Here is a 57,671-nt window from a genome sequence, read left to right on the forward strand (position 1 = left end):
AGATACCGAAAAAATCTGAATAACTTTGGGCACAGACCGAAATATAGTGATAAAAATGGTACATTATTTCAGAATGAATTCTGGATTATTGTGAAAACTGGTTTCTGAATTAATGTGCTCGGTTACATCTTTTTCTTTACATAAAAAATGGGCTGCATTTTTCGCAACCCAATCCAGCTAAAAATATTTTTTTCGATCTCGTTCTTCTTTTAATATTTCCACTGCTTCACGGAATCGTTGTGAATGAATAATTTCTCTTTCTCTTAAAAAGCGTAAACTATCGTTTAAATCTGGATCGTCTGATAAGTCGATAATCCATTGATACGTCGCCCTCGCTTTTTCCTCGGCGGCAATATCTTCATATAAATCAGCAATCGGATCTCCTTTTGCCGCAATATAACTAGCCGTCCAAGGAACGCCTGATGCATTTTGATAAAATAAGGCTCCATCGTGGTTTGCGTAATGTTCCCCTAGACCCGCTTCTTTCATTTGTTCCGGTGTTGCATCTTTCGTTAATTTATAGACCATTGTGGCAATCATCTCTAAATGAGCAAATTCTTCTGTACCGATATCGGTTAAAAGTCCAACAACTTTGTCTGGAATTGTATAACGTTGATTTAAATAACGGAGGGCAGCAGCTAGTTCTCCGTCAGCTCCCCCATATTGTTCAATTAAAAATTTAGCTAATGTCGGATTACATGTACTTACTTTAACAGGATATTGAAGTTTCTTTTCATAAACCCACATCAACTTGATCGCCCCTTATTTGTTATACTTGCCATGGCCAAGGTCCTGTCCCCCACGTCCACTCATTTGCATTTACATAGCTATTCCCATATTGGAGCATCGGTCCATATTTCCCTTCGTACTGTTGTTTTAGCTGTTTCGAATAAAGGGCATATTGATTAAACTGCTGGATTGCTTGATAATCATAAGGATGAGTATCTAAATATAAGGTTAAATCGACGAGAACAAAATCTATCGCTTGAATTTCATGGAGCAATTGATAATATTCTTGAGGTAATGGTTTCAAAAAGATTACCTCCCTTTCTTTTCATACGGATTATCATAATAATCCCAAAAGTAAGGCCATAATGTTCCTTTTTTAAGCGCTTCTTTCGGTGGGTATTGCTGCATGTTTGCCGGTTGAAATCCAATATATAAATGCGGCGGGGTTGAATAGTATTTCTCCCCTATTGGCGGACACGGATCATATGGGCTATGATACGGCTGATATGTTTTCATCGTTGTAAACGCTTTTGGTGCTTGATTATTCAATGGACACACCTCTTTACAAAAAAATTGTTCCTTTATACTTTTATTCAATGAATAATTGTCCACATTCATTTTTTTATACATAATGATGCCTTTCTATCATAATGAGCCCTTTTAATTGATTCCACTGAGAGATATGTCAAAAATATTTCATCTATTAAATCAATGTAAAGAATGAATTTTTTGTGAAATTATAGTTGAAATATTCGAATAATTTGGATATTATTGTTTGTGTAATCGCTTACAAAACTAACCTCAATGACTCCACATACAGTTTTTCCTCAACTTGAAGTCATCTAAGAAACGATTAAATGAAATAATATTTTGGAGGGTGATCTATGAGTCATTTATTGATGAAAACGAACGAAAAGGTTGCTGAGTTTTTAAAGGGAAAGAAGAAGCTTTATATTAATGGAGAATTCGTTGAAAGTGCTTCAAGTAAAACATTTGACACGCCAAATCCTGCAACTGGTGAAACTTTAGCAACTGTTTACGAAGCAGATAAAGCGGATATTGATCGTGCGGTTAAAGCTGCAAGAGAAGCGTTTGAAAATGGCCCTTGGTCAAAGATGTCCCCTTCAACTAGAGCACAACTAATGTATAAACTAGCTGAATTAATGGAAGAGAATAAAGAAGAGCTAGCTCAGCTCGAAACGTTAGATAACGGGAAACCGATTCGCGAAACGAGTAACGCGGATATTCCACTTGCGATTGAACATATGCGTTATTATGCTGGTTGGGCAACGAAAATCGTTGGTCAGACCATTCCAGTAAATAATCAATATTTCAACTATACGCGCCATGAACCAATTGGTGTTGTCGGTCAAATCATTCCATGGAACTTCCCTTTATTAATGGCAATGTGGAAGCTTGGAGCTGCTCTTGCAACAGGTTGTACCATTGTGTTAAAGCCTGCAGAGCAAACTCCTTTATCGGCCCTTTATTTAGCCGAATTAATTGAAGAAGCTGGGTTCCCACCTGGTGTTGTTAACATCGTGCCAGGATTTGGGGAAACAGCGGGACAAGCACTTGTCGATCACCCGAACGTTGATAAAATCGCCTTTACCGGTTCTACAGTAGTTGGAAAGCGCATTATGGAAAATGCCGCTAAATCATTAAAACGTGTGACGCTTGAGTTAGGTGGGAAATCACCAAATATTATTTTACCTGATGCTGATTTATCAAAAGCTATTCCTGGTGCATTAAACGGTGTTATGTTTAACCAAGGCCAAGTATGCTGTGCTGGTTCACGTGTGTTTATACAGAAAAAACATTATGATAATGTCGTAGCCGATATGGTATCACACGCGAAAAGTATTCGCCAAGGTTTTGGCCTAGATCAAGAGACTGAAATGGGACCACTCGTAAGTGTTGAACAACAAAGTCGTGTACTTAACTACATTGAAAAAGGAATTGAAGAAGGTGCAGAAGTGTTAACAGGAGGCGGTAACCCTAAAGATGAAGGCTACTTCGTTTCTCCAACGATATTCGCTGGAGTCGAGGATCAAATGACGATTGCAAAAGAAGAAATTTTCGGTCCTGTCATTGCCGCCATGCCTTATGACGATTTAGACGACGTCATAGAGCGGGCAAATAATACCGAATATGGATTGGCTGCTGGTGTTTGGACAAGAGACGTTGCAAAAGCCCACTATATCGCAAATAAAATAAAAGCAGGAACCGTTTGGGTAAACTGCTATAACGTATTCGACGCTGCCTCTCCATTTGGTGGTTATAAGCAATCTGGTATTGGAAGAGAAATGGGTTCCTACGCGTTAGACAATTATACAGAAGTCAAAAGTGTTTGGGTAAATTTATCGTAAAATGTATATACATGAACAAGCTAAGGCAACGTTTCATATGCCTTAGCTTTTTTCTTTTAAACATTCAAATTTTGAATGAGTATACATATAGTTAAAATTAGAATGTCAATAAAGGAGGCTCACAACTTGTACGAAAGTGAAAGCTATATTCGTCATATGAAAGAATGGGCATCAAATTTGCAACAACAATTAAAGATAGCTGGATCGAATATAAAACCGGAACAATTTGTACGGCTTGAAGATCAATTACGATCGTTTCAACAATTGCTTCACCGACAAACTGACCTCAAAGAAAACGTTATTTACGATGAAGCGCTTCAAATATATGAATCATTTCGCTCTTTATTTGATGCGTCGTTCGTTCCCATTGGTGGCCACACACTTCCCCCACTCCCTTACGCTTACGATGCACTAAAACCTTATATCAAAGAAGAAATTATGAGACTACACCACGATAAACATCATAAAAGCTATGTGGACGGATTAAATAAAGCTGAGGTTGAAATGGAAAAAGCGCGCAAAACAAAAGACTTTTCACTTATTAAACATTGGGAGCGTGAAGTGAGTTTCAACGGAGCTGGTCATTATTTACACACAATTTTTTGGAATGTGATGAGTCCAAATGGCGGAGGAAAACCAAAAGGCCCCCTCTTATCCGTTATAAATGATGCATTTGGAAGCTTTGAACAAATGAAAGCACACTTTTCCGAAGCAGCGAATGCGGTTGAAGGAAGTGGTTGGGCCATTCTCGTATGGTCTCCAAGAGCGCATCGACTTGAAATTTTACAAGCAGAAAAACACCAAAACTTAAGTCAATGGGATATCATTCCCCTACTCGTTTTGGATGTATGGGAACATGCGTATTATCTTCAATACAAAAATGATCGAAAAAAATACATTCATAACTGGTGGAATATCGTCAACTGGCGTGAAGTCGAAAAAAGATTTCATGAAGCAAAAAAAGTGAAATGGAAACCATTTTAAACGGTTTAAAAAGGAGAGTCTCCTAAATATAGGAAACTCTCCGCTTTTTTATTATTTAAATAAGGACAAAATGCCTAATACATCTAAAAAAACGATGATAATGGTTATAGGTGCTAAATACCGGATTAAGCCATACCAAAGGATAAACAGTGTGTAGCTTATATTCGATCCAGTCTTTAATTCTTCTAATAGCAATTTTTTCGGAATTTTAAAAGAAACAAAAATCGTAATTAATAGCGCCCCTAATGGCATTAATATGTTACTGACTAAAAAATCCGCCATATCAAAAATGATTTTATCAAACAATTGGATATGTGATAACACACCAAAGGATAAGGCTGATGGAACTCCTACGACAAATATGATGAGCCCCATAATAATAGAAAACGACTTCCGTTTCTTTTCATCTCCTTTAGATAAGGAAGCAACGATGATTTCTAACATTGAAAATGCCGAAGTTAACGTGGCAAAAAGGAACAATAATAAAAAGGCTGATAAGAAAAATGTTCCTAACGGCATTTGATTAAAAACAGTCGGTAAAACATTAAATAAAAGAACCGGTCCTTCATTTGGTTCAAGCCCAAATGCAAAAACCGCAGGGAAAATCGCTAATCCCGCTAAAAAGGCGACTAATAAATTTAAGAAAACAATGGATAAAGCCGATTGCGGTAAATTTTCATTTTTCGGTAAATATGAACTGTATGTCACCATAACGGAAACACCAACGCTTAAGGCAAAAAACGATTGTCCCATTGCAAATAACACTGTTTCAGATGTAATTTGCGAAAAATTAGGCTTTAAAAAGAAAACGACTCCTTCCATAGCTCCTTCTAATGTAAGCGATCGTACAATTAATACAAGGAAAATAATGAACAATAGCGGCATCATCCACTTACTTGCACGTTCAATCCCACTTTTTATCCCTTTTCCGACAACGAGCATGACAATTAATAAGAATATAAATTGCGCAAAAACAGATAAATATGGATTCGAAATCGTTTCACCAAATAATGCTCCATATTCCTCTTCAGATAGTCCATTTAAGCTACCTGTTAAAGCTTTAAACAAATAAATAATAATCCAGCCACCGACTACACTGTAAAACGATAATAAGATAAAGCATGTAATAATCCCGATTTTTCCAACCCATGGCCATAACGTATTCGGGGCAAGCTGCCGATATGACGCAATGGCATCCTTCTGTGTATTACGTCCGATAATAAACTCTGCCAGTAAAAGCGGTAGGCCAATCAATAAGGTAAAAAGGACAAAAATGAGTAAAAAGATTCCTCCCCCACTCGTCCCTGCAACGTAAGGGAATTTCCATATTGCTCCTAATCCAATAGCTGATCCTGCAGCGGCAAGGATAAAGGCTAATTTTGAAGACCACTGTTCAATTTGATTCAACTAACACACCTCAATCTGCTTTTCGTTGATGTATAAAAGATAGCTGTTGGATACATCCAACAGCTTCCATATGATTTATACTTCCTGGAAGTATTCTTTATAAAAGCCGCCAACTTGGCCGGAATTATCGACAACGAAATAAAATTCTTCTGTTTCATTTTTCACTTCATACGTTTTCCCAGCTGTTAACATATTGTTTACCATATACTTTTTTGCATCTGTATGGGCACATTTAACGGTTTTCAACGTAGGCTTGTCCTTCCAGCTAAAATGATTCATAAAACCACTACTCCTTTTATACATGAATGTAAAATTGATTATACACTATTCACGGAAGTCTGTTAATTGAAAATTAATGTCTTTATAGGTGAGACATCAAAAAGCCGTTTCTCTATTTTTTAGAAACGGCTTTTTCACAAATTTTATTGATATTTTTGCATTATGCCATAATCTCTTTTTTCATCACGGTTGCCTCTCCATCAATGACAAGTTCATCTCGTTGATTTTTCACTTGGGTACGAAGCTGAATAATATGTTTATCATCAATCTTTTTTAAAACTTCAACTTCAGCTTTTACGGTATCTCCTATTTTAACGGGTGCAAGAAATTTTAAGTTTTGTGACAAATAGATTGTATTAGGGCCAGGCATTTTCATTCCGAGAACAGTTGAAATAAATCCTGCTGATAAAATTCCGTGTGCAATGCGTTCTTTAAAGAAAGTTCTTTTTGCATATTCTTCATCAACGTGAAGTGAATTAAAATCCCCTGTTATACCAGCAAAATGATAAATGTCCGTTTCAGAAACGGTTTTGGAAAAACTCGCCCTGTCACCTATACGAATCTCCGCATATGTGAGCTCTTTCATTTCATCCTCCGCTTTATGAAGTTTGAAACCAATTAGATGCAAGCGTTTGATAAGATTGCATTGAAGATAAAAAGGCTTCTTGTGCTTTTTTCTGTTGTTCTGTTACACCCTCTAATGTTTTTAAAAACTCGTCACGACTTTTCTTTTGATGATTGATCATTTCTGTAAAAGCACACTCGATTTGGTTTTGGTTTTGAACAAGCATATCCATCATGTTTTTATATGGACTCAACGCTAAGTTTTGTACGTTTGCTCCAATCTCTTCGACCTTGTTCATCCATTGTTGAACTTGTTCGCTTTGATATGGGAGCACTTGCTGAACTTGTTGTTGGACGCTTTCAGTCAATTCTTTGCTCAGCCCTTGTGTTTCTTGTTCTAACTTTTCTAGTTGCTCTTTTGTTTTTTCTAACATTTCTTTTTGACGTTTAACAGAGTCTAATGAACGCGCTTCAAAATCATTTTGGGCCGTATAAAATGATTTTATACTTGAGAACCACCCATCCCAAAAGACATCGATTGGACTCACATTTTGATTTTGATTTACCGTTTTCTTCGCCACCATTTTTTGGCCTCCTATTTTTAAATTTTATTTGCTGAAGCATTCTTGATGCTTATTCTCATCGTTATGATCTTACCTCTCTGCTAGCGATTTAAAGCGTATAACAAACTAATAAGCAAGCGGCTGGAACACCTCAATTGCACACAACTATGCTATTAGCTTATAAGTGTAATTTACACCTATATACGTTAGTTGTCAATTATAATTCAGAAATTAATAAATATTAGCCATAATTCGACACAAAATGTCGTAAAAATGCAGAAAAAGCAGAAATTTTTGGATTTTTTTATCGTTCATTTTACACAATGTTATATTATCCTAATTCCGTAGGGGATTTTTGTGAGAATAAACCGATTTTAAAAAGGGGTTGTAGTCAATGTCACAACAAACAACATTTGATCCATTTTCAATGTGGAAAAGCATTTATGACAAAATGGAGGAAAATTACAGCGACATGCTTCAGGAGTCTATGAAAAAAGAAGCATTTGCTGAATGGATGGGTCAATCATTAAACACATTTTTACTTTATCAAGATTTTATTCAAAAAACGACAGAAACTTACTTAAAGCAAATGAATATGCCTACTCGTGAAGAAGTATCGAACGTAGCTTCCCTTGTCATTAACTTAGAGGAAAAAGTCGAAAACCTTGATGATAAATTTTTCGATTTTGTTAATGACAAACAACTAGCTACGGAAGTGAACCGAATAAAATTAAATGTTTCAAAGCTTGATAAAAAACTAGATCAAGTCCTTACGCTTCTTGAGCAAACTGCTAACCAAAGTAAACAAGTTGCTAGCCAAAATAAACAAGTTGCTAGCAATGAGAAAAAATAACTCGACTTTGTTCAGAGTTTAGAAGTTAGAGGGTAAAATAACAGATTTCATTTACAACTACAATGAATCATATTTTCCTATTCTATAAAAAAATGTAACGGGGTGTTTATATGAGTATGGTTGAAAGTAATATTGTTGAAAAAAACGTAGAAAATAAGCAGCTTGAAGGAAAAGTTGCCATCGTAACAGGCGGCTCGCGCGGAATCGGTTCTGAAATCGCAAAAGTTTTAGCAACCCATGGCGCAACAGTTGTCATTAACTACAATAATAGCCCAGAAGCAGCTGACAATGTCGTCACGGAAATTATGAATACTGGTGGAAAAGCAGTTGCCATGAAAGCAAATGTTGCCGACTTAAACGAAGCAAAAAGCTTAGTGGAAGAAACGAAAGAACGCTTTGGAAAAATCGACATATTAGTGAATAACGCTGGTATTACGCGTGACCGTACATTTAAAAAAATGTCGGAAGAAGATTGGAAGAATGTGATTGATGTTAATTTAACGAGTGTCTATCAAATGACTTCTTCTGTCATTCATGAAATGCTTGAGCAAAAATGGGGTCGAATTATTAATATTAGCTCCATTATCGGGCAAGCTGGCGGATTCGGACAATCCAATTATTCTGCAGCAAAAGCAGGGATGATTGGATTCACAAAATCACTCGCCTTAGAAACGGCACGAAAAGGTATTACGGTTAATGCGATTTGTCCAGGTTTTATTGAAACAGAAATGGTTGCTGCAATGCCGGATAACGTTTTACAACAAACGGTTAACAAAATTCCGGTTGGGCGTCTCGGACAACCGAAAGAAATTGCAGAAGCCGTATTATTTTTAACACAAAGTGAATATATTACAGGACAATGTATAAATGTTAATGGTGGCTTATACATGTAATTTAGCTTTATTTTAGCAAGAGTCTTCCCATTTGTGGAAGACTCCTTAATTAAGGAGGATTTATTTAATGAACCATTCATTATTCCCTAGTGAAACGGAAAAATGGGTACCAGATTCTTATCGAAAAGAGTATCGCCGCTTTAAACGTGTAACAGACGTTTTAACAACACAACCGGAACCATCAGTTGGCCAAACACCGAAGGAAGTGATTTGGACAAAGAATAAAGCAAAGCTGTACCGTTATCAACCAGCTAAAGAAAAAAAATATAAAGTGCCTATTTTAATGATTTACGCATTAATTAATAAGCCATACGTCCTCGATTTAACACCTGGAAGCAGCTTAATCGAATATTTAACGGATCGCGGACATGATGTGTATTTATTAGACTGGGGCACTCCAGGATATGAAGATCAACATATGAAACTTGATCACTACATTTTAGATTATATTCCTCGTGCCGTGAAGAAAGTGCTCAGTCATTCAAATGCGAATGAAATTAGTTTATTAGGATACTGCATGGGTGGAACGATGACATCTATCTTTGCTGCTTTACACGATGAACTTCCGATTCGCAACCTTATTTTCTTAACGAGTCCGTTTGACTTCTCAGATGCTGGATTGTATTCAAACTGGTTGGATGAGCGATATTTCAATATTGATAAAATGGTTGATACACTTGGAATCATTCCACCAGATATGATTGATACGGGGAATAAAATGTTAAAACCAATTGTCAATTTCGTTGGCCCTTACGTCACGCTTGCCGATCGTGTTGAAAATGAAAAGTTCGTGAAAAATTGGTCTCTCATGCAAAAATGGGTCAATGACGGGATCCCATTCCCAGGAGAAGCATTTAGACAATGGATTAGAGAATTTTATCAACAAAATAAATTAATAAACGATGAACTAATGATTCGTGGGTATAAAGTGGAATTAAATAAGATTAAAGCAAACATTTTAAATATTGCAGCTGAGCGTGATCATATTGCAACACCTAACCAAGTGGAACCATTAATGAATAAAGTGTCAAGTAAAGATAAAACGTACTTCCTTATGCCAACAGGTCACGTATCTGTTGTTGTCGGAGGAGCAGCTGTGAAAAAGACATATCCAACGATCGAAGAATGGTTAAAAGAACGTTCTAAATAAGAAAAGCACAAGGCGCCCCAATTGCGACTAACTGTTGCCCACGTCATGTGAGCAACGTCGCACTGTCGTCATCTTGACACTGCGACAAGCACAAGTTAAGCCGAGACTAAAATGTGCCTTGTGCACCCTCTTGTGAGCTAGAGCTGGGCATTGAAGAGCCGAGAAAGCTTTATCGACTTGATATAAAAAAGCGAAAGAACTGCTGTTTGTAATGGACAGCAGTTCTTTCGCTTTTTAATAGACGACAAAAGCGCAAACACCACCTTGCTCAGTCTCAGACATAAATGTTCTTATGACGTCACGTATTTGACTTGAGGAATAGATGCTGGAGCAAGACGTAAACATCTCTATATCTAAACGTTAAAAAGTTTAAACAAACAATAAGAAAAAGGAAGGAACGTGATTTGTTCCTCCCCTTCATCATTATCCTTCTAATAATAATTGTTCTGGATCTTCAAGTAAATCTTTAATTGTTGCAAGGAAGCTGACAGCTTCTTTTCCATCGATAATGCGGTGGTCATAAGATAATGCAATGTACATCATCGGACGGTTTTCCATGCGTTCTGCATCGATGGCAACCGGACGAAGTTGAATTTTATGCATGCCTAAAATTCCAACTTGTGGGCCATTTAAAATTGGTGTGGAGAGAAGCGAGCCAAATACGCCACCGTTTGTAATCGTGAACGTACCACCTTGCAATTCTTTTAATGTTAGTTTATTGTCACGAGCTTTGCCCGCTAAGTTCATGATTTCTCGTTCAATTTGAGCAAATGTTAAGCGATCTGCATCACGAACTACCGGTACGACTAGACCGTCATCTGTCGATACAGCGACACCGATGTCATAAAATTTCTTTAATACGATTTCATCACCTTGAATTTCTGCATTTAATAACGGGAATTTCTTCAAGGCTGCAACGACTGCTTTCGTGAAGAAAGACATAAAGCCTAAACGAACATCGTGTTGTTCAAAGAATTGATCTTTACGACGTTTTCGAAGGTTCATGACAGCCGTCATATCAATCTCATTAAATGTTGTAAGCATTGCAGCTGTTTGTTGAACTTCAACAAGGCGTTTCGCAATCGTTTGGCGACGACGAGTCATACGAATGCGTTCAACGGACTTTGTATCTTCAACTTGTTGTGCTGCTACAGGCTTTTGTGGAGCTTCTTGTTTTACCACTTGTTTCGGCTCTTGGTATGACTCAATATCTTGTTTTCGAACGCGTCCTAGTGGATCTTGTGTTGGTACTGCTGATAAATTGATACCTTTTTCACGCGCTAATTTTCTTGCAGCCGGCGAAGCGATAGGGCGATCTTTTACCGCTACATCCACTTCTTCCTTTTCTTGCTGAACATTTTTTTGTTCAGCTACTGGTGCTGCTTCTTCAGTCGCTGCCTCATTTTGTACCGGTGCTTCTCCACTTTCATCAATAATACCGATAACTTCTCCAACTTGAACGGTATCTCCTTCGTTCTTATGAATTTCTGTTAAAATTCCTTCATGCTCTGCTGTGATTTCTACATTTACTTTGTCTGTTTCAAGTTCTAAAATATATTCGCCTTTTTCTATTTTATCCCCTGGTTTTTTCAACCAACTTGAAATCGTTCCTTCAAAAATGGATTCTGCAAGCTCAGGAACTTTAATTTCAGCCATTTTTAAAAATCCCCCTTGTTAATTCCGAGTTAGCGCTTTTGTTGTTAATGCTTCTGTTAAAATTCGATTTTGCTCTTTTTTATGAACATTAGGATCTCCTTCTGCAGGGCTTGAACGTCTAGGGCGTCCAATGTATTTCACGTCCACTCCATCCGGAGCCATTTTTCTTAACTGCGGATCCATAAAAATCCAAGAGCCCATGTTCATCGGTTCTTCTTGAACCCAAACAATCTCTTCTAAGTTTTTAAAACGATTAAACAGTTGCTCAAGACCTTTCTTAGGGAATGGATATAACTGTTCAATTCGTGCAATGTGCAGCCAATCAAGTGATGTTTCCTTTGATACACGATCGGCTAAATCAATCGCGATTTTACCCGAACATAACACAAGTCGTTTTACTTGATCAGGTTTTTCTCCTAATCCCTGTTGATCAATGATCGTTTGGAATGAACCTGAAACGAGTTCATTGACATTTGAAACCGTATGTGGGTTTCTTAAAAGACTCTTCGGCGTCATGATGATTAATGGACGGACTTCCTCACGTGTTAATACCGCCGCTTGGCGACGTAAAATGTGGAAATATTGTGCTGCGCTTGTTACGTTTGCGACTGTCCAGTTATTTTCCGCTGCAAGCTGCAAGTAGCGTTCCAGTCGTCCGCTTGAATGTTCTGGCCCTTGCCCTTCAAAGCCATGTGGCAGGAGCATAACAAGTCCAGACTTTTGTCCCCATTTCGCACGACCTGCTGAAATGAATTGGTCAAACATGACTTGGGCAACGTTTGCAAAGTCACCAAATTGTGCTTCCCATAATACTAACGTCTCAGGAGAGAAAACATTATACCCATATTCAAATCCTAATACCGATGTTTCCGATAATGGACTGTTATGAACAGCAAACGATGCATCTAGGTCAGACATGTGATGCAGTGGTGAGAAGTTTTCTCCTGTTTCAACGTTATGAAGGACAATATGACGATGAGCAAATGTACCGCGTTCAGAATCTTGTCCCGTGAGTCGGATTGGTGTACCGTCTTTTAAAATAGACGCAAAGGCAAACGCTTCCGCCAACGACCAATCGACTTTGCGTTCTTCCGAATAAACTTTTGCTCTCCGATCTAAAATACGTTGAAGTTTCTTAAAAGGTTGGAAACCTTCTGGAAACTTGATTAGTTCATCGTTAATCGTATTTAACTGCTCTTCCGAAACGCCTGTATCGACAACTGGAAGCCCGGAGCTAACCGTTTCTGGAACGTGGATGTCTTCAACTTCATCTTTACGTTTCGGCACTTTTTCACTTGCTTTTTTAAGTTTCTGTTCAATGTCGTTTTGAATTTGCTCGATTTGTTCTTTCGTTGTAATCCCCATTCCTAAAAGCTGATCAGCATAGATTTTTCGAATGGTATCATGCTTTTGAATTTTTTTATATAATAGCGGGTTTGTCGCTACCGGTTCATCCATTTCATTATGACCGTACCTGCGATAACCAATTAAATCGATTAAAAAGTCTTTATGAAACTTTTGACGGTACAAGTGAGCGATGTAAATAGCCGCTAAACACGCTTCTGGATCATCTGCATTGACATGAACGATTGGTATTTCAAACCCTTTTGCTAAGTCACTCGCATATTTTGTTGAACGAGAGTCTCGGCTTTCTGTCGTAAATCCAATCATATTGTTTGCAATGATGTGAACCGTACCGCCTGTTTTATACCCCTCTAATTGGCTTAAGTTTAACGTTTCAGCGACGACACCTTCACCAGGGAATGCCGCATCACCATGAATTAAAACAGCCATCGATTTTTGCACGTCTTGTGCAGGGTATCCACTCTTTGTGCGATCATCTTGAGCCGCTCTCGTATATCCCTCTACAATCGGGTCAATAAATTCTAAGTGACTCGGATTGTTGGCTAACGTTAAACGCGCTTGAACAGTATTATCATTTTTAATTTGCTTATCTGCACCTAAGTGATATTTTACATCACCGCTCCAACCATAGTTAATCCCAATCGAACCTTCTGAAGGTACGAGCTCTTTATTCGGAGCGTGTTGAAACTCGGAAAAGATTAACTCATATGGCTTTCCTAACACGTGCGCTAACACACTTAAACGGCCACGGTGCGCCATTCCAATATTAATATTCGTTGTCCCATGTTGGACAGATTCTTGAATTAACTCATCAAGCATTGGAACAAGCATGTCCAATCCTTCGATTGAGAATCGCTTTTGTCCGACGAATGTGCGATGCAGGAAACTTTCAAAGCCTTCTACTTCTGATAAACGCTTTAAAATGGATAAACGTTTTTCATTGGATAAGTCCCTGAAAATCTTCCCAGACTCCACCATTTCATTTAGCCATTGCTTTTCTTCAATTTCATGAACATGTTGAAATTCAAAGGCAATAGATTTTGTGTAAACCTCTTTTAAATAATCAATTGCTTCAACACCCGTTTTTACATAATCCGGTGCGTGTGGGCATAAAATTTTCGCCGGAATTTCATTTAAATCTTCTTTCGTTAAATCATATCGAGATAAATCTAATACATCACGATATTCTGGCTGAATACCCATCGGATAAATGGAAGCATTTAAATGACCGTATGTACGGATATCTTCGGCAAATTTCACAGCAGATGCAACTTTTTGTAGTTTTTGAATACTGACTGCTATTTGCTGTACTTTCGGTGTGAAACCAACCTCTTTTTCACCTGATTCGTCTAACACTTGCGGAGCTCCCCAAGCATCAAACATATCCCTTAGTTCTGGATCGACAGAACTTGGGTCTTGTAAATACTCTTCATACAGTTCCATGACATATCCTAAATTTGGACCGTGAAAATGTTGCCATGGATGGACACGACTTGCAGAATGTTCTTCCATCTCGCAAAAACCCCCAATGATCTCTTAATCATTAGAATCATATATGAATTCTGACTAGTTTTACTTTCAAAGCCTAGTATACTATTCTTTTGGCTATTTGTTTAGTCGATAATTGTCAAAAGATAGTATAAAACGCTTCCACATGTATTTTAACACTATTCACCTTTTTACACCAACAAAAATTACTTAAAAATTAACATTTTTGCTAAAGAATTTTCACATTTTTCTTTGATGTTATAATCAGATTTTTCAAAACTTAATGATTAAAGTGAAAAAGAGGAGGCTCTCCCCCTCTTTTTTATCATCCGATACTTTTTTGTAATAGCTTTTTCAATAATGGAAATAAAATAGTTGGAAGTTCATGAATGTCAGAGACGATAATACTATAATTCCCATAAATATTTTCAATCGTTTTTTTTGCACTTTCCTCCACTTGTCCATTCGATAAAAAGATATTGATCACTTCAATCCCTTTTTTTCTTGCTTCAAGTACAGCTTCGTGTGTATCAACGATGCCATTTTGCTCATAGCTGTATGCAGCAGGTTCACCATCCGAAAAAATAATTAAAAATTTCTGTTTTTCGCATCGATTTATTAAGTCCTTTGTCATATGACGAATGGCAAAACCGTCTCGATTATCTTCCTGCGGTTCAAGTTGAACAATTTCTGGTCCTGACGCTGAATGAAACGATGTATGAAAGTCGATAACGGTCTGAAAGTAGTTTGGATGATAAGTATTTGTTGCCTCGCCTGTATCTTCCCAAAACCCGACAATTTTATGAGGAACAAGCACACTTTTTAACGATTCATGAAACAGAATAATTCCTCGCTTCGTTTCATCCATTTTGTCATACATAGACGCAGAACAGTCGACTAATAATGTAAAAACAGCATCAATTTGTGATGAAGGGTGTATCTTTTTATAAAAAATTCGTGGATTTTCTTCCGTCCATATTTTCAAAAGCTTTTTGCTTAAACGTCCGTAATGGAAATCTGTTTTGGGTCGCTCATTTTTATGTTCTAACGTTTTTTGAATGATCGTTTTTAATTTCTTTTGAAACGGTACAATGTCTTTTTTCATCAAATCGTATCGGACTTTATCTTCCGAGGAAACGGGTTTTAACTCTTTATCCTTTCGTTTAGCAAACTTATTTTCTTTCCCGTATGAATGATTAGTACCACTTTTCTCTTCTTGTTCACTCATTCGCTCCGCTTCCATGTTAGCATAATCGTTCAATGCAGATTGTTGTGAACGTCCTTGAACCATCGCTAATGCTTGATCGTGTGCGTCTCCTTCGCGAGCAGTCCCTTCACCCATTAAGTCGGTTTTTGTGCCATGCTCTAAGTCAAATTGAAGGAAGCTTTTCGTTGGTTTACTTGTTTCTCGGTGCCATGTCGGCATCTTATCTTCATGAATATCTTCGTCGCCCTCTTTTACATCAGTTAACTCATCATCGTTATCGAGTTGATTCGTACGTTTTAAATCATCAAACGTCAATCCATTTTGATCCTCATGAAAATCCATTTCTGGCAAAATAAAATAAGTGTTAAATAAATCCTTTGGCAAAACCTCTTCTAAAACCTCTACGATTTGCTCTGTAATCCGTTTAATATCGTCTGTTGAATTTGCTTCATACACCTTTTCTAATTGACTTTTTAAAAACGGTACGACTAAATCGATGTCTTCATGTATACTTGGAATCTCTTGTAAAGGTGATGTTGCATTTAACAATAAATACATGCCTGTAAAGAAAGCATCTGTATAAACACTTCTTTCCAAATTGGCGGTCAGCTGTGTCTCATAATACTTTCGGTATAAAGCTCTTCTTTTTTGGAACGCTTTCTTTGTGCCAGGTCTCAATGTAACAATGATGTCTTCAAGCCGATTATCTTCTAACATCATAAATAACTGCCGACCGAAGTTTTCGACAGGTGATGATTTTACCTTTTTTAAAAAACGTTCAACCGTTAAATAGTTCGTGTGATGGTAGCTTCCAATACTTCGTAAGTACACATCAGATTTCATGCCAAACATTTTATCTTGTTCGGGTCGATGATTCCAAAAATGACTAACGTAAATGGTTTTCTCAATCGGATGATAGTACGACTGCACCCCAAATTGGACAGTTAATTCCCGCTCATTCGTAAATGTTTTTGCTAGGTCAACGAGCTCCATAAAAGCGAAGGAGTCGACGATTTCGTCATTAAATTTAATAAACCTCATACTGAAAACCTCATTCAAAAATCGTTTCTGCTATATTACGAATCGCAGCTTTTTCTCGTTCATCATCAAGCTTACCGACAATGCCTCTCTCAACTGCTCGTTTTGGAGGTAAATAAACGGCTAAATCACACGTGTCAAGAAGAGCACGAATCGATGCTGCTTCTTCAGCCATATGACCATTTTGAACGAGTGTTATAATATCTGTGGATAGTGTAACAAATTTTTCGATCATAGTTGGATCTGTAAGTTTTGATTGCCCGTTGATCACTTCTTTTAATGTTTCACCGTGGATATACGGGACATCGATCATAACAAATCGATTTTTCAGCGCTTCATTTAATGGGACTGTTCCGACATATCCTTCATTAATCGCCGCAATAACGCCGAACCCTTTCTTCGCTTTAATGACTTCACCTGTAAAAGGGTTTGTTATCGTTTTTCTATAATCAAGCACACCATTTAAGATTGGAAGCGTTTCTGGTTTTGCCATATTAATTTCATCAATGTATAGGAAATGTCCCTTTTTCATTGCTTGAATAACGGGCCCTTCAACAAACTGAATGGTTTGCTTCCCATTAACATGTTGAATCGTCTTATAGCCTAATAAAGCTTCAGCATCTAAATCTACAGAACAGTTAATACTGTGCATCGGTGTTGAAAAAGTTGCAGATAATGTTTCTGCTAATTTTGTTTTTCCTGATCCAGTGGGGCCTTTTAACAAAATATTTTTTTCCAACACAAGTGATATAATCGCATCTTCAATTATTCGATTATCTGATGCAATGTAGCCGCCTTCACCGATTAATCGGAAATCATCCTCCTCTACTTTTTTAGCTTTTCGTTCATTTATGATCACTTGAATTTCATCTAGTATTGTATTTTTCATCATATGATTCATATGCAATCCCTTCTTCTTTCAACATTCCAAAATATTATTTTACAAAAAAATATCGAGAAACACAAAAGGAATACGGGATTATGAAAAAAAGAGGATTTCCGCGAGCTTTTCGCAAAAAATCCTCAACATCTTTTTTATTGAAAATATCTTTTCGCACCAAGATAACGTTGTTTCCAATAGGAATTCGATAAACTTGAAGTCATTACACCGCTTGAGCTTGCGTGAATAAATTGATTATTTCCTAAATAAATTCCCATATGGGATGGCCCTTTTTTATAGGTTTCAAAATATACAAAGTCCCCAACAGCAGGTTTTTGAACTGGTTTCATTATATTCCAATACCCTGCCGTATTTAAGCGGGATATGGATGTTACTTTATTCATTACATAATAGATAAATCCACTGCAATCAAATCCAGAAGGAGTATTGCCTCCCCATTTGTACGGGATTCCGGTTAATTTTTTCGCCTCTTGAATCATGACAAGAACTTTTCCATTTGTAACGGAGGAGTTTGAATCATCTTTCGTTTTTTCTGATTCATCTGGTGTTGAAGGATTAGATGATGATTGTGAAACTTTTAATACTTGTCCAGGATAAATGATATCCGATTTTAATTGATTCATAGACTTAATGCTTTGTACCGATATGTTTAAGAGATTGGCGATTTTCCATAAGGAGTCGCCGGATTTAACTGTATATGTACTTTTTTTCCCGTTATTCGAGTGATCGTTTGAACCGTTGGATGGAGTAGAAGGTGGCTTTGACTCAGAGTGATCTGAACTCCCCTTTGATACTTTTAACTTCTGCCCAGGATAAATGATATCTCCTTTCAACCCATTCCACGATTTTAGCTCACTAATAGTCGTTTTATACTTTTTCGAAATCAGCCATAAAGAATCACCTTTTTGAACCGTATACGTCGAGCTCTTTTGAGGATTTGGGCTAGTTCCCTTTTCTGCGCTCGGCTTCTTCAAATCAGGTGTTGATTTTAATGGAATTTGTAAAGATTGGCCGACATAGATCATTTCTGTTTTAAGTCCGTTTGCATCCTTAATCGCTGAAACTGATATTTGATACTTTTTGGAAATGCTCCACAATGTATCACCGGATTGAACTTTTATGCTTTCTGCATTGGCAAATGTAGAAAACATCGATGATCCGATGACAGCTGTAGTCGTTAGTCCGATTATTTTCCGATTCATTTTACAACAAACCTCCTAAATGTTAATATTTTAACATAATTTTACTAAATACAAGTCTAAAAAACTATATTTCTCCTTATGTTTATTTAGCCCAACACTCCTATTCTTCTGGAGATATCCGGAAAATAAATAGGAATCACGTTTCAAAATACGAGAAACTTCATCCAAATCATCCCTTTTTATTTATATCGGTCACTAATCCAAAAGTTTGACATCTTTTTTCATATTCTTCGTTAGCATCAATCACTTTATCTATGTTTTTATAAAATTCTACATTAACTCTTTTTCACCTCCCATTTTTTCCTACTTTTTTCGTCATACGAAATAGTTTTAGCGAATGAAAAAATTGTCATTTGTGCTGTTTTTATATATAATTCTTTCGAATGCACATAGGAATTGAGGTTATAACATGCAGCAAACAACGACGATTCATCGTAAATTAAAACAGTTTATGATCATTTTAGTTCCCATTTTCATTACACAAATTAGTCTATATTCGATGAATTTTTTTGACACGATGATGTCTGGAAAAATTGGGGCAAATGATTTGGCAGGGGTTGCGATCGGCTCTAGTTTATGGGTACCAATTTATACAGGATTAAGCGGGATACTGCTAGCTATAACCCCGATTGTTGCCCAATTAATTGGGTCTAAAAAAGAGCGTGAAGTCTCACATTCTGTTCTCCAAGGATTGTATTTATCTGTTGCCGTTTCGCTCGTCATATTATTAATTGGCGCATTAACCATTGACCTTGTCTTAGAGTCAATGAGTCTAACAAATGAAGTACGCCATATCGCAAAAGGTTACTTAGTTGCTTTATCCATCGGGATATTCCCGCTATTTTCCAACACTGTTTTTCGAAGCTTTACTGACGCACTAGGTCAAACGCGTGTAACGATGATTATTACATTGACTGCCTTACCTGTTAATATTATTTTTAATTACATCTTTATTTTTGGTGCATTTGGTGTTCCACAGTTTGGAGGTATTGGGGCAGGCATTGCATCCACGATCACTTATTGGTTTATTTTCGGCTTATCGTTTTGGATTATTAAAAACCAAGTGCCCTTTTCGAAGTATTTCATTTTTGACACATTACATCCGATCTCGTTATCGAAATGGAAAGAAATATTAAGGATTGGGGTTCCGATTGGTTTATCCATCTTTTTTGAAACAAGCATCTTTGCAGCCGTAACCTTGTTAATGAGTGACTACGATACGATTACAATCGCATCTCATCAAGCTGCATTGAACTTCGCTTCGATGCTTTATATGCTCCCATTAAGTATTTCGATGGCGTTAACAATCGTTGTCGGATTTGAAGTTGGAGCAAAACGATTAAAAGATGCGAAACAGTACAGTATGATCGGTGTTACCGTTGCTGTCGTTTTGTCCATTTTTTCTGCAGCGATCATTTATTTCTTGCGGATACCGATCGCAAAATTATATACAGAAGAATTAGCGGTTATAACATTAACACAGCAATTTCTCTTATACGCGATCTTTTTCCAGTTATCGGATGCTATTCAAGCACCGATTCAAGGAGCATTAAGAGGGTATAAAGATGTCAATGTCACATTTATTATGTCACTCATTTCTTATTGGGTAATCGGGTTACCGGTAGGATATGTTTTAGCCAAATTTTCATCATTTGGTCCCTTCGGCTATTGGATTGGCTTAATTGCAGGGTTAGCTGCAGGGGCTAGTTGTTTATCGATTCGGCTGTTCGTTGTACAAAAGAAGTTTCTAAAAAAAGGAAGATGCAACGTAAAAGGGGCTGTCTAAAACGTTCCTTTTAGGGGGGAAAATACGCCAAAATGAAGACCGAAAGAATGCTGTAAAGTCAACAATCTTTCGGTCTATCTTTTTAGAATTCGGGACGTATTTACTGATTTTCGGACAGCCTTTTTTCAAGGAAGATTTAGTCTTTAAAAGGATATGTCCAAAACGCTTCTTTTTCTAACATTGATTGAAGTTGCTCATTATGATCGATATTTTGTACGAGCCAAAACGTTTGCGATTTATGTGCTTTAATTGCCTCTAGCTTTTGATCAGCCACCTCTTTAATATCAATGACAACATCGGGCTCACCAATATGTTCGAATCGATCGTTTGAAAAGGCTAAACAGTACACAATTGGACGCTCTGATTTTTGCATACGGCCGACTGCTCGAATTACCGCAGCCCCACATGCGTCATGGTCTGGATGAACGGAATAACCAGGGTAAAATGTTACAACATGCGTAGGGTTCACATCCCGAATGATCTCTTCAAAATGCGAAGCTAACTTTTCATCATCTTCAAATTCGATCGTTTTATCTCGATAGCCGAGCATTCTTAACTCATTAAGATCGAGAATTTCCGCTACGTCTTCCAGTTCTTTTTGACGAATATTACGCAATGTTTCACGATTGGCGATAACAGGGTTCCCCATATTTCTCCCCATTTCTCCAAGGGTGCAACATACATATGTAACAGGTATATTAGCCTTTCGCTTTAATGCAATAAACCCAGCTGTCCCAAACGCTTCATCGTCAGGATGCGGTAATATGACGAGTAGTCGTTCATCCATTTATGATCACTCCTTTATTCCGGAAATGGTGTTTCACTTATTTGTAAAGCGATGGCTAATTTGCCTTCATGATCGTAACCTGCAAGCAATAATCGATTTTCTTCATCAAAAGTAAAGTCTGTTACTCCTTCAGCATAAACCCAGCCATTTTCTATCTTTAGTCCAATGCGGTATGGTCCGTTCCCTTTTATTTTCGCTTGCGAATATTTCACTTTCGCATTTCGTATAAACGCAACAACTGTCAAACTCTTTTCGTTAAAATGGGCCGAATAAGCTCCAGTTGTCGTTTCTAAATGAACGTAAACGTCTTTATTGACGAAACGGTCAAGCAATGCTTGAACTTCACTTTCGTTTATCTTCTTCATTGTTGACCCTCCCTCCTTTATTTTTTTAATAGCGGTTCAATTACGTTTTTATGTACTTGAATGAGCTGGAGTTTTTCTGACTCTGAGAGGTCAGCTTGTAAAATTCGATCTAATGCCGATATGAATTTATGTTCAGGCTTTTTGCGAAGCCGTGGATGTGTCATTTCATCCAACATTTCCATTTGAATAGCTTTTATTAATGTCTTTTCAGCACTCTCTTCAACACGTAACGTACGATTAGACCAAAGTTTTCGGTACGATTCAAGTAAATGAACATAATCCATACTTGTTATCTCCTTTGTATTTTATACCGTTTACGACAATTAGTAAAAAGATATGCAAGGAACATAGGCTAAAGTAGCATACAAACTATACCATTTCAACAGGAGAAAAAGGAAACACGGGTGTGCGAATGAGTCGATCTTGACTTATCGTACGGATGAAATGGGAAGTTTGTTAGCTGCTAACGACCGGAGCTAGACGCAACCAACGAGGAACAAAGTCGTCCATAAGCTTTCCTAAACAACTAAAAAGGAGCAAACATTGCTCCCCTTTAACGACTTTTCACAAGTAAATTCACTGCTTCCTCCACGATTTGACTCGTCTCTTCTCCTTTTTCGATTTGCTCTCGTACACATTTTTCTAGGTTAGCACTGACAACAACACCAATTGTGCGGTCAAGCGCATTTCGAGCAGCAGACATTTGTGTCACAAGCTCTCTGCAGTCTTTCCCTTCTTCCATCAGCTTCAAAATACCTCTCAATTGCCCTTCGATTCGTTTCACTCGGTTTTTCATTTGTTGCGTATATTCCATATAAATCTCCTTTACATCTCTATAGTTTTACGGTTTTTTATTTTCAATTTATTCATCAAGGTCTGCTGACTAAATGTAAATATAATTATACCACACCATATAAACGAAAACGTAATGAGATCAACAAGTGTAAATGGCTCATGATACAAAAACACGCCAATAAAAAAGGTCATTGTCGGGGTAATGAATTGTAAGATTCCAACCATAAATAATGGTATTTTTGAAGCCCCCATCGCAAAAAGCAATAACGGAATGGCCGTAGCAATCCCTCCCCCCATTAGCAACAATGTTGTTTTCGTATCTCCTATAAAAAATGCACTTTGGTCATGTAATTGTAAATATAAAACATATAGTATTCCAATAGGAAGTACAAGGAGTGTCTCCAATGTTAAACTAAACGAGGCTTTTAGCTTAATAACCTTCTTTGTCAAACCGTAAAAACCAAATGTTAAAGCTAAAATAAGCGAAACCCACGGAATTTGTCCATATTCAACAGCGGATACGAACACACCGATTCCCGCTAAAACAAATGCTAATTGTTGTCCTTTATTCATCTTCTCGTTAAAAAAGATACGTCCTAAAAATACACTAACAATCGGATTAATATAATACCCTAAACTTGTTTCTAAAACGCGCTCATGATTGACAGCCCAGATGAATACAAACCAGTTTAAACTAATTAAAACAGAGGATAAAATGAAGTTTAAAAATAATTTCGGTTGCTTCACCATTTCAAGAAGCTGCTTTAAAAGCGGAAATATTTGCTTTTGTACAAAGATTAATATAATCATAAAACAAAAGGACCATATGATCCGATGAGCTAATATTTCTTCTGATTGTACATGTTCGACCATCTTCCAATATAATGGAAAAGTCCCCCACATGATAAAAGCGAGTGCCATATAGATCGAGCCCTGTTTTTCTTCCTGCATGATTCACACCTCATTTTCCGATAAAAATAGACGAACGATTCAACCAAAACGTACATATATTACATTGAAATGTGACGGTTACGATGGTCAAAAAGGAAGTGATCTCCTTTGTTTCCTTGGGATAAATCAAAAGCGCCTTTTAATATGAATGAATTGTTAAAAAATATGAATCCGAAAGATGTTGAAAATTATGTAAATGATGTGATGTCGCAAGTGTTTGGTGAAAGTTTCCCACCTCAATTCCCTTACGCCCCCCCTTTTGAAGCAAAAAGTCGTGAAAAAAAGAAAAACAACGATGCAGAAGTATATGAAACAAATAAATACGTTTTTGTTAAAGTTCCATATAATAAAAATGAGCAGCCAAAAATAAAAATACAACATACAAGCCATGTTCTTTATTTACTTCATTATCCGAACGATCATGAAAAAAAGAAAATCATGCTTCCATCTCCTGTTAATAGAAAAGGAACAAAAGCGTATATCCATGATGACCTGTTAGAAATTCAATTCATAAAAAAAGATGACAATGATTATACGGAAATCGACCTTTTTCCGTAAAAAACTACCTACAAAAAATGCAGGTAGTTTTTTCTATTCACCTTAATATGGAACACCCGGACCATCATAAGGACCTCCACCAGGGCCACCGTATGGACCGCCACCGTAAGGACCTCCATAATATGGACCTCCAGTATACGGATAAGGTGGGTAAGGTGGATACGGTGGATAAGGGTAGTAGTAAGGTGGACGCGGCCTGAATACAGCCGTTCCTAAAAGACCTCCTAAAAACCCTCCAATAAACGGAAAACCGATTGGAAACGGTCGAAACGGACCGATAGGGTTACGTATATGCCTAGGATACATGTTAACACCCTTTCATTTTTCACTCATTAAAAGGGTATTCACCTAGAAGTAAAAAGGAGTGGGCATTTGTCCATAAAAACAAAATATATTAGCGATTAGCTTAAAATTCAATGTGTAAACAAGTTAGATTTTTGACTTTTTTCGTTCAGAGGATACTATATTCCCTATTAGCTGTCGGATAAATATTTCTTCGCCCAATTTCCCACTTCATTCATGACGATTTCTAGAGACCTGCCTTTTTCTGTTAATACATATTCAATTCTAACAGGTGTTTCTGGATACACTTTTCTCTCAACAATAAAATGATCTTCCAATTCTTTCAAACGATCGGCAAGCATTTTTTGACTAATTCCAGGGATACTTTCAGTAAGATCTTTAAATCGTTTTGGCCCTGTCAATAACACATGGATAATGAGGCCATTCCATCTTTTTCCTAATAGACAAAATGCGCGCTCAATATTTGGACAAAGTTTTTCCATATCCAAATCAACCTCCCATGCAAAATTCTTGACTATCATCCTAATAACATGAATAATATTTACGTAGCAACTTACAAAAAGTGAGTCTGTTTATTAATTACATTATATAATGGAATGGAAATTATCACAACTTGGAGGTATTGTTATGTCAACAAAAGTAGTAGAAAAAAATCTCATTCAACTAATGGAGGAGCGCACATCGATCCGCCAATACGATCCTTCTGTTAAAATGACGGAAGATGAAGTAAAAGAATTACTTGACATTACGACGAAAGCACCGTCTGCATGGAATTTACAACATTGGCATTTTGTTGTTTTCCATCATGACGAAGCTAAAAAACGTCTTCATCCAATTGCCTACAATCAAAGCCAAATTTTAGATTCTTCCGTTGTCATTGGCATATTAGGTGATCTAGAAGCGAATAAAAACATAGAAACCGTATACGGTCCATTAGTTGAACAAGGTTTTATAAAGGAAGAAATAAAAGAAACCATCGCGGGACAAATTCAAGGTGCCTATCAAAATAAACAATACGCGCGGGATGCTGCATTTTCTAACGCATCATTAGCAGCTATGCAGCTGATGCTTGCTGCAAAAGCAAAAGGATATGATACATGTGCAATCGGCGGGTTTAACAGTGAGCTGTTTGTAAAAGAATTTAATATTAGTGAGCGTTATGTACCCGTTATGTTAATATCTGTTGGAAAGGCATTAAAACCAGCTCATAAAAGCAATCGTTTAGCTGTCGAAGACGTTTCAACTTGGGTATAAGAACAAAATCGACAAAATTTCAAATATACAATAGTATGACTATACTTAAAAAAAGAGAGTAACGAATTCTAGGTTACTCTCTTTTAAACGTTTCTTCAAGCAGACTCTTTTTTAAATCCGCCACCAAAAGCACCGCGAACATCATGGATGACAACAAAGGCATCCGGGTCTATTTCATTTACAAGTTTGCGAATCGCTAAAACTTCTTGCTGATTGACAACTGCGTATAATACGTCTTTATTGTTTTTAGAATACCCGCCATATCCTTTAAAAACCGTCACACCTCGAGAAATATTCTGATTAATGTTTTTTAAAATTAAATCTGGTCTGTCAGAAATAATCGTAACCGCTTTTCTTGCATCTAATCCTTGTAAAATGAAATCCATTACTTTTACACCGACGAATACGGCTACAAGTGTATACATAGCTTTTTCTTGGCCGATGACAAACAAAGAACCGCCAATGACCATTAAATCAAAAACAAAAATGCCTTTCGCAATACTCCAGCCTAAATACTCTTTTGCCATTTGCGCTAATATCGATGATCCCCCAGAGGTGCCACCCGCTCGGAAAATTAGCCCTAATCCTATTCCGACGAAAATCCCTGCATAAAGCGCTGCTAATAACGTATCGACGTGAATAGGATTTCCAAAATCCTTCGTCAAATATAAGAATCCTGATGAGAAAATGACACATAATAGTGTGTAATACATCGTCTTTTTATCTAAATACCGATATCCAACGAGCATCAAAATTCCATTCAAAATAAAGTTGACTAGTCCTGGTGACCAGTCAAACAAATAATGAAGAACGACCGTAATCCCGATCACGCCACCTTCTGACAGCTTATTCGGAATGGCAAAATAATTAATACCTAAAGCAAAAATTAAGGAGCCAACAATAATGAATACATGTTGACGGAGATGTGTTATCATGAAAACCCTTCCTTTCTTCCTTAATAACGATACGGAAAAAACTTCATTTATTTGGACAACCAGAGATATTATAGCGTTTGTTTCCTTTTTTATAAAGAATCTTCACTTCATCAAGAGATATTTACAAAGATTAGCATAATAAAAAAGCTAGAGTCAGTGCCACTCTAGCTTTTTCATCATTTCATATACGATATTCCTGCATTGAATCGTAACGTTAAAATTACTTCACTTTATAATACAGTTTGAAGTCTAATGATGATTGATTTTTGGTTCTAACTGTCCTATAACCTCATTTTCTATTAAAGCCCGGATTTCAACCTCATTTAGTCCTGCTTTCAGAAGGATCTCCTCCGTGTCAGCTCCCCTTTTTCCTCCGACAAATTTATATTCAGGTTCAAATGCTGTAGATTTGATCGGACTTGCAATTTGTTTTTGAGTTGTTCCATTTCCTTTTGGTACATCGACAATCATTTTTCGCGCTATGAGTTGTTCGTGCTGACAAGCTTCAGAGAAGGAAAGGACCGGCTCGACACACGCGTCTACATCCGCAAAAATGTCGATCCACTCATGAAATGTTTTTTCAAGAAATTTTTTCTGTACAGCCTCTTTAAATAAACGGACATCCGCTTCTTTCATACTTGCAGCCTTGTCTATTATATGCGTGAGCCCTAGCGTTTTACAAAGCTGTTTTTGAAAATGTGGTTCAAGGCTTCCTACAGAAAAATAACGACCATCTTTCGTTTCATAGTAGTCATAAAATGTCGCACCATTTAGTGCTGTTTCTTCAGGTTTCGGCTCTATCCCACAGGCTAGGTATGCCGGACCGAACATGGCATTTAATGCAAATGAACTATCTGTCATGCTAATATCAACATATTGTCCTTCACCAGTATTTTGGCGATGAATGACTGCCGCTAAAATCGCAATAACCGCATGCAAGGAACCTCCGGCCATATCCGCTATTTGAATGCCCATTGGAACAGGGCGTTCATTCTTTCGAGCAGAATATCCTGCAACTCCGGCAATCGATAAATAATTGTTATCATGTCCTGGCCGATTACGATACGGACCTGTTTGGCCATAACCTGACAGTGAACAATAAATGACCTTAGGGTTCACTTCTTTTAAAACTTCATAATCTAAACCGAGCCGTTCCATAACACCTGGGCGGAATTGTTCCAAAATGATATCATATTCTTGAACAAGACGTTTAATAAGGTCTACAGCTTCTTGTTTTTTCAAATCCAAACTAATCGACTTTTTTGAACGGTTAAGATGTTGATGAACAGCTGAATCTTCCCCATCAATGGGCGGAAGCTCCCTTATATAATCACGTAAGTTCGGTGATTCTACTCTTAAGATTTCAGCCCCCATGTCAGCGAGCATCATCGTTGCGTAAGGACCCGGTAGCAATTTTGAAAAATCTAATATTTTCATAGATTGTAACATATTATCATCACCTTTTCATTTCATATTTATTTGAAGGGAATTAAGAGAACCTATCTTCCCTATCCACACACATTTATTTCGGCTGCATACGAATCGCTCCATCTAATCGAATCGTTTCTCCATTTAACATTGGATTTGTAACAATACTTTCCACTAACTGTGCATACTCACTTGGCACTCCTAATCGTGATGGGAATGGGACCATTTCACCTAAGGCAACGCGGGCTTCCTTGGAGAGTGTTTGAAATAATGGCGTTTCAAATAAACCTGGCGCAATCGTCATAACACGAATGCCATCTCTAGCAAATTCTCTCGCAATCGGCATTGTCATTGAAACAATTCCACCTTTTGAAGCGCTGTAAGCAGCTTGACCAATTTGACCTTCGAATGCTGCAACCGATGCAGTTGAGATGATAACGCCGCGTTCACCATGTTCATTTGGTTCGTTTTTAAGCATTTTCTCTGCCGCAAGTCTAATGACATTAAACGTTCCAACAAGGTTAACTTGAATGACTTTATTAAAATCTTCTAAGTTTTGTGGCTTTCCCTTTTTTAACACTTTTTGAGCTGTTCCGATTCCTGCACAGTTCACAACAGCGTGAATAGCAAAAAATTTATCAACCGCTTGATTTAAAGCATCTTGCACATCTTGTTCTGAAGCAACATTAGTTTTGACAAAATGCACATGTTCTTGTCCCAATTTTCCGACCAGCTCAGCACCTTTTTCTTCATTTAAGTCAAGGATGACCGCTTTCCCGCCATTTTTAACGACATGAATAACAGTCGCCTCACCTAAACCTGAACTACCTCCTGTTACAGCAAAAACACTATTTTTTAATTCCATTTTATTTCCTCCTTGTATTAACCAATTAGCTTTAAAATGCGAAAAATATATCATTGAAAATTTCTCAGATCTCACTTTAGGAGGTCCTATCCAACCGCGCATTGTTTGTGTAACTTATTTTTTAGGCCTTTACTCGAAACTGTTCTCGTAACTTGTATTTTTGAATTTTCCCAGATGTATTTCTAGGTAGCTCATCAACAAAAATGACTTTACGCGGGATTTTATATCCTGCAAGCCGGCTTCTGCAAAAAGATTCGATCTCTTTTTCTGATATTGTTTTGCCTAATTTACTTACGATAACGGAAGTAACGACCTCTCCCCATTCCGGATCAGGTGTTCCTATTACGGCTACCTCTTGAATATCCGGATGTTCATACAAAACATTTTCTACCTCGATAGAATATACATTTTCGCCCCCAGAGATCACCATATCTTTACTCCGATCTACAAGCGTGATGTAACCGTCTTCGTCTTTAACAGCTAAATCCCCTGTATAAAGCCATTCATTTCGAAAAGTCTTCTCCGTTTCTTTTGGTTTCTTGTAGTATTCTTTCATAATTGTTTCTCCGCGCAATATCATTTCACCGACTATTCCGGGTGGAACGTCCTTTCCATCTTCATCAACGATTTTAACTTCCGTAAATAAGAGTGGATTTTTCCCGGATTTACCGAGCTTTATTTTATGATCCTCCGGTGTTAAATAAATTCCTGATGGCCCTCCTTCCGTTAAACCGCATAAATTGTAAAATTGATCAGTTTGAAACAGATCCATACTTTGCTTCACAAGTTCTGGTGCCATTGGTGCTGCCCCATAACCGCATCGTTTAACAGATGAAAAATCATACTTTTTCACATCCGATACTTGCAATAAATAGTTGTACATCGTCGGAACGCCAAAGAAAAGGGTGATTCGTTCCTTTTCGATCGATTTCGCCACTTCTACTGGATTAAATTCCTGATGAATGACATGACTTGTTCCAAGGAAAAAACCTGGAATAAGAAAAATGCACAACTGAGCGATATGAAAGAGTGGAGCAACGTGCAGAAATTTGTCCTGCGGCTGAAGACCTAACATGCCGGTAACACCGATCACGATTTTTACAACTCGTTCATGGTCAAAAACTGCACCTTTCGGCTGACCTGTCGTACCGGATGTATACATAATATGAAGGTCATCACTTCCTTTTACTTCAACTCCCGGTTCATTTTCATTTAAAGATAATACATCATTGAATGGAAGGTGCTCTTGTACGATTGGATTTAAAACTGTGATGACTTGACGAATAGATGAGACTTTCTGCTTCGCTTCAAAAACCAATTGATCTAACTCTTCATCACAGACGACGATGACACTATCAGACTGATCTAAAATATAACAGACTTCTCGGGTAACAAGACGAAAGTTAACGGGAACGATTACAGCACCAATTTTAGCTGCGGCAAAATAAGAAATTGCAAAGTAATCGGAATTTTTTAACATCAAAGCGATTTTTTCGCCCTTTTTTAATCCTAATTTAAGTAAACCGTTGGCGAATTGATTTACTTTTTTATTAAACTGTTCGTACGAATACTGTCTTTCATTAAATGTTAGTGCCATCTTTTCAGGATGTCTGCGTGCATTTAGTGCTAAATAGCTACCAATGTTCATATTATCAACCTCCCCTTTTTCCGTGTACGATTCGATTAAACAATCGACTTCAATAAACGTTATGCAATTTCAATGCCAAGGCTCAACATGTTCGTTTTATTTTGAAATCACAATTCTTGTTTCACATAGTTGAATGATTTTCGTACACTTAAAACCCAGGTTGTTCAGAATATTTACAACAATATAAATGACCGCCAAAAAAATTAATTGACGGTCTTTTTAATAAAGTGAAGCTTCATTCAGAAGGGGCTTACTCCCATAAAAGAAGACCTTTTCATCACTATTGGTGAAGCTTTTCTTCATGTTTGGGTACCCTTTAAGAGTTGAATAAAGCCTTTTTTATATGTTTGAAAGCTCATATTTTTTTAATTTATCGTATAAAACCGAGCGACTGATTCCTAGTAGTTTTGCGGCTCGGCTTTTATTTCCATTCGTTTCCTTTAATGCGTGGAAAATAGCCTCTTGTTCTGCTTTTTCCATCATCGAAAATCTTTGATCATCCTTCTCATGATGATGGTCTTCATGATTGACTTTTTTTATCACATAATCAGGTAAATCTTCCAGTTGAATTTTCCCATGGTCGGCAAATATCATCGCCCGCTCCAAAACATTTTTCAGTTCGCGGACATTTCCAGGCCAGTCATACTCCATCATGACACTTTGAGCGACAGGATCGATTCCTGTTATACTTGTTCCGTTTATATTGTTTAGATCCTTGATGATTCCTTCACTTAATAGAAAGATATCTGATCGTCTTTTTCTTAAAGGTGGAATTTCAAATGAGATGACATTTAAGCGATAAAATAAATCTTCACGAAAATCACCAGTCTCGACCATTTCTTCAAGCGGTCGATTCGTTGCTGAAATAATTCTTACATCGACGTGAACTCTCTCTGAACCTCCAACACGATAAAACTCTCTTTCCTGCAAAACTCTTAGCAGTTTTGCTTGCATTTGCATCGACATATCCCCTACTTCATCAAGGAATAATGTTCCCCCATGAGCAAGATCAAATTTACCCACTTTGCCTTTTTGTTTCGCCCCGGTGAATGCACCCTCCTCATAGCCAAAAAATTCAGATTCAAGTAAATGTTCCGGTATCGCTGCGCAATTTACTGTTATAAAGGGACCACTTTTTCGGGAACTCGTGCTATGTATGGCATGGGCAAAAAGCTCTTTCCCCGTTCCGCTTTCACCGCGAATTAATATCGTCGAACGACCCTTTGCGGCTTTAATACCGCTGCGAATCAATTTTTCCATTTGCTGATCTTTTGTAATAATCTCATCAAACGTAAATCGCGATGACTCAGAGTTTTTACTTCGCGTTGGAATGTGCTGGCCTCGTTTATTTTCAAGTCTTCTAAAACGTTCACGAACTTCATGAAGCTGCCTGAAAACAATTTTACCAATCGCTCCGATAATTCGATCCCCTTGATAAACAGGAATTCGATGGGCCATATAATGAATCCCCTTAATTTCCATAAAGTCACTAATGTCTGCCACACCTGTTTTTACAACTTTCGGTAATTCCAATTGAGGAAGAACGGTATCAATCGATGCGTCCGTTACCCTTTGTCCATCCAAATCAAAAAGTTCAATGACTGAAGGGCTCATAAAAATAATTTGTTTTTTATCATTGATCATCACGAGACCGTCAAACGAATTATGGATGACTGTTTGCAAAATACTTTTAAAGTTCTTCACAGTTTCTAGCTCTTGTGCCATATTTTCAAGTTCCGAAATATTTTGAAACAACGCGATAAAACCTTCCTGGCCGCTTGATCTTTTCGTTATTCGAACAATAAAATGATGATCGCCAATCTTGATTCGACGGTGAACTTCTTTCTCTAAAAGGTTGATTGTAAGATCTGGTAAGATCCTTTGGATTTGTATATGGAGAAGGTCTTCCCTAGACTTGTCCATCATCTCGGTTAGTTTATCGTTTACGAACAAGATTTTCCCCTTAGAACTTGTAATTAAAGCCCCAAGTTGAGAAGTATGAAGGATCGTTTCTAGCTGTTCTTTATACGATTGGCTCTTTTCTAAAAAAGTCATAACGAGATCTGTTTTTGTAATGAGTCCAATTGGCTTTCCTTTAGAATTTGTTACAATTCCCGTACCCACTTCACTTTCTTGTACTAATTTTTCTAACTCTTCAAAGCTTACGTCCTCTCGAACCGTCTCAACATCTTTTCTAATAAAATGATCAATCGGAGTACTTAGTTCTTTCCCCATTAAGACCATTTGATAGAGAGCACTCCGAGTAAATACACCGATTAATACGCCTGAGCAATCTGTAACGGGAACCGTGTTCCACTTAGATGTTTTCATGAACTCGATCGCTTCATGTAGTGTATCATTAGGTTGAAGACATTTTTCGACAGGAGTTATAATATCTTTTATTAAAGCCATGAAAAGCCACGCCCTTTTATTCAAAATAATTAATTTTATTATGTATCGAAATATTCCGACAGTCAAATGCTGTATTATCCCTTTGTTCGAATAGTCCATAGAATAATAGTCATTGTGACATTTAGAATCAGATAGCTTTATCTTAGTCTTATAAATTGAAGTGAAAACGAACCATCGACGAGGTCTTTTCAATGACTGTAAATGGTTCATACTCTCACTACTATCTATATCCGTTCCTACATCTACTGTCATTTCCCCGATTACTCATTCCCTGTCAATTCCTGCACTTTCACATCACTTGGCAAGAAGGTTGAAATGATTCCGATTAACGGAAGGATACTTGAGACAATCATCACAAATTTAATGCTGAAAAGATCCGCTAATATTCCGAACAGAACAGCTCCAATTGCCCCCATACCAAACGCTAGGCCAACAATCAAACCGGAAACCATGCCCACTTTATTCGGCATCAACTCTTGAGCATATACAACTGATACGCTGAAGCTTGTCATTAAGATAAAGCCAATTAAAAAGATAATAGGAATTACCCACGATAGCGGAACGTGAGGCAAGGCGATTGTTAGCGGAGCAGTACCGAGCATTGAAAACATCATAATATTTCTTCTCCCGTACCTATCTGCTAATGGGCCGCCGAAGAAGGTGCCTAGCACACCTGCTACCATAAAGATGAATAAATAAAGTTGTGCTTTTGAAATCGATAAGCCGTAGCCTTCTATCAAATAAAATTGATAAAAATTTGAAATTCCTGCCACATACCATGAACGGCCAAAAACGAAAAACACTAATAAAACAATCGCGATTTTTATGTTTCTGTGCAATGGTTTTAACGTCATTTTCCCTTTCGCTTTTTTCTTGTTCGAAATCGTCGCTACCATTTGCTGTTTGTACCATTTGGAGACAAAAAATAGCAGCATGATGCCTACTAAAGTTAAAGCGGTAAATGATAATGCTCCTTTTTGACCTAACGGAACAAAGATGAATGCCGTAAAGATAGGTGCCATCGCCTGACCTGTATTTCCACCTACTTGATAAATGGATTGCGCCAACCCTCGCTTATTCCCTGCCGCCATGTACGCAACCCTTGAACCTTCTGGGTGGAAAACCGCTGAGCCTAAGCCGATAAAAAGAACCGATAATAAAATAAATACAAAGTGACCAGATAAGGCAAAGCCAATTAAACCGAGCATGCTTAAAAACATCCCGAACGGCAACAAAAAGGGCGTCGATCGCTTATCTGCATAATAGCCAAATAGCGGTTGCATAACTGATGACGTCATATTCAGGACAAAAGCAATCCAGCCGATTTGCGCATAAGACAAGCTTAACGATTTTTCAATAATCGGAAACATTGCCGGCACAACTGCTTGGATCGAATCGTTAATAAAATGACCTGTACTAATAGCAAACAACACGCCATAAACTGTTGATAACTCCGTCTTTCGTTCTTTCAAAGCAACTGCCATCTTTTAACTCTCACTTTCTACCAAATTAGTATGTCTCTATTATACAAAAAGTTTGAAAAATCACTACTAATATGTTTCAGTACCCGAAAAAGCATTTGATGACGTATGATGATTTTATTAGAAAAGAAGGCAAAAAGGCTGACCTTCCATCGAATCAAATGACGGAAGTCAGCCTTTATTTTTGTATCGGAAATTATCTATTTCTCTAACCTGTAGACAACTTTGGTTGCGTCTAGCTCCGGGCGTTTGCGAACGCCGTGTGCTTTTGTTCTTTTAAGACGCCATCTCCTCTTTTAACACGTCGATTGCCTTTTTCATTTGTGTATCATTTTCGACAATTTTTTCTCGAACAAGGTTCATTAACGTTGTCGTTGTTTCCCCTGTAATGATTCCTGTTTTGTTGAGTCCATGATCTTGTTGGAACGATTGCACTTTGTTTGCTTCTTTTTCATCTAAAAATCCGTCCGCATTCACTTCATACCCAACCGCAATGAGCATTTCCTCTGCTGTTTTAACATCTGTTGAGGAATCTCCTTGCTTAATGGACACTTTCGGATCTAAATATGAAATATTCGCATACTCTGGCAAAGAAACTTCATGCTGTGGTTGTAGCCCTTTTTCATGAATCCACTGACCAGACGGTGTGAGCCATTTTGCAATCGTATATTTTATGGATGTTCCATCATTAAATTCCTGTGCATTTTGCACAGTTCCTTTCCCAAATGTAGTTTCCCCTACAACAGGAATGTTCGCCGACTCATGAAGTGCCGCTGCCATAATCTCTGCTGCACTTGCCGTCCCATTATCCGTAATGACAACGACCGGAACATCGACCATCGCACGGTTTTCAGCTTTATACGTTTCTACATTTCCATCATTGTCTTTAACTTGTAAAATTGTTTTTCCCTTATCGACAAACATATCAGTCATCGCAATAGCTTGATCCATTAAACCACCAGGGTTTTGTCTTAAGTCAAGCACGATACCTTTAACCTTCTCTTTATCAAACTCCATTAATGCATCTGCAAGCTCTTGACCTGTATTTTCTGAAAATCTTGTAATTTGAATCGTTCCGATCTTCTCATCTGTCATTTCCGAATAAACGGTATGGAGCGGAATCGTGTCACGGATAATGGCCACATCCATCGTGCCTATCCCTTCACGTTCAATCGTTAATTTCACTTCAGATCCTTTTTCACCACGTATTAACATGACGGCTTCGTTAGCAGACATTCCTTCAATACTTTCTCCATCCACTTTTAAAATTTTATCTTCAGGTTTTAAGCCTGCTTTCTCAGCTGGGGAACCCTTTATTGGGGAGACAATCATAATCTTTCCATTTTGTTCTGTTACTTCTGCCCCAATTCCTTCAAAACTGGAAGAGATCGCTTCTTGGAATCCTTTCGCCTCATCGATGTCCATATATGTTGTATAAGGGTCATCTAACGACTTAACCATTCCTTGAATGGCTCCCTCAACGAGCTTTTCTTTATCTACTTCTTCAACATATTGATTGTCTAAAAGCTTATATACTTCATGAAGCTTCTCAAAGCTTGCTTCTGTCCCAAGCGCTTTCGGTGTCAGTTGAAAAACAGCAGTTGAAAGTCCAATACTTAAGACGACGATTAGAATGATTCCAATGATAATATTTCTCTTTTTTATGTACAAAGTAACACCACCTTCTATTACATGTATACATTATGTCTGACATCACTACGAACGTCAAGAACAAAAGCGGAAGAGCCTTGATTACCGCCAATTTTCACCGATTCCTTTATAGTCCATATGGCTCAAATTGAAATAAAATGGATGGAATTATTGGAAAACACTTGTATTTTTTCTTAATATTTTGTAAATTTAATATTACAAGGATGTAAAGAAGGTGAACGACATGGTTATGAACGAATTTATGGATCAAAACGAATTAAAGCTTATTCATTTCTCTTTCCAGCTCACCTCTGAAATTAAGCAAAAAATACAATCAAAAATCTTTTATTACCAAAACCAAATTGAAAAGTATGCGATGAAACGCATTCATTTATTTATCTCCACTTTACCATTAAAGCCTGCTTTAAAAACCGTTTATTATAATCAACTTCTTCAGCTCGTTACGAACAGATTGAAGCAACTTCTTCATCAACATAATGTCCTCAAATGTATGTAACAACGAAACGTGTTTTTCCAAAACTGGAGAAACACGCTTTTTATTTTTTCAACCTAAACACTTATTTTAAATCGTGCATATGTTATAGAAATAATGAATAGGAAGGAACCATTTTTATGACATCTCCATATTTGAATATGTTAGCATCTCTTGGAGTAGGTGGCGCACATCCCGGGGGATTAGCCGTAACAAAACAATTGATTGATTATATAAATTTGAAAAATAATGTCAAAATGATTGATATCGGTTGTGGCACTGGACAAACCGTACAATATCTCCACAATCATGGGTTTACTGTCGTGGGCATTGACGCTAACAATGAAATGATTACACGAGCAAGAAAGCGCTTTACAGATGAAGATCCTATTTTGTTGTATCAAATGGACATTGAAAACTTAAAGCAATTAAATCAATCGTTTCAGTTTGCCTTATGTGAGTCTGTTTTAAGTTTTACAAATCTTTCTCATTCTTTGGAAGCAATTTATCATGTTTTAGAAGAGTGTGGCACGTTAGTTGCGATCGAAATGGTGATGACGAAACCATTGACCGATAAAGAAAAAAAGGAATTACAGTCATTTTATGGATTCCAACATTTTTACACACGAGAAGAGTGGATAGCTTTTTTTCAAAAGGAAAAGTATCACGTGATGGATGTCATTCATCCAGACGAATGGATAATAGAAGAAACGGAACCGATGACCGAGTTTGATTTATCCGGCACCGTTCAAGAAGAACATTTTGAATTATTATCAAAGCATGAACAATTAACAAAAAAATATGAAGACAAACTAAATTACGCTATTTTTATTTGTAAAAAGTAGAATATGGACATTTGTACAAACATCCCTCCCGAAAAGGACATAGTCTAACAATGAATAGATGGTAAGGAGGGGGAAAAATGTCTTCAAATATATATGAATTATGCTGTCGCTACCGTGGTCAACATGTCCGAATTTGGGATAAACGTGGCAGTGTCTACTCAGGTCGTATTGTCAATGTGACACGTAGTAAAGTATATATTCAACCGATGATCAAAAGAGGCCCAAGGGGCTTTGGTATCGGCTATTACGGTGGCTATTATGGCGGCTACTACGGAGCACCGATTGCTATTGGACTCGCCTTTATTGCTGGAATCGCATTAGGTGGATTATTTTTTTGGTAAGAGCAAAAGGGGATCTCATAAGTCGATTTTATCGGCTTATGAGATCCCCCTGTTGCATGTTAAATACGTTGAAAATTTTCACCTTATTGGAAAGCATATTTATATTTTTTTTACTTTTCCGAAATATTCTTCAAGCGTTAAATCATTTTCAAATAACACTTTCGCTACTTTTTCCCCTACATATCGAATATGCCACGGTTCGTATTGATACAATGTAATATCTTCTTTTCCTTTCGGATAACGTATGATAAAACCAAATTCGTGTGCGTGTTCTTTTAACCAGATGCCCTCTTTCGTTTCGCCAAATTGCTCTGTAATTTGATAGCCAACACTCTCGCTTGATACATCAATCGTCAAACCAGTTTGATGTTCACTTTGACCTGGCTGAGCAACGGCTTGAATCGCATGCTCTTCTCCTTTTTGTTCCACTTCATTGTTGAACAGGGATACTTGATATTCATACGGGCGAAATGCAGATACCCCGTAAAGAATAATTCCTTCTTCCTTTGCCGTTTCAAACATTCCTTCTAATGCCTCTGCTGCCTCTTTTCGCATATAACGCTTTGGAATGTCTAAATCACCGAAAGAGAACGGAACATTCGGCATTGTTAAGTCTTCAGGCGTATAATTGGATGGTAGCGAATATTCCTTATTTACAAGTACTAATATATTATCAGGATTTTGGATCACTGCTTTGCCATCAACTAGTTCCACTTCGTTAAAAAAATGTGATTCGAGAACAAAGTCTGGGTCAGCTTTCTTTTCTTCCTCTTTGACAACCGAATCATTCCCTTTATTTTCTATGGATTCTCCCGGATCGTTCTCATTATTTGTGAATGAACACCCTGTTAAAAACATTAATGCTGTGAACAAACCTAAAAAGGCTTTTTTCATGGTCCTTTCCCACCTTAAATCAAATTATTACAAGTATACGTTTCATCATTTTTATTATAAACGGAGGACATGGAAGCCTCCCATGCCCTTTTTTCACCATTTCCTTATTCTTTTAACGCTGATTCCAAAGCAATTTCAATCATTTCGTTAAAAGTTGTTTGCCTTTCTTCAGCCGTTGTTTCTTCACCTGTTAACACATGATCACTAACGGTTAATACAGAAAGTGCTTTACGACCATATTTGGCTGCTAACGTATAAAGTGCAGCTGTTTCCATTTCGATCGCTAAAATTCCGTATTGTGCCCATTTTTCAAGTTCGGCATTATCATTATAAAACATATCGGCCGTAAAGACATTTCCAACTTTTACATCAATATTGTGTTTTTTGGCAGCATCATAGGCGTTCTTTAATAATTCAAAGTTTGCACTTGGTGCGTAGTCAACCCCACCGAATGTTAATCGATTCATTTGCGAATCAGTAGATGCAGACATCGCTAAAATGACATCGCGAACGTTTACATCCTTTTGGATAGCTCCACATGAACCAACGCGGATTAATGTTTGCACATCGTATTCACGCATTAATTCATTAATATAAATCGAAATAGACGGCACACCCATTCCTGTTCCTTGAACAGAAATACGCTTGCCTTTATATGTACCTGTAAACCCTAACATACCACGCACTTCATTATAGCACGTAATATCATTTAAAAAAGTCTCGGCAATATATTTTGCACGAAGTGGATCCCCTGGAAGTAAAACGATATCAGCAATATCCCCTTTTTTTGCACCAATATGTACGCTCATATAATATCCTCCTTATGAAAATTACTAGCACAACAATAGTATCATAACTCAATCTAATGATAAATAATCTCCTCTATTACGTTCTTGTTACAAAACGATTTACACGTGAACATTTTTACATTTACTGAAAAAGTCGTATGAATTCTCTTTGTAACACACATGCTATCAAAAGAAACAACCATGTGATAAGGAGGCCGAAAAATGGGGAAAAAGCATCGAAATCGAGTAAACGCACCGAAAAAAAACAATCATATTCCGAAAGCTGATATAATCGCAGAACATGAAGCGCATGATAAAGAATATTCTGCAAATAAACGAAAAAATGGTCCTGGGCATCGATTATAACGAAACCTTCAACCATACAATGTATTTGAACAAAAGTGCTTATCGCTTTTCTTTTTGTCGATTAGAATACAGAAACAAAAAAGCATATAAACAAACCGTTTATCTCACATCTTAATTGTTAAGATAGACGGTTTGTTTATCGTACGTGAATACGATTAACTTTTACCCATCCGCCAGATTGAAGCTGATAATACGTTTGTCCTCTCTTCCCTTCGTCAATTAAGATGATATCTCCTGTTGCGACATATCTCGCCTCATAATCTGGAGGCATCGTATCAGGTATATTAAACTTCCGAAAAGTTTTGTCTAATGCATCTTCGTGGCTTTTAGCTGGAACGAGTAAACGATAAACGGCTTTATAGCCTTTGTCATCCCCATACTTAGGGGTTTGAAAAAGAGTAATATCGAATTCCGTTACGTTACTTTTAAAGTTAAACAGAGATACCATCAATCTCCCCCCATCGCCTTTATATTATGTATTAGATTTTTTTGCCAAGAATCCTCTTTTAAAGATCTACAATTTTTGTCGAACGAACTGAAAAATTGCAATAATGATTAAAAGCCATACTGTGCCTGCTGCAAATCCCGCCAAAATGTCGGTTACATAATGAACCCCAACATATACACGACTAATACCAATAAGAAAAATAAACAACATCGGTGCGATGAAGTAAAATTTGTTTTCTTCTCGTCCAGGTTTTTGGATGATCCATAAATAAATAAAAAATCCATAGATTGCCGTAGAATTCATAGCATGTCCACTTGGGAAACTAAATTCACCAACATCAATGATTCGGTTCAAGTCAGGTCGTTCCCGATGAAACAATTCTTTTAAAAAACGATTGAATGCACGTACAGAAAAAAGGTTTATGTACAGAAAAATAAAAGGGAGCCATTTCCTTTTCCAAATAAAATAAACCGAAATGATGACAGTAAGTGGCCCTATCACTTTAATCGAACCGACAGTAGTAAAAAAAATCATGACATTTGTCAGCCAACGATTCCGCAAATGCTCACCATATAGGATCATTTGTTCATCGATTGCTTGTATGAAAGAAGTTTGAATCATCCAGGATAAAACAAGAAATACAACAAGTCCGACGATGAGTGGTTTGTATCTCACTTATATTCCTCCTCAACAAAAAAATTAGCCGAACAATCGGCTAATTTTTTAACAATAACGATTAAGTAAATCGGCTAATTGTTCGGTTAGATGATGGATATCACGATTTGTAATCGTTACCTTAACTAATGATTCATCCATTTCTAAAGCTTCTGCTAAAAATCCAGCAAGCCCTCTTGCACGACGGTCAATTTCAAATACAACTTCAATTTCATTTTGTGAAATTTGGAAAAATACAACTTCTAACTCGTCTAATCTTCCTCGGAATGGCCCTTCTACTGGATAAAACTCAAATTCTTGAATAAACGGTAGCCGTTTTCTAAGGCGATAGGGCGCTTCTTCATTTTCCACCTGCTTTAATTGAAACCCTAACTCGCCGATACTTTTAAACACGGCATTAGTTAGCTCATTCGGAACGACTTCAATATAGTCCCGATCTTCGGGATCAACAGCACCTTTAATATCTAATCCTGTGTGTATCCAAACACGTGATGAACCTTTTGTAATTGGGGTATCTAATGGTAGTTGAAAAGAGAAAGGAATCGTCTTATGTTCATTAGCTGTTATAACAAAAGGTTCATTCAGTTTAACTTTTGCAATTTCAGCTTGTTTTGTATATTTTTGGTCATCATCCTCTTTCATATACGTAGCCAATACCGTTAAATAAATTTCATCTATTTTTTGCTCAACGTTTCCACCTTTTACTTCCACAACACCTTCAATGATTTCCCCTGCACAAAACGAATTAGAAGCTAACTTCGTGTCCACTTTCGCAGCTCCAATACCAATACTTGCAAACATTTTATGAAAGAACGACATGTTTTTCTCCTCCTAAAAGCATCGATTGTACATCATATATAACTTGATGAATATTTTGATAAGGCTGTTCAATCATTAATAATTTCCGAATAATGTAGCGCGCTTGACTCGTAAGTACTAATTCTTTCTCCCAGCTTTGTTCCTCACAATTTGATTTCGGTTCATATGTTGAGTATAGCAAAAAAAGAACTAAATGCCCGAGTGCATAAAAATCGCTTTCAAAACGAATTTCTCGCATGAGTCTTTTTTCGATTTCGTATTGAGAAATTTGTTCTTCAATATCATGAATTCTTCTCGCTAATCCAAAATCAATGAGATGAATCGTATCTCCATCTACTAAAATATTCGGAATTCGCAAATCTCTATGGACAATCCCCTTACTATGCAAATATTTTACCACTTGCAGTACCTTCCATAAATAATAAAACGCATCCGTTTCCGAATATTTCGTTTTTTGTCCAAATATTTTTTCTTCAAACGTTTGTCCTTTTTTATATTCCATTATGATGAAGTGATGTTTTTTCGTTTTGATCTCTTCTAAAAATGTCGGAATAGACGGGTGGTCAAGCACGTTCAACATTTCTTTTTCCGTTTGAAATGATTGAATACCTTTTGGGTGATATCGCTTATGTTTTCGTAATTGTTTAATCACCACTTCTTCCTTCGAATGGTGTGATTGTCCAACATATGTGATACCATAACTGCCAATTCCTAGAAACCTACTAATTTGATAGTCCCCGACCATCGTGCCACGCTTTAATTTTCGTTCAAAACATAAAAGCTTAGTCAACATTAGCTTGAATAAAAGCTTGAGAAAAATCCGCTTGATTTATGTTTCCTTTTGTAAAAATGGTGCCCATGATGCTTTGGATAATGGTGTGGACGATGGTGATCATAACTACTCGTATAGTGACGGTAACGCTTCTTCTTATAGTAACTACTATCATATTTACTGCCGACGAGTGATTTTAGTAGCTTTTTAAACATGTATTCAACATCTCCTTTTCTCTTTCCTATCATTCTTACGTTTTGTTATCAAAAGAAGTTTCATTTTATTATAAGAAAAACGGGAAGCGCCTGTTTTGCCCCAGACAAAAATGGTCTTACGATGAAAAGGCGCTTTCACGTTTGTAATTTTTTCTTACATAAAATAAGTTCTGATCATATTACAAGAAAAAATGCGGGAATTCATGCCCACATTTCACCAAGAAGTTAATTTTTTTTAGGGAAACTGTTATCACCCTTCATCTATATCAATTTCTTCTTCTATCACACATTTTTCGATTAAAAAATCAAACGTAATATCGGCTAATTCATAAGCCTCATCTTCAGAAGGTAAAAAGCCTCGGTTTAGTAACTCCTGAAAAAAATATTCTGCGAGTTCTTCCGTATCTATGACAAATTCGATTTCCCTCAAGCGATCGCCCCCCTTTGTTATTGTTTATGATGATTTAAGCAATTGTATGTCAACAATGCATAAATGATTGTTCCCTCTCATACGTATGAAGTAAATGGACAAGCTTGTAAGGGGGATTGAATTTATGCGTCAAATTCAAAAAATGGAGAATATACATGTTGAAGATAAAACAAATAGAAAAGGATTCGTAGAAGAGAATGTGCTGACAGCTTTTTTAGATAGTGAGCACATCGATCACTTGTTAAATAAACTAAATCGTTCATTATGGATGCTCATCGTTTTCTTTTGCATCCCGTATTTTGTTTATTTATTCATTCAAATTCTTTAACTTAATTCGAATATTTTTTTAAATGCTCAATGATAAATTCCATGATTTCCTTATATTCTGCATTTCCAAACCATTGATATAGAAGCTTGTAATCATTATAAATATCTAATAATGAATCAATTAACTGCCTTTGATTAAGTGAAGGTGGTTTCTCGTTTGGCTGCTCGGGTATAGGTAATTGGGCAATTACAGCAGTATCTGCTGTTTGTTCTGATAGAAGATGAGTCATATGAATATGATAAAAAAATTTCTCGGCATCATGCTGACTTAATATCATTGTTATTTCTTCCTCTGATGCTTCCATCCATTCCCCATCGCGAACTCTTACTAATTCATATCTAACTTCCTCCCAAGCATCTTCTTTATAGCGCCATAACTCTGTCCGAATTCCAATCACTTTAAACAAATCTTGACCATAACCGTTCACTTGAACGATGTCACCAATTCCAAAGTCATATTGGATTTCAATAATTTCAGACTCATATACATTTCCCTCAAATTCTGATAAAGGGGTGAGCGTATTTTCAAAATACAATATATCACTATGGTTCACTTCATATAAATAATCCTCATTCATTCGATGGATGTTCGTAATCGTACCGACTGTACCGTAAATTGTAATCACGACAATATCACCAATTTTAAATTTCGGCTTCTTCTTTCTCCCCACGGTACATCTCTCCTTGTCGTGATTTACGGTTATCACATTATATGCAAAAACATTTTATATGAGATAGAAAGACAACCTAAAAAGAAAGCGCTTTGGAATTTGTATAGGCTCTTTCTATCATCATTCAATGTTCTTTATGTAAAATAAGCCAATCCCCATTGCAAATGAGGATTGGCTATAAAGTGAAACTTCATTCAGTGGGGGTCTTACTGCCCGTTAAGAGTGGGATAAAGTAACGAACTCATGATTTCCCATTTTCCATTACATATTTTTCCCATGCTTCATCGAATATGGTCATACTTTCTAAATAAAATCCATTCAACTCTAAATAGGAACTAATTTCTTCATAACTCGAAGACATTTTCGGAAAGCTATGGTCTTGGTAAGCATCATTGGCAAACTGGCTAATTACATCTCTCGGCTTTGGATGACGATATTTCATTAAAAAATGATAAAACGATTTCAACTCTTTCACCCTCTATTGACAATGTTGATGATTTCGCATCACGAAATTTTCGTTCCTTTCATTATAGTCATAAATAACAGAAGGTGAAAAGAGTGAATAGGAAAGATCATGGAGAATATTGGTCTTCAGTTCTTTCATTTCATACTAAACAATCACACCATGAAGTTACGAATAATCAAAATAGTTTCTTTTTAAGAGCCGTTCCATATTCATTAACTGTTCATATGAAACGGATTTCGTTAATTTTGTTCGGTCAATTAAAAACAATTGGTCATCAATCTCTTTGATTGTTTGCTCATCTTGGTACTTCATTCCACATTGTGGACAAGTGATACACGGTGTCTCGGTGATTTCAATAGCTCTAGTACCATCGGGAAGTTCCCAATAAACTGTATTTGTTTCTTTTTGCGCGCTGTCGGCTTGACACCACTCACATTGTACCATTACGATGCATCCTCACTTTCTTTTTTCTCGTATTTCGACATTTGCGATTTGAACTTTTTCTCTTTTAATTCATCGCGTTTCTCTCGTTTATTTTTAAGAGACTCGTGCTCTGGGTTTGTTTCGTACATTTTGCGGCGATCCAGTCGATTTAACCCTTCTGGGACGAGATTGAACTTCGTTTCTTCATATAAGCTACTAATACCGACATTTGATCGTTTCTTATCCATATCTGGATAAATTTGTTTAAAGTATTCTTCAGCTGTTCCCGGTACATAGTTTTCTGGTTCTGGATATGTTGTGATAACGCCTTCAAAGTTACGTAATACGACTTTGTCAGAACTTTGTGAAATAATATAGTTTGGCTGAACGGCAATTTTTCCACCACCGCCCGGCGCATCAACAACAAACGTTGGGACAGCATATCCTGACGTATGCCCGCGTAAGCCTTCAATAATTTCTAAACCTTTTGACACTGGTGCTCGGAAATGCCCAATACCTTCAGATAAATCACATTGATAAATATAATACGGGCGTACACGAATTTTGACGAGGTCGTGCATGAGCTTTTTCATAATTGGCACACTATCATTGATGCCTGCTAAAATAACCGCTTGATTCCCGAGTGGAACACCTGCATCTGCGAGCATCTCACACGCACGTTTTGATTCCTCTGTTATTTCAATAGACGTGTTAAAGTGTGTATTCAACCATACCGGATGATATTTTTTTAAGATGTTACATAAGTTTTCCGTAATCCGTTGCGGAAAGACAACAGGTGCTCTTGTGCCAATTCGAATAATTTCCACATGGGGGATGTCGCGTAAATTTTTTAACACATATTCTAAAATTTGATCATTGATTAATAGTCCATCCCCACCCGATATTAATACATCGCGTACTTCCGGTGTTTGGCGAATATATTCAATCGCTTTGTCCAATTGTTTTTTCGGAACGCCCATACCGATTTGACCGGAAAATCTTCTTCTCGTACAATAACGGCAGTACATCGAACATTGATTCGTTACTAAAAATAACACGCGATCCGGATAACGGTGCGTTAAGCCTGGCACTGGTGAATCTTCATCCTCATGGAGGGGATCTTCTAAATCATACTTTGTTTTATGAAGCTCTTCCGAAATAGGAACGGATTGCATCCGGATTGGACATCGCGGGTCATCCGGGTTCATTAACGATGCATAATATGGTGTAATATTAAGCGGAATCGTTTTTGTTGATATTTTGACCCCTTCTTCTTCTTCAGGGGTTAAGTTTACAACTTTTTTCAAATCGTCTAATGTACGGATCGTATTTGTTAATTGCCAAATCCAATCATTCCATTGTTCCTCTGTTACGTCTTTCCAAAGTTCAATATCTTTCCAATGTCGTTTCGGTTTGTATAAATCCATCTTCATCGCTAATCATACCTCCTGCTTTATCTTTTTATTATTAAATGCAAATACTATGCCAACAGGTGACAGTTGGATTATTAAGAATTTTCTAAATATATTTGCTCATTTTTCGGCAGGAGATAGGTTTTTATTGACTAATTTTCGGCACTCATTTCATACCGTTTCATTTTGTATTGCAATGTTTGTCTTGGAATTTGCAAATGTTTGGAAGCTTTTAATACATTTCCATTATGTAATTGGAGGGCTTCATTTATCCTTTTTTTCTCTAAATGTTCAATTTCTTCCCGTAAGGACAGTTGTCCATTTTCTAACTTTGTTTCCATTTGGAAGTAATCAGGTAGATGTCTTAGTAAAATGATCTTTCCTTCCACCATTGTCATAGCATATTCGATCACATGTTTTAATTCCCGAACATTTCCTGGCCAATCGTGCCGATAAAATAGTGTCTTCACTTCTGTTGAGAGCTCATGAACGTCTTTTCCAACTTTTATATTAAATGATTGGATGAAGGATTTCGTGAGTACGATAATATCTTCTTTCCGCTCCCTTAAAGGAGGGATGGCAAGGGAAAAAACGTTTAAGCGATAAAATAAATCCTCACGTAAACGGCCATTTTCTACACATAAAAAAGGTTCTTCATTCATTGCGGCAACGATTCGCACATCTACCTTCATGGACCGGCTTGACCCGATTCTCCTCACATAACCGTCCTCGATGACACGTAATAGTTTCGCTTGAAGAGACAAGGGCATTGACTGCAATTCATCAAGAAAAAGCGTCCCCCCATGTGCAAGCTCAAATAAGCCGGCACGATCTGTCGCACCTGTATAGCTTCCTTTTGTCGTACCGAACAAAATACTTTCGAGCAATGATTCGGGTAAAGCTGCACAATTTTGGGCAATGAAAGGTCCTTGCTTCCGTAAAGATTCGGCATGAATCGATTGAACGAAGAGCTCCTTCCCAGCGCCTGTTTCCCCGTATATTAAAACAGATGCCGGTGATTTTGCGACTTTTTTTGCTTTCTCTTTCATTTTTATTAATGTAGGGTTTGTCGTTATAATGTCATCAAAGTGATAGAGCGTTTGTTCTATTTCCGTTAATTCATTCGATTTCTTTTGTTGTAAATCGAGAAGTTTCTCTGATAATGATTTTAATTTTGAATAATCCTTCGCAATTTCGACCGCACCAATTAACTCACCATCGACTACTATCGGTAATGTCGTGTTAACCGTTTCAATTTTTTCCCCTTTCACGTTAACATACGTTTGAGGTAAGTGGTAAATAGGTTTTTGCGTATGTATAACTTTTAATAAGGTACTTGTTTCCTCTGTTAAAGATGGAAAAACATGTAATAAGTGACGGTCAATGACTTCTTCTCGCTTCATTCCATCGTGTTTCGCTGCGATATGATTATAAAAAATCGTATAGCCATCCGCATCTACGGCATGAATCCCTTCATCAATCGTATCTAAAATTTCAAAAAAGAGTTTTTCTGTTTTTTGAACTCGTTTCATTGCGATCACCTATCCCTTTTTATCCACAAGCATTTAACGAAAATATAGCAGGGGAAGGATTCCCCCACTATGATTAGGTTGTTACAATTCTATTAATTGCAGGACAAATCTTTACACCATACATTCATATTTTCGATCGATTTTGAAATATAGCAGTTATTAATGAGCCTACCGCGATATTGATAATCGAGTTGGTGGAGCACTGCGTTCATTCCGTAAGATTGTGCCCGTGCAATCGAATAGCTGCAATAAATGCCGCTTTTCTTTAGCTCTTCTTCAAGGTTTTGAATGATGCTGTTCATTAATTTTAGTTTGCGATATTGTGGCAATGTCGCACAGTCTGTAATTTCAGCATTATAGTAAGTGTTATTAACTTCAGCAGACGCTGCACTCATTAATGCATTACCCGATTCTGCTAAAAAATAAACCGTCCCCTCTTCCATCGTTTTAACAATATAATGGGCATCATGAAGAGGGGTTGGGTAAACGGTAAATGTTTGCTGATACAATTGACTGAGTGCATACGCATCATGCTCGTTTCCTTTTCGAATTGTAATGGCTTTGTCATGATTTGCAAGCGCTTTCGATTTTGGACGAGCATAAATGGATTCAATCATTTCGTCTTCATCTAAAATACTATCGGAATTTTTTCGATTATTGGATAAATACCGGCACATAAAAAACATATCGTCACCTTGAAAATATTGATCGACGACCGCCTCGACGACGAAAAGATGGGCTAAAAAGGAGGGGATATCTCGCTTTCTTGCTTTCATAATCACTTTATTAAATGAACCGTTTTGAATATAAGAAAGAATGTCTCGAATCATCCATTCCGCATTTCCACGATAATCGTCAATCCGACAACGCTCATTGTAATAATCAAAGGTTACGGTTGCTTCATATTTATTCGTTTGAAATGTTTTAACTTGTGAATACGTTTTATTCATTTACTCTCCTCCTTCTGTACTCATTTCACACCAATCGATTAAAAGTGAAGCGATAACTTTAGACGTTTCAATCATTTTTCTCAAATCAATGTATTCATTTGGGAAATGAGCCATTTCTGTTTGTCCTGGTCCAAATACAATGGTTGGGATTCCTCCAGCATGTGATAATAAACCGCCATCCGTTCCCCAAGGAGACGCTTCAATTGTTGGCTCTTTTCCGATAACTTCTTTAAATGAGTTGATTAATTGTTGCAGAAACGGATGATCTTGATCCATTTCATTTGGAAGCCATCGTGCCCCAAACCATTCAATTTGTAATGGATGGTCTTCAAACCAAGAATCCTCTTGTTCCAGTTCTTTTATAAAGGTGATGAATTCTGCTTGAACGTCCTCTTTTCTTTCATTCGGGGCAATTCCGCATCTTCCTTCTAAAATAACAGAATCAGGTACAGAAGAAGGCCAATTTCCACCTTCCATTTTTCCTATATTAATCGGTACTGGAATTGGAATTCTCTCATATAACGGATCTGTTATACGAGCGTTTCGTTTTTCTTCAAGCTTATGAATTTGCTCGATGACTTTTACCGCTTTATCAATGGCGCTTACCCCTTCATACCTTGTCCCCCCATGAGCCGAACGCCCTTTCACTTTTATACGGAACCACATCGAACCTTGTTGTTTTAAAAATATTTTCATATTTGTTGGTTCAGGGATGATCGCAGCATCCGCTTTATATCCACGCATAATGGCTGCTAACGTTCCTGCACCGCCACACTCTTCATCTACGACACTTTGAAAAATGACATCTCCTTTTAACTTCAAACCGCTCCTTTTAATCGCTTCCATCGCAAACAGTAAGGCGACATTTCCGCCTTTCATATCTGTTGCCCCTCGGCCAAATAGCTTCCCATCCTTTATGATGCCAAGGTATGGATCATCTTCCCATTGATTGCGTTCACCTTCAGGGACGACATCGATATGACCATTTAAAATAATGGATTTCCCCCCGCCGGTTCCTTTTAATGTCGCAACTAAATTCGGACTTCCTTTAAAATCGTTTCGTGTTGAAACAAATTCTGGATGAGACGTCAAAGCGCTTAATTCAGGTTCCCAAAGATCAATCGTAAGACCTAACTCTCGACATTTTTCCAAAACGACCGCTTGTGCACTCGCTTCTTTTTGAAAGACACTTTTTTCTTGTACGACTTTTTGTAGGAACGATACCATTTTTTTCTCATGACGATCGATCCAGTCGAAAACGCTTTCTTTCATCTCGATAATCCCCCTTCATCCAAGTTCTCGATCATTTTGACGTCTGAACTGATCGAAATACGAGCATCTGTTGACTCAAGAATATCTTCCACTGTAAAAGGATGGAACACTTCTTTTAGTAAAAGTCCTTGTTTTTCTACATGAAATACAGCTCTCTCCGTAATAACCATGTCTACACACTGTCTAGCCGTTAATGGCAGTGAGCAAGTTGGCACAATTTTGCTTTCCCCATTTTTGTTTACATGATTCATGACGACGATCAGTTTCTTTGCTTTTTGCGCTAAATCCATTGCCCCCCCAATACCCGGAACGCGCTGCCCTGGAACAATCCAATTGGCGAGATCCCCTTTTTCACTTACTTGAAGTGAGCCGATAATGGAAACGTCAATTCTCCCACTGCGAATGATGCCAAAGGCGATACTGCTATCAAAGTAAGAAGCACCATTCATCGTTGTCACTGGAAATCCAGCCGCATCACATAAATACGGATCTTCTTCACCTTTTAATGGGTACGGGCCGATGCCTAATATGCCGTTTTCAGCATGTATCATAACGTTTTTGTCTGATAAATAGTTCGCAACGAGCGAAGGGATACCAATTCCGAGGTTTACGATCATGCCGCTTTTTATTTCTTTCGCCGCTCGTTTTGCCATTTGTTTTCTTACTTCGATTCCCATGCCCATTTCCAGTTCACCCCCCTACTTTGGACGATATGTTGAACAAAGACTCCTGGAGTCACAATCTCTTCTTCTCTTAATTCTCCTAGCGGAACAATCTCTTCTACTTCCGCAATGGTTGTCTTTGCTGCCATCGCCATAAGAGGATTCATATTCCGAGCGGTTTTATCATAAATTAAGTTTCCGAATGGATCCGCTTTTTTCGCATAAATAAGCGCTACATCAGCTTTTAAAGGCGTTTCAAGCAAATACGGTTGACCATCTACAACGATTCGCTCTTTCCCTTTTTCAACCCACTCATTTCCTACACCAATGTCGACAAGAATTCCCCCAAGTCCGACCCCGCCAGCTCGAATTCGTTCTGCTAACGTTCCTTGCGGTGAAAATTCCACTGACATCTCTTTTTTCTCCATAAATTGTCCAGCAATAGGGTTTGAACCAATATGAGAAGCAATTAACGTTTTCACCCGTTTATGACAAACAAGTTTGCCAACACCGATATTAGGAAATCCAGCATCATTACAAATAACGGTTAAATTTTTTTGCCCAAATGAAAGGATGGAGTCAATCAGAGTCGGAGGATTTCCTACTCCACCAAAGCCACCGATCATCATTGTTGAACCATCCTTCACGTAATCTTTTAAAATATCGATTTTTGTGATTTTTCCAAATTCATTCATCAGACTCTCTCCTTACGACGGGATGATTTCAGCGATTTGCAGTTCACGTTCAATTTCTGATAAAGTTTTGTCGAAAATCGTGACGAGCTCTTTCATTTCTTCTTCCTCAATCGTTAATGGTGGGGCAATAATAACTGCATCTCCGCAATCTCCTTCAATTCCAGTTTGAGAAGGGTAGACAAGTAGGCCTTTCTTTTGTGCTTTTTTTACGATTAATGATGTTATGTTTAATTCTTTGCGGAATGGTATTTTATTTAGTTGATCGGAGACAAATTCAATACCAAAAAACAAACCTAAACCTCTAATGTCACCGATCATTGGATGATACCCTTTTAGCTTCAGTAATTCTTGTTCTAAAAATTGGCTTTTCTCTTTTACTTGTTGAATAAGTTGGTGTTTTTCAATGTAGTCTAAAACGGCAAGTGAAATGGCGGCCGATTGTGGGTTGGCACTATATGTGTGCCCGCTCATGATGGAGCCGCTCCCTTTTAAAATCGGAAACATTACTTTCGGACTTACGAGCGTTGCCGCAATAGGTGTATAGCCTGCACCTAATCCCTTTCCTGTTGCTATCATATCCGGTTGTACAAGCCAATGTTCAAGCGCAAAGTTTTTCCCTGTTCTTCCGATTCCCGTCATTACTTCATCCGCAATAAATAATATTTCATGACGATCACATATTTCTCTTATACGTTGGTAATACCCTTTCGGCGGAATGATCACACCACCGGCTGCCCCGACGATTGGTTCGGCAATAAATGCGGCAATATGATCACTTCCTGTTCGCTTAATGACTCTTTCTAATTCATTGGCACACATTAATTGACAATCCGGATACGTTTTATCAAATGGGCATCTATAACAATATGGAGGAGATACAGCCGGGTTCGCTTCAAGAAGTGAGGAGAACCGAAAACGTCGTTCGGTATGACCCGATAAAGATAAAGAGCCCATTGTTATCCCGTGATAACTCATATACCGTGATATAATATGTGTTTTCGTTGGTTTACCGACTTCTTGCCAATATTGAATCGCAATTTTCATCGCAGTCTCTGTTGCTTCTGATCCGCTATTTACAAAAAATGTCCATGGAAATTGACCATTTGTCCAATTACTAAGTGTTTCAGCCAACTTTTCTGCCGGCTCATTCGTAAATTGAGAACGGTAGACAAACGAAACTTTCTTCGCTTGTTCGTGCATCGTCTCAATAATTTCTTGAACTCCATGTCCGATTAAACAGGTGACGGCACCAGAGGACCCATCTAAATATTTATTCCCTTCAACATCATATAAAAAAACTCCACGACCATAGGCGATCATTGGATAATCTTCGTTTAATAACGGTTTAATTAAGTGGGAATGCCTCATATTATCACCTTACTTTCAACAAAATTCTTTTTTACCTATGATTTCTACATAACTATTTCTAACTCCTTTTCTTCATGCGTCATTTTTTAGCTAGTTTACGACAACGTTCTTCATATCGTTAGGAATGGGCAGAGTCCCAACCTAGATTGAGATCTCTGCCCATTCATTTTGCTATGCTCTAATGCTTACCATTAGAGTCACTCGTATTCACTTACGCTAATGTCGAAGTTTCTTTTTCTTTGACAAAGTCAATTGTAAAGCCTAAATCCTTAAGCATCTCATGATCTTTCGTACTTTCTTGTCCTTCTGTTGTTAAATAATCACCGACAAAAATGGAGTTGGCCGCATAAAGCCCTAACGGTTGGAGCGAACGAAGGTTCACTTCTCGTCCTCCCGAAATGCGAATTTCCTTTGATGGATTGACAAATCGGAATAAGCATAGCACCTTTAAACAATATCGTGGGTCGAGATCATTTGTCCCTTCTAAAGGTGTACCATCGATAGCATGTAAAAAGTTAACTGGTATCGAATCCGCATTTAACGCTTTCAAACTAAAGGCCATGTCAACGACGTCTTCTTTCGTTTCTCGCATTCCAACAATGACGCCTGAACATGGTGAAATACCCACTTCCTTCACTTTTTCCACCGTGTTCACACGATCATCATATGTATGAGTTGTCGTAATGTTTTCATGGTGTTTTTCCGATGTATTTAAGTTATGGTTATATCGGTCAACGCCGGCTTCTTTAAGCCTTTCTGCTTGCCCTTCTTTTAAAATACCAAGACACGCACATATTTTTAAGCCATAGTCGCGTTTTATATCTTTCACAGCATCAATGACATGATTGACTTCTTTATCGCTCGGTCCTCGACCGCTCGCAACAATGCAATACGTGCCAATATTTAACTCATGGGCCCGTTTTGCTCCTTGTAAAATGCTTTCTTTATCTAGCATTTTATATTTTTCAATCGGTGCATTTGATACAGATGATTGCGAACAATAACCACAATTTTCAGGACATAACCCTGATTTCGTATTCATAATCATGTTGAGTTTTACTTCATTCCCATAGTAATGCTTACGAATTTGATAGGCACCATGAAGAAGCAATAATAAGTCTTCATCTGGTGTTTGTAAAATTTGCAAAGCTTCTTCTCTCGTAATCTCATAACCTTTTTTTACTCGCTCAGCTAATTCTATCCATTGAGCTCTCATTTTATTCACTCCCCTTTTCCCATCTATCTTATATGGTAAAAAGAGGTTTGATTTATGTCAACATATTTTTTATTTTAGTTTACATTTTAAGTTGAGACATTTTCTCTTAAGATGTGCAGAAAAGCTTTGCGTAGCCTCACATAAAGTGAAACTTCATTCAGTGGGGTTTTTTTCATCCCCCACTGAATGTTAGTCCCTACGGGATGACCTAAAGGCCCTTGTGGCCCACAGGATGTGGGTTTCACAGACGTTGCCACAGGACGTGGCGCTCTTAGTCTGTGTTCTTTATGTTCGGACCTTTACGGGCAGTTGTCCCCCACCTATCTTCTTTGCTTTACTACAGAATCTTGAGGTGGGGATCTTACTGCCCGTTAAGAGTGGGATAAATAAGACGCTCAGGAATAAAAGGCGCTCTTTGCCTCTATTCCTGAGTGACTAGATCAAGGGAACAGACACAGCTTCGTTCATCATACGTTTACGATTTAACGATCGTATACGATTTGCAACAATAGTAACGTCCGTTACTCGTTCCGAAAAGACCCGTTATCCTCTTAGTATTTTACAAACGCTGTCCCAACAATTATTAACAAGATAAATAATACGAGCACTAATATGAAGCTACTTGCTCCGTCGTAACACGGGTATCCATATGAAGGCATATAGTGACCATAATAAGGACTTTCTTGGTGACTGTAATTCATTTTATTCGGCTCCTTCCTCATGAATTGTCATTACATGTTTTACTTTATGTAGGTATACGCTTGTATCGTTTGTGCATTTGCCCATTTTTAATAAGAAAAACGGAAGCGCGCTCCTTTACTGGATAAAGCTTTTTGACCACAAGGGGAAGGTGGCTTTCGCTAGGCATCGAAAACTTTATAAATAATAATGTTGATCCTATAAAAAAATGGTGCCAAAAGACACCATTCTCCATTTAAAAATATCTTTTTTTCCAAAAAATGAAGGCAATGAGGAAAGAGAGGATTAGTGATATTGAAATTGGAATGAAAAATGCGTACGGTTCATGTTGAAACGGCAGCGGAACATTCATTCCATATAAACTTGCTACTAAAGTTGGAATGGCTATGACAATTGTAATTGCCGTTAAAAACTTCATGACAATGTTCACATTATTGGAAATAACAGAAGCAAAGGCATCCATCATGCCACTTAAAATACTGCTGTACACTTCGGTCATTTCAATCGCCTGTTTGTTTTCAATAATAACATCTTGTAATAAATCTTGATCCTCTTCATACATTTTTAAGTAGTTTAATCGAAGTAACCGCTCCATCACAATATTATTTGCTTTTAAGGATGTCGTAAAATATACTAAGCTTTTTTCTAAGCTTAGTAGTGAAAACAGCTCTTTATTTTTCATCGATTGATGGAGCTCTTTTTCAATCGCACTTGTTTTTCGATTAATTTGCTTTAAATAGCGTAAATAATAGCTTGAGATTAAATAGAGTAATTGAAAGGCAAATCTCGTTTTCATATACGTATAAAAGCCTTTCACTTTATTTCGCGCAAATTGCTCAAATATTGGGTTCTCTTGTAAACAAACGGTAATAAAACATGATTCCGTTATGATCATTCCGATGGGAATCGTATCATAAATGGTAGCCCCAACATCATCGGTTGATACGATCGGAATATCCACAATGATTAATACGTGTTGTTCTTCTTTTTCAATACGTGAACGCTCCTCATCGTCAAGGGCATCTTTAAAGAAATCGATCGGAATTTGAAGCTTTGTTGAAACGAATTTAATTTCTTCTTCCGTTGGAGCAACTAAATTAATCCAACAACCATTTTCAATATCGTTTATTTCTACTAATTCGCCGCTCATCGTTGACATGTACATATTTAACATAAAAGCATAACCCCCTTATTGAGGCAGCTCAATCATCATTTTGACGCTCAGCGTTCGTTTACGAACAGCAGAGGTCTAAATGACCGGATTAAACTGCCTTTTGTACATCGTATCGGGTCAGGTTCATTCGTTTTACTGCTATTCATAAACGTTGTTCACTCTCCTTTTCTATTTTCCTTGATCTATGATACTAATTAACATTTGAATTGTATAGGGATATTATGATAAATTAACACCTATTTTACGTTATGCCATTTTTATATTTTTGGCACAATGGTATTTTCTAAATTTTTTTACAAATGCAACACCGTGTATTATAATGAATGTAAACGCTTTCTAAAAGGTGTGATGATCATGATCGTTGAATCTGTATACCGTAGAAAAGCAATGGGACAAATTTATCAACAACCTTTACAGCCATCACGATTACCAAAACGTAAAAAAGTAAAACAACTCTCCTTTTTCACTGCAATATATGACATAATGAGGAAGAAGCTTCATAGTCATTAGGTGGTGGGTTTTTTGGAAAATAACTTGTTAATTGCACTAGATGGGACAAACCATTCAAAGAATGCCGTTGAGAAAACGAGACATTTATGTAGCATTATGCATAACTGTCGCATTCATATTATTCATGTTTTTACAAAGTCACCAAGTTTAAATGATCTTGAATCCAATCATTTTAATGTGTCACAACTATTATATGAACGAGCCGTTCAGCAGTTACGTCCACTTTTACGGTTGTTTGAAGAAGCCAATTGCCAATACCATCTTGAAGTGGCGATTGGGGATCCTGCAAAAGAAATTTTAGATTACGCGAAAAAAATCAGACCTTTTATGGTCATTGTTGGTTCAAGAGGACTTTCAACATTAGGTGAAGTGTTACTCGGAAGTGTCAGTCATAAGCTTGTCCATGAAAGCGATATTCCCGTCCTTGTCGTAAAGTAAAAGAGTGAGGTCTCCCTCACTCTTTTCTATTAATGAGCAGAATGCGATTCTAACCCAATCTTCTCTACTAGTTGTTTACTTTCTTCATTTAATCCGCGTATTTCAACGGTTTTACCATTTTGTTGATATTTTAAAATAACTTTTGAAATAGCTGTTACGGCAGAATGATCCCAAACGTGTGAATGTGAAAAATCAATCACGACATGATCAGGATCTTCTGAAATTGTGAACTGATCAATAAAATGAGACACCGTTCCAAAAAACATTTGCCCTGAAATGACATATGTTTTCTTCGCTTCAGTAATCATTGATGAAGATTTAATTTGGGCAACTTTCCATCCAAAGACGAGTGCGCTTGCGATAACACCTGCGATGACTCCTTTCGATAAGTCATGTGTGTAGACGACAATCGCAACGGTCATCACCATTATGACTGATTCAGAGGCTGGAATTTTCCGTAAATCTTTTAATGACTGCCAATCAAACGTACTGATCGATACCATGATCATAACCCCAACTAACGCAGCCATTGGAATTTGTTTCACGATATCACCAAGAACGATAATTAAGAATAGTAGAAACACACCTGCTGTTAAGGTAGATAATCGACCTCGACCACCCGATTTCACATTAATGACAGATTGACCAATCATCGCACAACCAGCCATACCGCCCAAAAATCCAGTGACGACATTCGCAATCCCTTGACCTTTCATTTCTTTATTTTTATCACTTTTTGTATCTGTCATATCATCGACAATCGTTGCGGTTAATAATGATTCTAACTGACCGACAAGCGCTAATGTAATCGAATATGGAAGGATAATTTTAAATGTTTCAAGTGTTAATTCTATTTGCGGCAAATGGAAAGAAGGCAAAGAACGTGTAATCTCTCCCATATCAC

At 37.4% G+C, this 57,671-nt stretch carries 63 protein-coding genes (1 of these 63 running past the window's edge); 15 read left to right on the forward strand and 48 right to left on the reverse strand.

Translation table 11 applies throughout. From position 1 onward, the window contains the following. Window positions 1-177 precede the first annotated feature (177 nt). From cotJC to MLD65_RS04720, 3 genes are read right to left on the reverse strand one after another with little or no spacing between them, the layout of a single operon-like run. Window positions 178-747: a spore coat protein CotJC gene (gene cotJC / locus MLD65_RS04710; RefSeq protein WP_243290886.1), complete on the reverse strand. Its 570-nt coding sequence runs from the start codon at window positions 745-747 to the stop codon at window positions 178-180. A gap of 22 nt (window positions 748-769) precedes the next feature. Then, window positions 770-1,033: a spore coat protein CotJB gene (locus tag MLD65_RS04715; protein WP_243290728.1), complete on the reverse strand. Its 264-nt coding sequence runs from the start codon at window positions 1,031-1,033 to the stop codon at window positions 770-772. A 5-nt stretch (window positions 1,034-1,038) separates the two neighbouring features. Beyond that, the gene (locus tag MLD65_RS04720) at window positions 1,039-1,245 is read right to left on the reverse strand and encodes a spore coat associated protein CotJA (protein WP_243290887.1); all 207 of its coding nucleotides are present in this window, start codon (window positions 1,243-1,245) and stop codon (window positions 1,039-1,041) included. Window positions 1,246-1,613: 368 nt separating this feature from the next. On the opposite strand from MLD65_RS04720, the gene MLD65_RS04725 reads away from it, so the two are divergent. Continuing rightward, window positions 1,614-3,098: an aldehyde dehydrogenase family protein gene (locus MLD65_RS04725; protein ID WP_243290729.1), complete on the forward strand. Its 1,485-nt coding sequence runs from the start codon at window positions 1,614-1,616 to the stop codon at window positions 3,096-3,098. 126 nt (window positions 3,099-3,224) lie between these two features. Further along, window positions 3,225-4,082 (forward strand): superoxide dismutase, encoded by an 858-nt coding sequence (locus MLD65_RS04730; RefSeq protein WP_243290730.1) that lies wholly within the window; start codon window positions 3,225-3,227, stop codon window positions 4,080-4,082. A gap of 51 nt (window positions 4,083-4,133) precedes the next feature. Here the strand turns inward: MLD65_RS04730 and MLD65_RS04735 are convergent, their stop codons facing one another. The 4 genes from MLD65_RS04735 to MLD65_RS04750 all read right to left on the reverse strand — a co-directional run bounded on the left by MLD65_RS04735 (window position 4,134) and on the right by MLD65_RS04750 (window position 6,916). Beyond that, window positions 4,134-5,489 carry a sodium-dependent transporter gene (locus tag MLD65_RS04735; RefSeq protein WP_243290731.1) on the reverse strand — a complete coding sequence of 452 codons (1,356 nt, stop codon included), beginning with the start codon at window positions 5,487-5,489 and terminating at the stop codon, window positions 4,134-4,136. A gap of 75 nt (window positions 5,490-5,564) precedes the next feature. Continuing rightward, window positions 5,565-5,768, reverse strand: coding sequence for a DUF6501 family protein (locus MLD65_RS04740; RefSeq protein ID WP_243290732.1), 204 nt, complete (start codon window positions 5,766-5,768; stop codon window positions 5,565-5,567). Window positions 5,769-5,928: 160 nt separating this feature from the next. Next, entirely contained in the window at window positions 5,929-6,354 is a 426-nt protein-coding gene (locus MLD65_RS04745) for a MaoC family dehydratase (protein WP_243290733.1), read from the reverse strand. Between the two features lie 13 nt (window positions 6,355-6,367). After that, on the reverse strand, window positions 6,368-6,916 hold the full coding sequence (locus tag MLD65_RS04750) for a hypothetical protein (protein WP_243290734.1): 549 nt from the start codon (window positions 6,914-6,916) through the stop codon (window positions 6,368-6,370). A gap of 373 nt (window positions 6,917-7,289) precedes the next feature. Between MLD65_RS04750 and MLD65_RS04755 the strand changes: the two genes are divergently transcribed. The 3 genes from MLD65_RS04755 (at window position 7,290) to phaC (ending at window position 9,791) form a co-directional block, all read left to right on the forward strand. Continuing rightward, window positions 7,290-7,748: a poly(R)-hydroxyalkanoic acid synthase subunit PhaE gene (locus MLD65_RS04755; protein WP_243290735.1), complete on the forward strand. Its 459-nt coding sequence runs from the start codon at window positions 7,290-7,292 to the stop codon at window positions 7,746-7,748. A gap of 110 nt (window positions 7,749-7,858) precedes the next feature. Continuing rightward, complete coding sequence (fabG, locus tag MLD65_RS04760; RefSeq protein ID WP_243290736.1) at window positions 7,859-8,641, forward strand: 3-oxoacyl-[acyl-carrier-protein] reductase; 783 nt, start codon at window positions 7,859-7,861, stop codon at window positions 8,639-8,641. A 67-nt stretch (window positions 8,642-8,708) separates the two neighbouring features. Next, a complete protein-coding gene (phaC, locus tag MLD65_RS04765; protein ID WP_243290737.1) occupies window positions 8,709-9,791 on the forward strand; it encodes a class III poly(R)-hydroxyalkanoic acid synthase subunit PhaC in 1,083 nt (360 codons plus the stop codon). A 423-nt stretch (window positions 9,792-10,214) separates the two neighbouring features. Here phaC and odhB read toward each other — a convergent pair whose 3' ends face one another. The 5 genes from odhB to MLD65_RS04790 all read right to left on the reverse strand — a co-directional run bounded on the left by odhB (window position 10,215) and on the right by MLD65_RS04790 (window position 18,648). Next, the gene (odhB, locus tag MLD65_RS04770; RefSeq protein ID WP_243290738.1) at window positions 10,215-11,447 is read right to left on the reverse strand and encodes a 2-oxoglutarate dehydrogenase complex dihydrolipoyllysine-residue succinyltransferase; all 1,233 of its coding nucleotides are present in this window, start codon (window positions 11,445-11,447) and stop codon (window positions 10,215-10,217) included. Between the two features lie 18 nt (window positions 11,448-11,465). Then, window positions 11,466-14,324, reverse strand: a complete 2,859-nt coding sequence (gene sucA, locus MLD65_RS04775) for a 2-oxoglutarate dehydrogenase E1 component (RefSeq protein ID WP_243290739.1) — start codon at window positions 14,322-14,324, stop codon at window positions 11,466-11,468. Between the two features lie 301 nt (window positions 14,325-14,625). Then, on the reverse strand, window positions 14,626-16,548 hold the full coding sequence (locus tag MLD65_RS04780) for a vWA domain-containing protein (protein WP_243290740.1): 1,923 nt from the start codon (window positions 16,546-16,548) through the stop codon (window positions 14,626-14,628). 10 nt (window positions 16,549-16,558) lie between these two features. Then, entirely contained in the window at window positions 16,559-17,446 is an 888-nt protein-coding gene (locus MLD65_RS04785; protein WP_243290741.1) for an ATP-binding protein, read from the reverse strand. A 134-nt stretch (window positions 17,447-17,580) separates the two neighbouring features. After that, the gene (locus tag MLD65_RS04790) at window positions 17,581-18,648 is read right to left on the reverse strand and encodes a C40 family peptidase (RefSeq protein ID WP_243290742.1); all 1,068 of its coding nucleotides are present in this window, start codon (window positions 18,646-18,648) and stop codon (window positions 17,581-17,583) included. Between the two features lie 409 nt (window positions 18,649-19,057). Here MLD65_RS04790 and MLD65_RS04795 point away from each other — a divergent pair, with 409 nt between their 5' ends. Next, complete coding sequence (locus MLD65_RS04795; RefSeq protein WP_243290743.1) at window positions 19,058-20,434, forward strand: MATE family efflux transporter; 1,377 nt, start codon at window positions 19,058-19,060, stop codon at window positions 20,432-20,434. Between the two features lie 136 nt (window positions 20,435-20,570). On the opposite strand, the gene bshB2 is transcribed toward MLD65_RS04795, so the two are convergent. The 5 genes from bshB2 to rarD form a co-directional block, all read right to left on the reverse strand. After that, the gene (bshB2, locus tag MLD65_RS04800) at window positions 20,571-21,221 is read right to left on the reverse strand and encodes a bacillithiol biosynthesis deacetylase BshB2 (RefSeq protein ID WP_243290744.1); all 651 of its coding nucleotides are present in this window, start codon (window positions 21,219-21,221) and stop codon (window positions 20,571-20,573) included. Between the two features lie 14 nt (window positions 21,222-21,235). Continuing rightward, entirely contained in the window at window positions 21,236-21,586 is a 351-nt protein-coding gene (locus MLD65_RS04805; protein WP_243290745.1) for a YojF family protein, read from the reverse strand. A 17-nt stretch (window positions 21,587-21,603) separates the two neighbouring features. Further along, complete coding sequence (locus MLD65_RS04810; RefSeq protein ID WP_243290746.1) at window positions 21,604-21,870, reverse strand: hypothetical protein; 267 nt, start codon at window positions 21,868-21,870, stop codon at window positions 21,604-21,606. Between the two features lie 269 nt (window positions 21,871-22,139). After that, window positions 22,140-22,400 (reverse strand): metal-sensitive transcriptional regulator, encoded by a 261-nt coding sequence (locus MLD65_RS04815; RefSeq protein ID WP_243290747.1) that lies wholly within the window; start codon window positions 22,398-22,400, stop codon window positions 22,140-22,142. 11 nt (window positions 22,401-22,411) lie between these two features. Next, on the reverse strand, window positions 22,412-23,332 hold the full coding sequence (gene rarD, locus MLD65_RS04820; protein WP_243290748.1) for an EamA family transporter RarD: 921 nt from the start codon (window positions 23,330-23,332) through the stop codon (window positions 22,412-22,414). 108 nt (window positions 23,333-23,440) lie between these two features. Here rarD and MLD65_RS04825 point away from each other — a divergent pair, with 108 nt between their 5' ends. After that, a complete protein-coding gene (locus MLD65_RS04825) occupies window positions 23,441-23,890 on the forward strand; it encodes a spore gernimation protein GerT (RefSeq protein ID WP_243290749.1) in 450 nt (149 codons plus the stop codon). A 42-nt stretch (window positions 23,891-23,932) separates the two neighbouring features. On the opposite strand, the gene MLD65_RS04830 is transcribed toward MLD65_RS04825, so the two are convergent. Together MLD65_RS04830 and MLD65_RS04835 are read right to left on the reverse strand one after the other, a co-directional pair. Beyond that, complete coding sequence (locus MLD65_RS04830; RefSeq protein ID WP_243290750.1) at window positions 23,933-24,196, reverse strand: hypothetical protein; 264 nt, start codon at window positions 24,194-24,196, stop codon at window positions 23,933-23,935. Window positions 24,197-24,363: 167 nt separating this feature from the next. Beyond that, window positions 24,364-24,675, reverse strand: coding sequence for a winged helix-turn-helix transcriptional regulator (locus tag MLD65_RS04835; protein WP_243290888.1), 312 nt, complete (start codon window positions 24,673-24,675; stop codon window positions 24,364-24,366). A 184-nt stretch (window positions 24,676-24,859) separates the two neighbouring features. Between MLD65_RS04835 and MLD65_RS04840 the strand changes: the two genes are divergently transcribed. Continuing rightward, window positions 24,860-25,447, forward strand: coding sequence for a nitroreductase family protein (locus tag MLD65_RS04840; RefSeq protein WP_481748493.1), 588 nt, complete (start codon window positions 24,860-24,862; stop codon window positions 25,445-25,447). 95 nt (window positions 25,448-25,542) lie between these two features. On the opposite strand, the gene MLD65_RS04845 is transcribed toward MLD65_RS04840, so the two are convergent. The 7 genes from MLD65_RS04845 to MLD65_RS04875 form a co-directional block, all read right to left on the reverse strand. Beyond that, window positions 25,543-26,382, reverse strand: coding sequence for a YitT family protein (locus tag MLD65_RS04845; RefSeq protein WP_243290752.1), 840 nt, complete (start codon window positions 26,380-26,382; stop codon window positions 25,543-25,545). A gap of 249 nt (window positions 26,383-26,631) precedes the next feature. Continuing rightward, complete coding sequence (locus MLD65_RS04850; RefSeq protein ID WP_243290753.1) at window positions 26,632-27,831, reverse strand: CaiB/BaiF CoA transferase family protein; 1,200 nt, start codon at window positions 27,829-27,831, stop codon at window positions 26,632-26,634. 73 nt (window positions 27,832-27,904) lie between these two features. Then, complete coding sequence (locus MLD65_RS04855; protein WP_243290754.1) at window positions 27,905-28,675, reverse strand: 3-hydroxyacyl-CoA dehydrogenase; 771 nt, start codon at window positions 28,673-28,675, stop codon at window positions 27,905-27,907. Window positions 28,676-28,796: 121 nt separating this feature from the next. Next, window positions 28,797-30,323, reverse strand: coding sequence for a long-chain-fatty-acid--CoA ligase (locus MLD65_RS04860; protein WP_243290755.1), 1,527 nt, complete (start codon window positions 30,321-30,323; stop codon window positions 28,797-28,799). A 339-nt stretch (window positions 30,324-30,662) separates the two neighbouring features. Further along, complete coding sequence (locus MLD65_RS04865; RefSeq protein WP_243290756.1) at window positions 30,663-32,735, reverse strand: sigma-54-dependent Fis family transcriptional regulator; 2,073 nt, start codon at window positions 32,733-32,735, stop codon at window positions 30,663-30,665. 260 nt (window positions 32,736-32,995) lie between these two features. Continuing rightward, window positions 32,996-34,219 carry an MFS transporter gene (locus MLD65_RS04870; RefSeq protein ID WP_243290757.1) on the reverse strand — a complete coding sequence of 408 codons (1,224 nt, stop codon included), beginning with the start codon at window positions 34,217-34,219 and terminating at the stop codon, window positions 32,996-32,998. Window positions 34,220-34,492: 273 nt separating this feature from the next. After that, window positions 34,493-35,881: a S41 family peptidase gene (locus tag MLD65_RS04875; protein WP_481748494.1), complete on the reverse strand. Its 1,389-nt coding sequence runs from the start codon at window positions 35,879-35,881 to the stop codon at window positions 34,493-34,495. Window positions 35,882-36,101: 220 nt separating this feature from the next. Here MLD65_RS04875 and MLD65_RS04880 point away from each other — a divergent pair, with 220 nt between their 5' ends. The 3 genes from MLD65_RS04880 to MLD65_RS04890 all read left to right on the forward strand — a co-directional run bounded on the left by MLD65_RS04880 (window position 36,102) and on the right by MLD65_RS04890 (window position 37,545). Continuing rightward, entirely contained in the window at window positions 36,102-36,383 is a 282-nt protein-coding gene (locus tag MLD65_RS04880; protein ID WP_243290759.1) for a hypothetical protein, read from the forward strand. Between the two features lie 116 nt (window positions 36,384-36,499). Beyond that, on the forward strand, window positions 36,500-37,204 hold the full coding sequence (locus MLD65_RS04885; protein WP_243290760.1) for a class I SAM-dependent methyltransferase: 705 nt from the start codon (window positions 36,500-36,502) through the stop codon (window positions 37,202-37,204). Window positions 37,205-37,281: 77 nt separating this feature from the next. After that, window positions 37,282-37,545: a hypothetical protein gene (locus MLD65_RS04890; protein WP_243290761.1), complete on the forward strand. Its 264-nt coding sequence runs from the start codon at window positions 37,282-37,284 to the stop codon at window positions 37,543-37,545. A gap of 99 nt (window positions 37,546-37,644) precedes the next feature. Here the strand turns inward: MLD65_RS04890 and MLD65_RS04895 are convergent, their stop codons facing one another. Both MLD65_RS04895 and deoD read right to left on the reverse strand, forming a co-directional pair. Continuing rightward, window positions 37,645-38,439 carry a M15 family metallopeptidase gene (locus tag MLD65_RS04895; RefSeq protein WP_243290762.1) on the reverse strand — a complete coding sequence of 265 codons (795 nt, stop codon included), beginning with the start codon at window positions 38,437-38,439 and terminating at the stop codon, window positions 37,645-37,647. A gap of 104 nt (window positions 38,440-38,543) precedes the next feature. Next, complete coding sequence (gene deoD, locus MLD65_RS04900) at window positions 38,544-39,248, reverse strand: purine-nucleoside phosphorylase (protein WP_243290763.1); 705 nt, start codon at window positions 39,246-39,248, stop codon at window positions 38,544-38,546. Between the two features lie 201 nt (window positions 39,249-39,449). Here deoD and MLD65_RS04905 point away from each other — a divergent pair, with 201 nt between their 5' ends. Then, a complete protein-coding gene (locus MLD65_RS04905; protein WP_243290764.1) occupies window positions 39,450-39,593 on the forward strand; it encodes a hypothetical protein in 144 nt (47 codons plus the stop codon). 136 nt (window positions 39,594-39,729) lie between these two features. On the opposite strand, the gene MLD65_RS04910 is transcribed toward MLD65_RS04905, so the two are convergent. From MLD65_RS04910 to MLD65_RS04935, 6 genes are all read right to left on the reverse strand, one after another. Further along, window positions 39,730-40,041, reverse strand: a complete 312-nt coding sequence (locus MLD65_RS04910; RefSeq protein WP_279325967.1) for a YodL domain-containing protein — start codon at window positions 40,039-40,041, stop codon at window positions 39,730-39,732. 66 nt (window positions 40,042-40,107) lie between these two features. Then, complete coding sequence (locus tag MLD65_RS04915) at window positions 40,108-40,716, reverse strand: phosphatase PAP2 family protein (protein ID WP_243290766.1); 609 nt, start codon at window positions 40,714-40,716, stop codon at window positions 40,108-40,110. A 48-nt stretch (window positions 40,717-40,764) separates the two neighbouring features. Continuing rightward, the gene (locus MLD65_RS04920; RefSeq protein ID WP_243290767.1) at window positions 40,765-41,535 is read right to left on the reverse strand and encodes a sporulation protein; all 771 of its coding nucleotides are present in this window, start codon (window positions 41,533-41,535) and stop codon (window positions 40,765-40,767) included. Further along, a complete protein-coding gene (locus MLD65_RS04925; protein WP_243290768.1) occupies window positions 41,519-42,280 on the reverse strand; it encodes a serine/threonine protein kinase in 762 nt (253 codons plus the stop codon). Before MLD65_RS04925 ends, MLD65_RS04920 begins: the two co-directional genes overlap by 17 nt. A 47-nt stretch (window positions 42,281-42,327) precedes the next feature. Beyond that, window positions 42,328-42,522: a hypothetical protein gene (locus tag MLD65_RS04930; protein ID WP_243290769.1), complete on the reverse strand. Its 195-nt coding sequence runs from the start codon at window positions 42,520-42,522 to the stop codon at window positions 42,328-42,330. A 250-nt stretch (window positions 42,523-42,772) separates the two neighbouring features. Next, on the reverse strand, window positions 42,773-42,952 hold the full coding sequence (locus tag MLD65_RS04935) for a YozD family protein (protein WP_243290770.1): 180 nt from the start codon (window positions 42,950-42,952) through the stop codon (window positions 42,773-42,775). 124 nt (window positions 42,953-43,076) lie between these two features. Between MLD65_RS04935 and MLD65_RS04940 the strand changes: the two genes are divergently transcribed. Beyond that, on the forward strand, window positions 43,077-43,280 hold the full coding sequence (locus tag MLD65_RS04940) for a hypothetical protein (protein WP_243290771.1): 204 nt from the start codon (window positions 43,077-43,079) through the stop codon (window positions 43,278-43,280). A gap of 1 nt (window position 43,281) precedes the next feature. Here MLD65_RS04940 and MLD65_RS04945 read toward each other — a convergent pair whose 3' ends face one another. From MLD65_RS04945 to MLD65_RS05005, 13 genes are all read right to left on the reverse strand, one after another. After that, window positions 43,282-43,950, reverse strand: a complete 669-nt coding sequence (locus MLD65_RS04945; protein WP_243290772.1) for a hypothetical protein — start codon at window positions 43,948-43,950, stop codon at window positions 43,282-43,284. A 241-nt stretch (window positions 43,951-44,191) separates the two neighbouring features. Next, window positions 44,192-44,416, reverse strand: a complete 225-nt coding sequence (locus MLD65_RS04950) for a YozE family protein (RefSeq protein ID WP_243290773.1) — start codon at window positions 44,414-44,416, stop codon at window positions 44,192-44,194. A 165-nt stretch (window positions 44,417-44,581) separates the two neighbouring features. Continuing rightward, window positions 44,582-44,860: a YokU family protein gene (locus MLD65_RS04955; RefSeq protein ID WP_243290774.1), complete on the reverse strand. Its 279-nt coding sequence runs from the start codon at window positions 44,858-44,860 to the stop codon at window positions 44,582-44,584. After that, a complete protein-coding gene (gene kamA, locus MLD65_RS04960) occupies window positions 44,860-46,272 on the reverse strand; it encodes a lysine 2,3-aminomutase (RefSeq protein WP_243290775.1) in 1,413 nt (470 codons plus the stop codon). The genes MLD65_RS04955 and kamA overlap by 1 nt, the downstream gene beginning before the upstream one ends. Window positions 46,273-46,403: 131 nt before the next feature. Then, complete coding sequence (locus MLD65_RS04965) at window positions 46,404-47,783, reverse strand: sigma-54 interaction domain-containing protein (RefSeq protein WP_243290776.1); 1,380 nt, start codon at window positions 47,781-47,783, stop codon at window positions 46,404-46,406. A 92-nt stretch (window positions 47,784-47,875) separates the two neighbouring features. Continuing rightward, on the reverse strand, window positions 47,876-48,733 hold the full coding sequence (gene ablB / locus MLD65_RS04970; RefSeq protein ID WP_243290777.1) for a putative beta-lysine N-acetyltransferase: 858 nt from the start codon (window positions 48,731-48,733) through the stop codon (window positions 47,876-47,878). Continuing rightward, window positions 48,734-50,014 carry a peptidase gene (locus MLD65_RS04975; protein ID WP_243290889.1) on the reverse strand — a complete coding sequence of 427 codons (1,281 nt, stop codon included), beginning with the start codon at window positions 50,012-50,014 and terminating at the stop codon, window positions 48,734-48,736. Beyond that, window positions 50,002-50,688, reverse strand: a complete 687-nt coding sequence (locus MLD65_RS04980) for a 3-oxoacid CoA-transferase subunit B (protein ID WP_243290778.1) — start codon at window positions 50,686-50,688, stop codon at window positions 50,002-50,004. The genes MLD65_RS04975 and MLD65_RS04980 overlap by 13 nt, the downstream gene beginning before the upstream one ends. Continuing rightward, complete coding sequence (locus tag MLD65_RS04985) at window positions 50,667-51,362, reverse strand: CoA transferase subunit A (RefSeq protein ID WP_243290779.1); 696 nt, start codon at window positions 51,360-51,362, stop codon at window positions 50,667-50,669. The genes MLD65_RS04980 and MLD65_RS04985 overlap by 22 nt, the downstream gene beginning before the upstream one ends. A 12-nt stretch (window positions 51,363-51,374) precedes the next feature. Continuing rightward, the gene (locus MLD65_RS04990) at window positions 51,375-52,730 is read right to left on the reverse strand and encodes an aspartate aminotransferase family protein (RefSeq protein WP_243290780.1); all 1,356 of its coding nucleotides are present in this window, start codon (window positions 52,728-52,730) and stop codon (window positions 51,375-51,377) included. A 211-nt stretch (window positions 52,731-52,941) separates the two neighbouring features. After that, complete coding sequence (gene bioB, locus MLD65_RS04995; RefSeq protein WP_243290781.1) at window positions 52,942-53,946, reverse strand: biotin synthase BioB; 1,005 nt, start codon at window positions 53,944-53,946, stop codon at window positions 52,942-52,944. A 551-nt stretch (window positions 53,947-54,497) separates the two neighbouring features. After that, window positions 54,498-54,605: a YjcZ family sporulation protein gene (locus MLD65_RS05000; RefSeq protein WP_243290890.1), complete on the reverse strand. Its 108-nt coding sequence runs from the start codon at window positions 54,603-54,605 to the stop codon at window positions 54,498-54,500. A 275-nt stretch (window positions 54,606-54,880) separates the two neighbouring features. Further along, on the reverse strand, window positions 54,881-55,819 hold the full coding sequence (locus MLD65_RS05005; RefSeq protein WP_243290782.1) for a magnesium transporter CorA family protein: 939 nt from the start codon (window positions 55,817-55,819) through the stop codon (window positions 54,881-54,883). 354 nt (window positions 55,820-56,173) lie between these two features. Between MLD65_RS05005 and MLD65_RS05010 the strand changes: the two genes are divergently transcribed. Next, window positions 56,174-56,329 carry a hypothetical protein gene (locus MLD65_RS05010; protein ID WP_243290783.1) on the forward strand — a complete coding sequence of 52 codons (156 nt, stop codon included), beginning with the start codon at window positions 56,174-56,176 and terminating at the stop codon, window positions 56,327-56,329. Window positions 56,330-56,341: 12 nt separating this feature from the next. Next, window positions 56,342-56,767, forward strand: a complete 426-nt coding sequence (locus MLD65_RS05015) for a universal stress protein (RefSeq protein ID WP_243290784.1) — start codon at window positions 56,342-56,344, stop codon at window positions 56,765-56,767. Window positions 56,768-56,796: 29 nt separating this feature from the next. Here the strand turns inward: MLD65_RS05015 and MLD65_RS05020 are convergent, their stop codons facing one another. Further along, on the reverse strand, window positions 56,797-57,671 hold the 3' portion of the coding sequence (locus MLD65_RS05020) for a SulP family inorganic anion transporter (protein WP_243290785.1). 574 nt of this gene lie beyond the right edge of the window; only the last 875 of its 1,449 coding nucleotides appear in the window; its start codon lies off the right edge, out of view; it ends in the stop codon at window positions 56,797-56,799.

Origin of the sequence: Bacillus sp. FJAT-47783, from assembly GCF_022808615.1 — a bacterium.
In the GTDB taxonomy this organism is placed as follows: domain Bacteria; phylum Bacillota; class Bacilli; order Bacillales; family Aeribacillaceae; genus Bacillus_BZ.

Bases quoted from the DNA above. Each gene is read 5' to 3' on its own strand.
- MLD65_RS04925 (WP_243290768.1), bottom strand. From the start codon at position 42,280: ATGGTCGGGGACTATCAAATTAGTAGGTTTCTAGGAATTGGCAGTTAT.
- MLD65_RS04980 (WP_243290778.1), bottom strand. From the start codon at position 50,688: ATGGGCATGGGAATCGAAGTAAGAAAACAAATGGCAAAACGAGCGGCG.
- MLD65_RS04790 (WP_243290742.1), bottom strand. From the start codon at position 18,648: ATGAATCGGAAAATAATCGGACTAACGACTACAGCTGTCATCGGATCA.
- MLD65_RS05005 (WP_243290782.1), bottom strand. From the start codon at position 55,819: ATGTTAAATATGTACATGTCAACGATGAGCGGCGAATTAGTAGAAATA.
- MLD65_RS04795 (WP_243290743.1), top strand. From the start codon at position 19,058: ATGCAGCAAACAACGACGATTCATCGTAAATTAAAACAGTTTATGATC.
- MLD65_RS04940 (WP_243290771.1), top strand. From the start codon at position 43,077: ATGCGTCAAATTCAAAAAATGGAGAATATACATGTTGAAGATAAAACA.
- MLD65_RS04785 (WP_243290741.1), bottom strand. From the start codon at position 17,446: ATGAATCATATGATGAAAAATACAATACTAGATGAAATTCAAGTGATC.
- bshB2 (WP_243290744.1), bottom strand. From the start codon at position 21,221: ATGGATGAACGACTACTCGTCATATTACCGCATCCTGACGATGAAGCG.
- MLD65_RS04955 (WP_243290774.1), bottom strand. From the start codon at position 44,860: ATGGTACAATGTGAGTGGTGTCAAGCCGACAGCGCGCAAAAAGAAACA.
- fabG (WP_243290736.1), top strand. From the start codon at position 7,859: ATGAGTATGGTTGAAAGTAATATTGTTGAAAAAAACGTAGAAAATAAG.
- MLD65_RS04720 (WP_243290887.1), bottom strand. From the start codon at position 1,245: ATGAAAACATATCAGCCGTATCATAGCCCATATGATCCGTGTCCGCCA.
- odhB (WP_243290738.1), bottom strand. From the start codon at position 11,447: ATGGCTGAAATTAAAGTTCCTGAGCTTGCAGAATCCATTTTTGAAGGA.
- cotJC (WP_243290886.1), bottom strand. From the start codon at position 747: ATGTGGGTTTATGAAAAGAAACTTCAATATCCTGTTAAAGTAAGTACA.
- MLD65_RS04920 (WP_243290767.1), bottom strand. From the start codon at position 41,535: ATGTCGTTCTTTCATAAAATGTTTGCAAGTATTGGTATTGGAGCTGCG.
- MLD65_RS04985 (WP_243290779.1), bottom strand. From the start codon at position 51,362: ATGAATGAATTTGGAAAAATCACAAAAATCGATATTTTAAAAGATTAC.
- MLD65_RS04835 (WP_243290888.1), bottom strand. From the start codon at position 24,675: ATGGAAAAACTTTGTCCAAATATTGAGCGCGCATTTTGTCTATTAGGA.
- MLD65_RS04840 (WP_481748493.1), top strand. From the start codon at position 24,860: ATGGAGGAGCGCACATCGATCCGCCAATACGATCCTTCTGTTAAAATG.
- MLD65_RS04745 (WP_243290733.1), bottom strand. From the start codon at position 6,354: ATGAAAGAGCTCACATATGCGGAGATTCGTATAGGTGACAGGGCGAGT.
- MLD65_RS04890 (WP_243290761.1), top strand. From the start codon at position 37,282: ATGTCTTCAAATATATATGAATTATGCTGTCGCTACCGTGGTCAACAT.
- MLD65_RS04930 (WP_243290769.1), bottom strand. From the start codon at position 42,522: ATGTTTAAAAAGCTACTAAAATCACTCGTCGGCAGTAAATATGATAGT.
- MLD65_RS04845 (WP_243290752.1), bottom strand. From the start codon at position 26,382: ATGATAACACATCTCCGTCAACATGTATTCATTATTGTTGGCTCCTTA.
- MLD65_RS05000 (WP_243290890.1), bottom strand. From the start codon at position 54,605: ATGCCTTCATATGGATACCCGTGTTACGACGGAGCAAGTAGCTTCATA.
- MLD65_RS05010 (WP_243290783.1), top strand. From the start codon at position 56,174: ATGATCGTTGAATCTGTATACCGTAGAAAAGCAATGGGACAAATTTAT.
- MLD65_RS04755 (WP_243290735.1), top strand. From the start codon at position 7,290: ATGTCACAACAAACAACATTTGATCCATTTTCAATGTGGAAAAGCATT.
- MLD65_RS04870 (WP_243290757.1), bottom strand. From the start codon at position 34,219: ATGGCAGTTGCTTTGAAAGAACGAAAGACGGAGTTATCAACAGTTTAT.
- MLD65_RS04905 (WP_243290764.1), top strand. From the start codon at position 39,450: ATGGGGAAAAAGCATCGAAATCGAGTAAACGCACCGAAAAAAAACAAT.
- sucA (WP_243290739.1), bottom strand. From the start codon at position 14,324: ATGGAAGAACATTCTGCAAGTCGTGTCCATCCATGGCAACATTTTCAC.
- MLD65_RS04810 (WP_243290746.1), bottom strand. From the start codon at position 21,870: ATGGATTATGTTCATTTACTTGAATCGTACCGAAAACTTTGGTCTAAT.
- MLD65_RS04725 (WP_243290729.1), top strand. From the start codon at position 1,614: ATGAGTCATTTATTGATGAAAACGAACGAAAAGGTTGCTGAGTTTTTA.
- MLD65_RS04965 (WP_243290776.1), bottom strand. From the start codon at position 47,783: ATGAAACGAGTTCAAAAAACAGAAAAACTCTTTTTTGAAATTTTAGAT.
- MLD65_RS04855 (WP_243290754.1), bottom strand. From the start codon at position 28,675: ATGGAATTAAAAAATAGTGTTTTTGCTGTAACAGGAGGTAGTTCAGGT.
- kamA (WP_243290775.1), bottom strand. From the start codon at position 46,272: ATGAAGATGGATTTATACAAACCGAAACGACATTGGAAAGATATTGAA.
- rarD (WP_243290748.1), bottom strand. From the start codon at position 23,332: ATGCAGGAAGAAAAACAGGGCTCGATCTATATGGCACTCGCTTTTATC.
- MLD65_RS04740 (WP_243290732.1), bottom strand. From the start codon at position 5,768: ATGAATCATTTTAGCTGGAAGGACAAGCCTACGTTGAAAACCGTTAAA.
- MLD65_RS04865 (WP_243290756.1), bottom strand. From the start codon at position 32,735: ATGGCTTTAATAAAAGATATTATAACTCCTGTCGAAAAATGTCTTCAA.
- MLD65_RS04750 (WP_243290734.1), bottom strand. From the start codon at position 6,916: ATGGTGGCGAAGAAAACGGTAAATCAAAATCAAAATGTGAGTCCAATC.
- ablB (WP_243290777.1), bottom strand. From the start codon at position 48,733: ATGAATAAAACGTATTCACAAGTTAAAACATTTCAAACGAATAAATAT.
- MLD65_RS04895 (WP_243290762.1), bottom strand. From the start codon at position 38,439: ATGAAAAAAGCCTTTTTAGGTTTGTTCACAGCATTAATGTTTTTAACA.
- MLD65_RS04860 (WP_243290755.1), bottom strand. From the start codon at position 30,323: ATGAACATTGGTAGCTATTTAGCACTAAATGCACGCAGACATCCTGAA.
- phaC (WP_243290737.1), top strand. From the start codon at position 8,709: ATGAACCATTCATTATTCCCTAGTGAAACGGAAAAATGGGTACCAGAT.
- MLD65_RS04885 (WP_243290760.1), top strand. From the start codon at position 36,500: ATGACATCTCCATATTTGAATATGTTAGCATCTCTTGGAGTAGGTGGC.
- MLD65_RS04815 (WP_243290747.1), bottom strand. From the start codon at position 22,400: ATGGAATATACGCAACAAATGAAAAACCGAGTGAAACGAATCGAAGGG.
- MLD65_RS04990 (WP_243290780.1), bottom strand. From the start codon at position 52,730: ATGAGGCATTCCCACTTAATTAAACCGTTATTAAACGAAGATTATCCA.
- MLD65_RS04910 (WP_279325967.1), bottom strand. From the start codon at position 40,041: ATGGTATCTCTGTTTAACTTTAAAAGTAACGTAACGGAATTCGATATT.
- MLD65_RS04805 (WP_243290745.1), bottom strand. From the start codon at position 21,586: ATGAAGAAGATAAACGAAAGTGAAGTTCAAGCATTGCTTGACCGTTTC.
- MLD65_RS04780 (WP_243290740.1), bottom strand. From the start codon at position 16,548: ATGAGGTTTATTAAATTTAATGACGAAATCGTCGACTCCTTCGCTTTT.
- MLD65_RS04830 (WP_243290750.1), bottom strand. From the start codon at position 24,196: ATGTATCCTAGGCATATACGTAACCCTATCGGTCCGTTTCGACCGTTT.
- MLD65_RS04850 (WP_243290753.1), bottom strand. From the start codon at position 27,831: ATGTTACAATCTATGAAAATATTAGATTTTTCAAAATTGCTACCGGGT.
- deoD (WP_243290763.1), bottom strand. From the start codon at position 39,248: ATGAGCGTACATATTGGTGCAAAAAAAGGGGATATTGCTGATATCGTT.
- bioB (WP_243290781.1), bottom strand. From the start codon at position 53,946: ATGAGAGCTCAATGGATAGAATTAGCTGAGCGAGTAAAAAAAGGTTAT.